This is a genomic window from Negativicoccus succinicivorans (genome assembly GCF_014207605.1).
Taxonomy (GTDB): Bacteria; Bacillota; Negativicutes; order Veillonellales; family Negativicoccaceae; genus Negativicoccus; species Negativicoccus succinicivorans.
This window is the reverse complement of the sequence record NZ_JACHHI010000005.1, coordinates 1-56,073: the sequence shown is the minus strand read 5'-3', so window position 1 is coordinate 56,073 and position 56,073 is coordinate 1. Positions and strand designations below refer to the sequence as shown.

Here is a 56,073-nt window from a genome sequence, read left to right as displayed (position 1 = left end):
CGATCCGATCGAAATTAAAGTCAAAGGTTTTAATTTATCTTTACGCAAGGCAGAAGCCGAGATGATTTACGTAAAGACGCAGGAGGAACAAGATGAAAGCGATTAAAATTGCGTTGGCGGGCAATCCAAACTGCGGCAAAACGACGGTTTTCAATAATCTCACCGGGGCGCGTCAACATGTGGGCAACTATCCCGGTGTCACGGTGGAACGCAAAGAGGGCCATAAACGTTTTGCAGGCATTGACATGCTGTTTTTGGATTTGCCGGGCACGTACAGTTTGACCGCCCGTTCTTTGGACGAAGTGGTAGCTCGTAACACCATTATTAACGAACGTCCCGATGTGATCGTCAATGTCCAGGATGCTTCCAACCTGGAGCGTAACCTGTACTTGACCGCACAGCTTGTCGAGTTGGGACAGCCGGTCGTGATTGCGTTGAACATGGTCGACGTGGCAGACCAGATGGGCATCCATATCGATTTACGAAAATTAAGTGACGCATTGGGCATCACTGTCGTACAAACGGTAGGCAGCCGCAACGTCGGAACCGTTGCGTTGCTGGAAGATGTGGCGCGTGTTGCCAAGGAAGGCAAGGCGCCGCAGATTAAGATCGACTACGGTCCGACGCTGGAACATTTGATCACTACCATGACAACAGCGATCCAAGCCCAGACGGATATTCAGTATCCGATACGCTGGCTGGCGATTAAGCTGTTGGAAAATGATCAGGAAGTACAAGAAGCGTTGCAACAACGCGGCGGTATGGAAGACGTACTCAACTTGGCGCATTGTTTACGAAATTCATTACCGAAAGAAATTGACGCAGAATTTATTTTTGCGGAAAAGCGCCACCAATTTGCAGTACAGATATTTCAACAGGCGGTAACGGTAGACCCCACATTACATGAAACACGTTCGGATAAAATCGATAAAGTATTGACGCATCGCTTTTTCGGACCGCTTATTTTTGCGGGTATGATGTGGCTGCTGTTTAACGCGGTATTCACATTGGGGGCGTATCCGCAGGAATGGCTCGATGGAGTGATTACAGACTTCGGCACTTGGCTTACCACCGTTTTGCCGGAAGGAGCCATCCAATCGCTTGTTGTGGACGGAATTGTTGGCGGCGTCGGCGCGGTTTTGAGTTTCTTGCCTTTGATTTTAATTTTATTCGCTGGCATTGCGCTTTTGGAAGATAGCGGTTACATGGCGCGTGCCGCGTTTATTTTAGATCGCATGATGCATGCGGTAGGTTTGCACGGCAAGTCGTTTATTATGTTGCTGCTGGGTTTCGGTTGTACAGTGCCGGCCGTCATGGGCACACGTTCGCTGGATAATCCGCGGGATCGTATGGTGACGATGTTGGTCGCGCCGATGATGAGTTGCGGCGCGCGTTTGCCGGTATATACGCTGTTGATCGGTGCTTTCTTTACCGCGAAGTGGGCGGGGACAGTGCTTTTCGGCATTTACATGCTGGGCATCGTGCTGGCGATTGTGCTGGCGCTGGCTTTCCGTAAATTTTTATTCCCGGGAGAAAGGGAACCGTTCGTTATGGAAATGCCGGAGTACCACGTTCCGACGCTAAAGGGTGTTTTGCTTCACATGTGGGAACGAGCGGTGCTATACTTTAAAAAAGCAGGCACGTTTATTTTGGCGGCTTCTGTGGTTGTTTGGTTTATTACCGTATATCCGCAAAATGTCCCGCTTGATCAGGATTATGACGCGTTGCGTGCCGCCGCGACACAGGAATATCAAACCCAAGCGGAAGCAGTGCTTGCGCCGTTTGCCATTAACGAAATCAATGAGAATCCGGCACTTTTCCAAGCGGTGGCAACGTTGGAAACCTTGCAGACGCAAAATGAGGAAGCGCTGGCCGCGGCGCAAGAAGAAGGAAACGCCGCCGAAGAAGAAACGCTTGCCAAGTCGTTTACCGCATATGGTCGGGAATTTCCGGTGGCGTTACAATCGGTGGCCGAGACACAGCCGCAATACTACCCGTATGCGTTGGAATATTTTGCCTTAACGAAAGATCACGAAGAAGAAATGGCGGCGATTGATCGTGCGGAAAGTGCCGATCAACTTGCTCACAGCTATGCGGGACAATTCGGACACATGATCGAACCTGTCTTGCAACCGCTCGGCTTTAATTGGAAAATCGGCGTTTCGCTGGTAGCTGCTTTAACGGCGAAAGAAGTGTTGGTAAGTTCGCTCGGCACGATCTACAGCATGCAAGCCGATCCGGATGACAGCAGCGGTTTGATGGAACGTCTTGCCGCGGATCCCGCGTTTGATCCGTTGATTGCGCTCAGTCTGATGGTCTTTGTTTTGTTATACTGTCCGTGTCTGGCCGTACTCGCTGTGATGCGTCGGGAAACTGACTCGTTTCGTTGGCCGGCATTTGTCTTTATGTATTGTACGTCGCTTGCCTGGGTGTGCTCCTTTGTGGTTTATCAAGGCGGTCGGATGCTCGGATTTTGAGGTGAGAATATGCAAACTGTTTTTATAGGGGTGGCAGTGCTGGCGGCATTTGTCTACCTGACATGGCATTTTTGGCACGGTCTGCACGAAGAAAATTCCTGCACAAATTGCCCGGGGTGCACCAGTGACAAAAAAATGACAGGTTGCTCGTGCTGTTCCGCCGCTACTGGGGCACGCAAACAAAAATTATCGAAATAAAAAGAGCTGCGCAAAGCGCAGCTCTTTTTATTTATAAACGATCGACCGTCATTTTACTTTCTTTATGACGAGCTTTGAGTGGTCTCATCGGTTCGCCGATGGCAAGCGCTCCCATGGGCACGAAATTGGCCGGTACACGTGCTCCGTTGAGATAACGGGCATCTTTGCCGAGTTGCTGGATGGCACCGCAAATGTAGCAGGACCCTAAACCGAGCGCAGTGGCGGCCAGATGCATTTGGGTAACGATACAACCCGTATCGGCATTACGCAAACCGGAGGTCACTTTTTCATCACCGAAAACAACGATCAGTGCCGGGGCATCATAAATCGGATTGCCTGTATTGCCGCGTTCTAACCATTCTTCCTCGAGCTTTTTCAACACACCTTCGGCCGTGATGACAGTCAAATGATAGGATTCATAACGACTCAACGAAATCGGCGCTGTGACACCGGCGTGCACAATATTCTCTAAAGCGTCGGCAGCTACGGGATTCGTCCGGTAATTTCGGGTAGATTGACGCAGGGAAAGCACTTCTTTAAACTCCATATAGTCCTCCTATTTAAGTAACGCGGCTTCCCATTCCGTTTGGCGAAAACCGGTTAGAATATGGTCATCATCAATCACCAAGAGGGGCCGCTTGATCAGCATGCCGTCACGGGACAGCTCTTTGGCAAACTCTTCATCGGAAAGTGTCAGACGGCGTTTGGCCAAGCCGCTTGACCGATATAATTGACCGCTCGTATTGGCAAATTTTGTCAGCGGCTGATTGGTTTTTTTACTCCAGCGGAGAAGATCTTTTGCGGTCGGCGGATCTTCCACGATCAGTCTTTCTTCATAGCGGATATTGTTATCGTCCAACCAGGCTTTGGCGCGTCGGCAGGTACTGCATTTCGGATAGTAAATAAAAAGCATATCTATACCCCCTTTTTGCGTATATTATACCATGTTCATTTTTGCGATATAATGAAAACAGGAACACAAAGGAGGAATAGTAATGTCAGAAATTCGTGTTTATTTCGATTTCGTTTGCCCGTATTGCTACCATGCTTGGGGCAGTTTACGAAAATTACAGGAGCAAAAAGATATCTGCCTGGAGTGGTACGGCTGGGAAATTCATCCTGAATGGCGTAACCGTAAAGCCAAAGAAAAATATGCCGGCGAACGCGCGCGCGAACAGTTTGCTGAACTCGGTAAAGAGGCCGGCATTAATGCGACGACTGCCAGGTGGGATGCGTCGAGCTTTGACGCCTTGCGTTTATTGGAACTCGCGCAGGAGCAGGGTAAAGCCGATGCCTGGGTCGACCGTGTTTACACGGGCGCGTACCAGGAAGAGGGCGACATGAGCGATCGCGCAACGCTCGCAAAGTGGGCGGAGGAAGTAGGACTGAGCGGCGCTGCCGAAGTGTTGGTGGGAGAGCAATATGCTGACACCTTGAAAGAGCATGATCGGCATTGTATGGAGATTGCGTTGGAGTATGTTCCTACCTTGGAAAAGGACGGCGAGATCATTGCCGATGGTGTTTTAACCTATACCGATATCGAAAAAGCACTGGCACAATGACAACAAAAAAGAGAGCCTTTCGGCTCTCTTTTTGTTTAAATGCGGTTCGAGCTGTTAAGTACGTGTTTGATTTTGTGTTGTACCATGCCTTTAATGGCGGCACGACCGGCGCCCAAGTATGTGCGGGGGTCAAAATCAGCCGGATGATTTTGCAAGTGTTCACGAATCGAAGCCGTCATCGCTAAGCGCAAGTCGGTATCGATATTAATTTTGCAAACGCCCATGGTACCGGCTTTACGCAGCATTTCTTCCGGCACACCGCGTGCACCGGCGACGTCGCCGCCGTATTCATTACACTTCTCGACAAATTCGGGAATGACGGTGGAAGCGCCGTGCAAAACGATCGGATATCCGGGCATCAGTTCAGAAATGCGTTGCAGACGTTCAAAATCAAGATACGGTTCGCCTTTGAATTTGTACGCGCCGTGGCTGGTGCCGATCGCAATCGCGAGCGAGTCGCAACCGGTGCGTTCGACAAATTCTACAGCCTGATCCGGATCGGTGAACTGGGCGTCACGCGCGGATACGGAGATGTCGTCTTCGACACCGGCCAAGCGCCCGAGCTCCGCTTCGACGACAACGCCTTTCGAATGCGCGTATTCAACGACCTTTTTGGTCAACGCGATATTTTCTTCAAAGGGATGTTTGGAGCCGTCGATCATGACGGAATTAAAACCGCCATCGACGCAGGCTTTACAAATTTCAAAATCTTCGCCGTGATCCAAGTGCAGACAGATCGGCAGGCCCGTATCACTGACAGCGGCCTCCACCAATTTGACAAGGTAAATATGACGGGCATATTTACGGGCGCCGGCGGAAACCTGCAAAATTAACGGTGACTGTTCTTCTTTCGCGGCATCGACAATGCCTTGGATGATTTCCATATTGTTGACATTGAATGCGCCGATCGCGTATTTCCCTTCATATGCTTTTTTAAACATTTCAGTAGAGCTGACAAGCGGCATGAGATAACCTCCTTAAGGCTAACGGAAATAATGAGATAAATGCCGTTCGAGAACGGCGTTCATATCCGGTGCAAGCGGTGCGCTGACGCGAACCGTTTGGCCGGTATATGGCTGCATGAAAGTAAGAGTAGCGGCGTGTAAGGCTTGCCGCGTAAGAATATCTCGGGATCCTCCGTACAAATCATCTCCCAGTAGCGGGTAGCCGAGATGGGTGAGGTGCACCCGAATTTGATGCGTTCGTCCGGTTTTCAGACGGATACCGAGGTAGGAAAGTTGTTGATTCGCAGCTAAGCGTGTGACATAGGTAACGGCGGGCTTGCCTTCCGTCAGATTCACTTCGCGTAAAATGATACTGTCTTTACAGCGGGCAATCGGCCATGTGATTTCGGCGTACGGTGTAAAAAATCGCCCAGGGACCAAAGCCCGATAGGTACGCTCGACCGACGCCAAATGGTTGCGGTTGAGCGCATGCTGCGCCTGTGGCGATTTTGCCACAAGAACTAATCCCGAAGTGTTCCTGTCTAAACGTTGTATGAGATGCGGATATGCGTCTGCATCATGCCGTTCAAAATACGCGGAAAGCGCATGCAGAAGGGTCTTTTCACGTTCCTTTGCCGTCGCGTGAACCAACATGCCCGCGGGTTTGTTGACGACGATATATTGCGCGTCTTCATAGCGAATATCCAGCGGTATATGCCAGGCCGGCGGTCGCGAGGGAACGGGCCATTGCAGCGAGATTTCCGCAGCGAGCGGAGGAAGTGTGTGGAAATCGACACGTTCTCCGTTGCAAAAGACTGTTGCCTCTCTGCGTAAGCGGCGTCGTTCACGTTGAGAGATCCCCAATAAACGTAATTGCTGACTGACGGTTTTGCCTGCCAGGGCATCCGTCACTATCCATTTCATCGGCATAACTCTATTATAATATGAAAAGCCTGTGCTTGCGGCATTTTTAGCGTCGATGTGCTGACATGTGACAAAGTCGCAAAACACGGTTCGCGGTTGCAAATATGGTATAATGACATGTATTTGAATATAGTATAGCATAATGGGAGGAATCTATGAGCAAACCTCGCCTTGTCTTAATTGACGGTAACAGTTTACTGTATCGCGCGTTCTTTGCGCTACCGGCGTTAACCGATCCGCAGGGAAATCCGACGAATGCGGTATACGGTTTTTTACTGATGTTGGCCAAAGTATTTGAGGATCTTAAGCCGACTTACTTAGCGGTGGCATTTGATAAAGGAAGAGTGACGTTTCGCAATGAGCTGTATGCGGACTATAAGGGAAATCGACCGGATGCCCCTGATGATCTTGCACCGCAATTTGGTCTGATCCGGGAAGTGCTGCAGACGCTCGGGATCGCGCAATACGAAAAAGAAGGCTACGAGGGCGATGATCTGATCGGCACGCTCAGTAAACGCTACCGCGGCGAGTGCGATGTCGCTATTATCACCGGAGATCGCGATACATTGCAGCTGGTCGACGATGCCACTACCGTATACCTGACGAAACGGGGCGTGACGCAGTTGGAAGCGATGACGCCGGAGACGGTGTTGGAAAGCACGGGTGTCACGACCGAGCAAATCGTCGACTGGAAAGCGCTCATGGGCGATACCTCCGATAATATTCCGGGTGTCGCCGGTATCGGTCCGAAAACGGCTTCGAAATTGTTACAGCAATTTCCGACGCTCGATGAAATTTTTGCCCGTTTGGATGAGGTCAGCGGCAAAAAACTGGTCGAACGATTGACGGAAAATAAAGATATCGCCTACATTTCTCGCAAACTTGCAACGATTAAAACCGATGTGGATATTTCGACCGACTTATCCGAGATGGAACCACAGGGACGTGTCGATGAAGCGCGTACGCTATTCGAGCGGCTCGGCTTCCGCAGCATGCTCGGAAAAATGCAGGCAGCGCATATTATCGCCGGCGACGAAGGCCTGTTTGCGCAACAGACGCAGGAGAAACCTGCCGACATGACTGTCGTTACCGATGCGAAACCGAGCGTGTTAAAAGATGCGGATCACGTGGCGGTCAGCGTGACAACCGCGGGTAAAATTCCGCATCTTGCATTAAAAGAACTTGCGGCGCTGGTGGACGATACGCTCTACTATTGGCAGGACGAATCCGCCACGGAAGCGCTCCGCATCCTTCTCGGCGGCGAAGCGCAGATTATTACCGACCGCGCCAAATTGCTGTACCAGGCGGCGGGCATTTTTACTTCGGTCGCAGAACTGTTTGACGTCACATTGGCCGCGTACGTATTAAATCCGACGCGCACCTCGTATCCCGTCACCTATTTAGCGGATGCCTACCACGTACCGGCGCCGTATCCGTATGAGGACGGGGAAAAAATGCTGGCGGCCCGCGCCCAAATGTTTGCGCAGTTGGTAGAGCCGCTTACGGCGGAATTGAAAGCGAACGGCGCATGGGATCTCTACATGACGTTTGAGATGCCGTTGACGCAAGTGCTGGCGGCGATGGAGCATACGGGCATCGCGATTGATCAAAATAAGCTGGCCGCGTTAAAAGGCGAGTTCACTGCGCAGGCGGAAACGCTTGCCGCTGAGATTTACGAACTGGCCGGAGAAACATTTAATATTTTAAGCCCGCAACAACTGTCGAATGTTTTATTTACTAAACTGGAGTTACCGCCGGGACGCAAAACGAAGACCGGTTATTCGACAGACGCCGAAGTTTTGAATGGTTTGCTCAAGGAACACCCGATTGTGGCGAAAGTACTCACCTACCGCACGATCACTAAATTGATTTCGACGTATCTTGACGGGATCGCGGAGTTGGTGGATCCGGAGACCGAGCGGGTGCATACGACTTTTAATCAAACGGTCACGGCGACGGGGCGGCTCAGCAGTTCCGACCCGAATTTGCAGAACATTCCCGTGCGTACGGAGGAAGGTCGCCGCATCCGTTCGCTCTTTGTACCGGGCAAAGGTTTTAGCGGTTTCATGTCGGCCGACTATTCACAAATTGAATTGCGTATCCTTGCGCACCTTTCCGAGGATGAAAAACTGCGGGAAGCTTTCTTACATCAGGAGGATATCCACCGTCGCACCGCCGCGGAAGTGTTGCATAAAGATCCGAAAGACGTAACGGCCGCGGAACGTTCGCATGCCAAGGCGGTCAACTTCGGAATTATTTACGGCATCAGTGATTACGGTTTGGCGCGCGATCTCGGCATCAGCCGCGAAGAGGCGGGCGCGTATATTGAAAAATATCTCGAGCGCTATCCCAAGGTTCGCCAATATATGGCGGATTCGATTGCAGCGGCGAAAGAATCGGGGCGCGCGGAAACGATGTACGGACGTTTTCGCGTCTTACCGGATATTCACAGTCGCAATTTCAATCGGCGTTCTTTTGCCGAACGCACGGCCCTCAATACGCCGATTCAAGGGGCCGCGGCGGATATTATCAAGCGCGCGATGAATAATGTGTATTGGGCGCTGGTTCGTAACCGGCTGAAAAGTCGCATGCTGCTGCAGGTGCATGATGAACTCGTATTGGAAGTCGTCGAAGAAGAGCGTGACATCGTTACGCAAATTTTAGAAATGCACATGCCCGGCGCCGCGGAACTGGCGGTGCCGCTGGTAGTAGATATTCACTACGGCACGAATTGGGAGATGGCGAAGTAATGCCGGAATTGCCGGAAGTGGAAGTCATTTGTCGCCAGCTGAACGAAGTGTTGCCCGGTCAGGAAATTACAGGGATAAAAGTTCATCTCGCCAAAGCCTTTGCGGATCCGCAAGGCTTACTCCCAGAACTGATCGGGACCCGTTTTACCGAGGTACAGCGGCGCGGAAAATACTTGTTGCTCTATACCGAACGGTTGGTGCTCGTAGGGCACTTGCGAATGACGGGAGCGCTTTTGTATCGGACACACGCCGCTTCGATTTCGCATGTACGCGTTGAAATCCGGCTCGCGCCGCCGGCGGTATTGTATTTTAAAGACGTGCGCACGTTCGGCGGCCTGACGCTGTTGCGCCGCGCCGATCTCGCCGAGTATCCGCCGCTGCTGAAATTGGGACCGGAGCCGCTTTCTCCGCAGACATCGGAGCTTGCTTTATATACTGCTTCGCGAGGACGCAAGGTGGCGCTTAAAACCTTGCTGTTGGATCAGCGGGTCATCGCTGGCGTCGGTAATATTTATGCGGATGAAGCATTATTTCTGGCCGGATTGCGACCCAAAATGCGCGCTGATCGTTTAACACGACCGAAAGCGCGGCGCTTGCTGGCAGCACTCAAAACGGTCTTTACGCAAAGTATCGAGGATGGCGGCACTTCATTTCGGGATTACCGCGACAGCGCCGGTAAACGAGGCTTGCATGTGCAACGCCTTGCCGTATACGGGCGCAAAGGTTTGCCTTGCAAGCGGTGTCAACGTCCGTTACAAAGCATTCGTTTAGGAGGCAGAACGACAGTGTATTGTCCTCACTGTCAAAAATAAAAATGAAGAAAATCGGTCTCACCGGCGGCATTGCTTCCGGTAAAAGCGAAGTCAGCCGTTGGCTGCAACAACATGACGTGCCGATCCTTGATGCGGATTTGGCCGCTCGCCTGGTGGTAAAACCGGGGCATGCGGTTTACGATGCCATAGTGGAAGAGTTCGGCGTGGGAATTTTACAGCCGGATCAGCAGGTGCATCGTGCTAAATTAGCGGATGTCATTTTCAATGACAGCGCGGCTCGCAAAAAGCTGAACGCGATTATGCATCCGGCGATTTTGGATTGGTTTGAACGGGAATCGGACCGACTTGCTGCGGCGGGTGAGCCGTTTGTGGTGTGGGATATTCCGCTTCTGATCGATCTCGGCTGGCAAAATAAAGTCGATCAGGTGTGGGTGGTGCGCGCCACGCGGTCGCAACAGATTGAACGCTTGCGTCTGCGCAACGGTCTTTCGGAAGAAATGGCGAAGCGGCGTCTGGCGGCGCAACTGGATCCGCAGCTGCGGGAAAATTTTGCCGATGTCATCATCGATAACAGCGGCAGCTTACTGGACACGTATCAGCAATTGGAAAGATTATTAAAAAACTTACGGGAAGAAACTCATGCGTAAACGAACTTGGTGGTCGCTTTTCATGCTCGTGTTCGGCTTTTGGTATTTTTTATACGGAGCCGACTACATCGCGTACAACTATTTTCACAAAGTATCCTACCCGTCGCTGGTGGAAACCTATGCCAAGCAAAATGACTTGCCGCCGGAGTTGGTGGCGGCCGTGATTTTTACCGAAAGCCGCTTTCAGGAAAAAGCGGTTTCGCCCCGCGGCGCGATCGGCTTAATGCAGTTGATGCCGGTCACGGCTCATTGGATTGCCGAGCAGCGGGATACAAAAGTGCGAAACCTTGCCGATCCGGAGGAAAATATTGCCAATGGGACATGGTACTTACGTTATCTGTATGATAATTTTCACTCTCCCGTACTTGCCCTGGCAGCCTATAACGCGGGGCGAGGGCATGTGGAAGAATGGATGGATACATACGGCTGGCATGACCGTGCTCCTGCGGTAGAAGAAATTCCGTTTCCGGAAACGCGCGAATTTGTAGCGAGCGTGCTGCATTACCAGGCTGTTTATGCGGAGTATTTTCACCCGCATGAGGACGAACAACATGGATAGTAAAACATATGAAAATGTATTAACGGAAATGGAAAATGCGGTTGATTTGCCGGCCGCGATCGGTTCATGGAAACGCCGCGAGCTTTCCACGGAAGAGCGCGAACGGCATGTTTTATTTTGTTATGAAGAAGCTGCTTTCGGCTGGCGTATTTTAGGCTTGTATGCAGATGAAACCGCCGACTTTATGGTGAAATATGATTTGGGTCTCATTGTATTGACAGATATCCGGTTCACGTATGACAATGTGGCGAACTTTTGGAAGATTCTCCAAGCCGATTTTGTACGAGTGATCACAGATCGTTTTGTACGTCGCGATGAGACCGCATCCATATTAGTGAAAAACGCCGGTATTTTGGATTGGGAGAGCGAACATGGCATACCGGAAGCGTGCCGCCATTACCGTCGCGTTATTGTGCCTTCGGCGCCGATTCTCGGCTTAAACGGATCCTATATTATTTTGGCGTATGCCGATGCCACCAATACGAAGGGAATACTGTTTTTCTACAATGTATTTCGTGATGACTTCTTTGCCGAGACGCGAAATCAAGGTGTTCCCGGCATCTTGCACGATTTTGATGCGGCCACGGTAAAAGAGCTTTCGCAAAAAATCGAAGCGCATTTGGCGGGGACTTTGTCCGCCTTGGACGGATGAAATTTGCGCGACTTTTTTCGATATGATATAATGACATAAATAATTAATGGTTTTTTATGGGAGGAGTGAGCCGCGGCTCACTCTTTCTTGCAGTTACACACTTTGCAGGGAGGATAACATGGCGCAGAAAAAAGTCGCAGTGCGCGTAGAAGAATTGGCGGAACCGTTGGTGAAAGCGGCCGGAATGGAACTTGTGGATGTGGAATATGTGCGGGAGCAGGACTGGATCTTGCGAGTCTACATCGATAAAGAGGGCGGCGTGGATCTGACAGATTGCCAGACGATGAGTGAAGCACTCAGCACCGAGCTGGATAAGGCGGACTTTATTGCCAACAATTATTTATTGGAAGTATCGTCTCCCGGCATTGACCGTGTATTAAAAAAAGACCGTGATTTCGATCGTTATGCCGGTAGCGAAGTCGATGTGAAATTATACAGTGCCCGTGCCGGTCATAAAGAATTTACAGCGACGCTTTTAGGCTATACGGAGACGGCGCTGCAATTGGAAACCGAAGCAGGAAAAGAAGAAATTCCGCGCGCCGACATAGCGACGGTACGGTTGCACGTGTCATTTTAGCAGGGGGGAAGAAATGAATCAGGAACTATTACAAGCGGTGCAATTCCTGAAAACGGAAAAAGGTTTGACCGCGGACGTTATATTCGAATCGCTTGAAGCGGTATTGCTCAGTGCATACAAACGCGAAACCGGAACGCATGCCGAAGCGACGGCGACGATTGATCGGGAAACGGGCGTGTACCATATTTTTGTGACCAAGACGGTAGTGGAAGATGTCGAAGATCCGGAATTGGAAATTTCGCTCACGGATGCGCAAGCATTAAACTCGGCGTATGCGCTGGGCGATCTCGTGCAGCAGGAAGTGACGCCGAAAAATTTCGGTCGCATGGCGGCGCAGACCGCAAAGCAAGTCATGACGCAACGTTTGAAAGAAGCGGAACGCAATGTCATTTACGATGAGTTCGCCGGCCGTGAAGGGGATGTCCTGACCGGCATGATCGAACGAATTGACAATAAAACCGTATACGTCAGCTTGGGTAAGACAGAAGGCATTTTGCCTTCGACCGAGCAGATCCCCGGGGAACGGTACCGCCCGAAAAATCGTTTGAAATGTTATGTGGTGGAAGTCAAGAAAACGTCCAAGGGACCGCAGATTATCTTGTCGCGGACGCATCCGGGATTGTTGAAACGGCTCTTTGAATTGGAAGTACCGGAAATTTATGACGGTACGGTGGAAATCAAGTCCGTGGCTCGCGAAGCGGGTTCACGTTCGAAAATATCGGTGTACTCCGTGGATGGAAACATCGATCCGGTAGGTGCCTGCGTCGGTCCGAAAGGACAACGCGTGCAAAATATCGTGGATGAGTTGCATGACGAAAAGATCGATATCGTGCGCTGGGATGAAGATCCGGCGCTGTATATCGCCAACTCACTCAGCCCGTCAAAGGTCATTTCGGTCAGTGTCTGGGATGAAGAAAAAACATCCCATGTTATTGTTCCGGATTACCAATTGTCGCTGGCGATCGGTAAAGCCGGTCAAAACGCACGCTTGGCTGCCAAACTGACAAATTGGAAGATTGATATTAAGAGTGAATCCCAAGCCGCGGAAGAAGGTTTTGAAGACTTCTACGATGACGATGAGGAAGATTTGCTTGCGGAATTGGATGCGACCATGGGAGCGGCGCAGTCTGAAGAAACGTTGCCTGTCGATGAGGTGACCCCGCATGATGAAGAAAACTAAAAAATTACCGCTGCGACGTTGTGTCGGTTGCGGCGCGATGAAAGATAAACGGGATATGGTTCGCATCGTGGCTCCCGCGAGCGGAGAAATTAAACTGGATCTCAGCGGTAAAGCGCCCGGACGCGGCGCTTACATTTGCCCCAGCGCGGAGTGTTTGGCAAAAGCATATACTTCGCACGGTTTAGAACGGTCGTTGAAACGCAATGTACCGGAGCAGGTGTACAAAGATCTGCAGGAACAACTGGCATGAACTTGGAACGTGCGTTGTCCCTATTGGGAATTGCTCAGCGTTCCGGAAATGTGATTTCGGGGAGTGACACCTTAATTAAAACGTTGCGCAATGGCGACGGTGAGCTCTTGATCATTGCTGCGGACTGTGCCCGTAATAATCGTGAAAAGCTGGTCCATTTGGCCGAACGCGAACAGATCGATTATTGCTTCGCGGCCACGGCAACGGAACTGGGAGATGCGATCGGCAAAGCCCGACGCGTCGCCGTACTGATCATGGATCGGGGATTGGCAAGGGCCGTTCGTGAACGACTGGACGAGTAAGGAGGAGTTATATGCAGAAATTTCGAGTCTGGGAATTAGCAAAACAATATAACAAGACAGATAAAGATATCATTTCGACATTGAAATCGCATAATGTGGAAGTCAAAAGCCATTTGAGTGTCGTGGACGAAAAAACCAAACAATTGTTGGATCGGGTGTACGCAGATAAGCAGACAACCCGTTCGGCAGAAACTAAAACGACGTCGACCAAACCGACGGCAGCAAAATCTTCCGCGACCAAACCGACGGAAAAGCAGCCGCGTCGTCGCCGACCGGCACGGACCGTGCGCTTCGACCAGCAATCGGGCAAACCGCAGGAAGAATTTTTAGTTGACGGTAAGGGGCGCAAATTAGAAACGAAGCCGAAGGCGCAACCGCGCCCGCAAAAGGTTGCGGCAAAACCGGCCGCCAAACCGGCCCACCCGAAGCAGGCCACCGCGAAACAAGCGGAACCGGCTAAAAAGCATGAAAACGGTGGTAACGCGCAGCAGAAACATGCCGAAAGCGATGCTAACGCTTTGCGCCGGACACCGAAAAAAGCACAACCGACGGCGCGTCCTACGGGAAAACCGATGGCGGACGAAGGCCAGCGTTCTTCCCGCCCGGTCGAAAAACGTACGCATAAACCGGCCCAACGCACGCAACCGTCGATCCGCAACATGGCGGATCACAATGCGCCGGCGAAGCAGGAAGAAGCTTCCGGAAATGAGCGCGGCGGACGTAAAGGCAATCGTAATCAACGTCGCAATCAGCGCGGTCGGAACCAAAACAAAAATGATCGTCGCGGAAAAGAACGCGGTACATCGTTATTGGCGCAATCGATCAAAAAGTCCCGCACCAAGGGTAAGAATAAAAACGAGCATGCTCGCGCCAATGCGGAGGCCGTTACTGAAGTAGCGATGCCGCCGTCCGTAACCGTAAAAGAAATTGCCGAATTGTTTAAAAAAGAAGTCGGCGATGTAATCAAACGGTTAATGTTGCTCGGCATTATGGCTACGATTAATCAGGAAGTCGATCGTGATGCGGTCGAATTATTGGCGGAAGAATACGGCATTACGTTACTCGAGATGGAACCGGAAGAAGACGGTACGGAAATTCCGGAAATCGAAGACGCGCCGGAAGATCTTTTACCGCGTCCGCCGGTAGTGACGATCATGGGTCACGTTGACCACGGTAAAACATCGCTTCTGGACACGATCCGCAAGACTCACGTGACGGCTCGTGAAGCGGGCGGCATCACGCAGCATATCGGTGCGTATCAGATTCGGTACCAAGGCAAGAAAGTAGTGTTTCTGGACACGCCGGGGCACGAAGCGTTTACGGCGATGCGCGCGCGCGGCGCACAGGTGACGGATATTGCCGTCCTCGTAGTCGCCGCCGACGACGGTGTTATGCCGCAAACACTGGAAGCGATTGACCACGCGAAAGCGGCGAAAGTGCCGATTATTGTCGCGATCAATAAGATGGATAAACCGGCCGCTAACCCGGACCTTGTCAAACAGCAGCTGGCGGAACACGGGCTGTTGCCGGAAGACTGGGGCGGCGATACCATCATGGTACCGGTATCCGCGAAAAAACATCAGGGCATTGAGGACCTGTTGGAAAACATTTTGCTGGTAGCGGACGTATTGGAACTGAAAGCGAATCCGAATCGTAACGCGATCGGCGTAGTTGTCGAAGGGGAACTGGACAAAGGTCGCGGTCCGGTCGTTACCGTTCTGATTCAAAACGGTACGTTGCGTACCGGTGACGGTATCGTTTCGGGTACGGCATTCGGTCGTGTCCGCGCGATGAACAACGAACGCGGCGATCTCATTAAAAAAGCGGAACCGTCGACACCGGTCGAGGTACTCGGCTTATCCGATGTTCCGACGGCGGGTGAACTGCTGTACGCCATGGATGAACGGGACGCGCGCAGCATTGCGGAAAAACGCATTGCCAAACAGAAATACGAAGAACAAAATCGTTCGCAGAAAGTCACCTTGGATGATCTTTTCAATCAGATCAAAGAGGGTGAACTGAAAAGCTTAAATATCGTTATCAAAGCGGATGTACAAGGTTCGGTTGAAGCGCTGCGTCAGTCCTTTGAAGGGATTAAAAATCCGGAAGTGCGGATTGATGTCGTGCATGCCGGCGTCGGCGCGATTTCCGAATCGGATATCATGCTGGCCTCCGCGGCGAATGCGCTGATCATCGGCTTTAACGTACGGCCGGATGCAAATATCCGCAAAATTGCCGAACAGGAACAGGTGGATATGCGCACGTACCGTGTCATCTATGATGCGATTGACGATATCAAGCAGGCAATGCAGGGCATGTTGGCACCGAAGTTCCGTGAAGTTGTTTTGGGACGTGCGGAAGTGCGTCAGGTGATTCCGACGCCGAAGGTGATTGTTGCCGGTTCGTACGTTACGGAAGGCAAGATTACTAACAATGCGGAATTGCGTTTGATTCGCGACGGCATCGTTATTCATGAAGGCAATGTCGCATCGCTCCGCCGTTTTAAAGATGACGTTAAAGAAGTGGCGGAAGGATATGAATGCGGGATTTCGATTGAAAGCTACCGCGATGTCAAAGAAGGCGATGTTTTGGAAGCCTTTACCCAAGAAGAAATTGAACAAACGATCGACTAAAGGGAGGTGCTGTAATGTCCCAATTACGTGTGCGTAAAATGCAGGAATTTATCAAGCAGGAGATCGGTCAAATGCTGCTTCGTGACTTGAAAGACACCCGACTCGGATTTGTCACGGTTACGGAAGTAGCGGTCACCGGTGATTTGCGCGAGGCGACTGTCTACGTAAGTTTGTTCGGCAGCGATGAGGAAAAAGAAAAATCCTTTGCCGCACTCCAAAACGCCACCGGTTTTATTCGTACCGAGCTCGGTAAAAGGCTGCAAGTGCGTCATACCCCGGAAATTACGTTTGCCGTAGATCGCTCGATTGATTACGGTGATCATATTGAACGGGTATTGAAGTCGATTAAGGACAAAGAAGAATCGCAAAGCAGACGGGAAGGTGCAGCCGATGAAGATCAGTGAAGACAAACTGCGTCAGACGTTGGAAAGTGTCAAGTCGGTACTGGTAGTCGGCCACGTTAAACCGGACGGCGATTGCCTCGGTTCGATTTTGGCGATCACGGAAGCATTGCGCGCCCGTGGCGTGGCGGCTGATATGCTGGTCGACGACACCATTGCGGAAAAATATCTGTTCTTACCGTTGGCGAAAGAAATACACCGTGAAATTCCCGACAAAAAATATGATCACATTTTGTTCATGGATTTAAGTACGCCGACACGCGCCGGCGATTATGCCTGGCCGGAAAACGTGCCGATTGTGAATATCGATCACCATACTTCGAATCCTGATTACGCAGACATGCTTTATCTCGAGGATGATGCTGCTGCAACCGGCGAAATTTTAACCCGTCTCTTTATGCAGTGGGGCTGGGATATTACGCCGTCCATGGCGAATGCACTCTACATGGCGATTGCTACCGATTGCGGCTTTTTCCGCTACGGCAATACGACGGCGCAAACGCTTGCAATGGCGGCCGAGTTGGTAGATCGCGGCGCCCGCCCCGACCGTATTTCGCAGGCCATGGATTCGTTGCCGAAAGAAGCGTTGACGATTTTGGGGCCGATCATGTCCACATTGCAATTTGCGGCCGATCACCGACTGAGTTATATCGTTATGGATCAAGCGGCTATCGAGTCCGGTCGCCATTATGTCGACACCTATCTCGATTTGGCGCGCAATATCGAAGGTGTGGAACTCACGCTGCAATTTAAATATGATAAGCCGCAAAAAACGTATGTAAGTTTCCGCTCAAAAAACAGTGTTGATGTCTCGGTTTTGGCGGCGCAATTCGGCGGTGGCGGGCATGTTCGCGCGGCAGGTTGTACGATGTACACCGACCTTGCGACTGCGATCGCCGAAGTGTTGCCGAAAGCGGAGGCGGCGCTGACTCATGCAGGGAATCATTAATGTACTGAAGCCGGCCGGCATGACGTCACATGATGTCATTTACGTTTTGCGAAAGATTTACGGCATTCGTAAAATGGGCCACTCCGGTACGTTGGATCCTTTAGCCGCGGGCGTTTTGCCGGTATTTCTGGGCAAAGCGACGCGGCTTTTGGCATGGGCGCCGACAGAGCCGAAAGTGTATCTTGCGGAGTGGTTGGTGGGCATCGCTACCGACACCGAAGATACGAGCGGCACGATTGTACAACAAATGAGCGCTATCCCCAAACTTACGGCAGAACAACTCGAAACCGCCGCCGCGTTATTTCGCGGCACGATTTTACAACGGCCGTCGCAATATTCCGCGATTAAAGTGGATGGACGTAAAGCCTATGAATTGGCGCGGAAAAATCAGAAGGTGGAATTGCCTGCGCGTGAAATTACAATCCATGAATTTACGGATATTTCTTACCAATTACCGTATTTGCGCGCGCGTATCGTTTGCTCGCAGGGAACGTATATCCGCGCGTTGGGAAGAGATTTCGGTGAGGCCCTGGGCGTACCGCTGACGATGTCATTTCTGGTGCGGGAACAGGTCGGCAATTTTACGCTGGAAGATGCGTGGACACTCGAAGAAATTCGGGCGGCGAAAGAGGCGGCGCTACGTCCTGCGACGGATGCTGTACGCCATTTGCCGCAATATCGGGTGCCGACTGCAGCGGCGGAACGCTTTCGCCACGGTCAGACGATTCGCGGCACGATCAGTGATGTGACGGCTTTGTGGTGCGATGAACAATTCATCGGTCTCGGCAAACCGGCGGAAGAAGGGGGCATACGTCCTTATAAAGTGTGGGTGGAAGAATGAAACGAGCGATATATGAAACGGCGGCACGCCGTACCGTTTTAACTATCGGCAATTTTGACGGCGTGCATCGCGGGCATGTCGAAGTCCTTCGCACCGCTCGCGCACTCGCGGATCGCGAAACAGCCCGGCTGGTGGCCGTGACGTTTACGAAAACCCCGAAAGCGGCATTAACGCCGGAGGCGTATGCCGGTGATTTATTGACGCTTGCGGATAAAGAAAAATATCTGCGACTGCAGGGCGTGGATGAAATTATCTGGCTCCAACCGACGGTTGCGCAGATGCGCCAAAGTGCGACGGAGTTTTTGCACATGCTGCAAAACAATCGGCACGTCGTCGGTGTGGTAGTGGGAGAAAACTTTCGTTTCGGCGCCGACGCGCAAGGGACGGTTACGACCTTACAAAATTATGCCAAAGACGCCGGCTGGGAAGTTATTTCCGTACCGTTACTGCAAGACGGCGGCGACGTGGTCAGCAGTTCGGAAATTCGCGCGGCCATATTGGCGGGTGAACCGGAACGGGCAGCGACATTGCTCGGACGGTATTGGTCGATTGATGAAGCGGTTTTACACGGCGATCAACGCGGTCGCACACTCGGTTTTCCTACCGCCAATATGGCGTTGCATGAAGATCGTGTCGCACCGCGTAACGGTGTATATGCTACCGTGGCCCGTTATGACGGGACCCTTCTTAAAGGCGTTACTAATGTCGGCACCAATCCGACATTTACCGATGTACCGACGCGGGTGGAAACCTATTTTCCTGATTTTTCCGCGGATTTATACGGAAAACAATTCCGGCTGTTTTTTGTTGCATATCTGCGTCCGGAAGAAAAATTTTCCGAGGTCGCCGCTTTGGTTGCGCAAATGCATAATGATACCGATCGTGCGCTGCACAATTTGACTGAAAAATTAAATATTGACATGTGCCGGTAAGCTTGTTAAAATGTGTGACAATACTCGGGCAAAGTTATTAAACCGCCGTCTTGGCGGTTTTTGTTTATCGAAAAGGAGGGATTTCATGAAGTCGTACACCGTTAATATTCCGGGGTTCACGATTGGCGGAGATGATGCGTATGCAGCCATTGAAACCGTTTGTGCAACGTACGGGAAAACGGTCGCCATTTTAGGCGGCGAAACAGCGCTTGCAAAAGCGCGGCCGGCATTAGAAGCGGCTCTTCAAAAGACATCACTGGAGGTAACGGATTGGCGAATGTACGGCAAAGAATGTTCTTTTGCCAATGCCGAACGACTGGCGGAAATTCCTACCGTTGCCGACGCGGATATGTTGTTTGCCGTCGGCGGAGGGAAAGCGATTGATACGGTCAAGGTCATTGCCGGCGAATTGCAAAAACCGTTTTTTACATTTCCGACCATTGCGGCGACCTGCGCGGCCGTGACTAGCATCGCGGCCGTTTATTTGGAAGACCATCGTTTTGATCGCGCCTATGATGCCAATCATCCACCGGTTCATACGTTTATTAATGAACGTATTATCGGTTCCGCGCCGGCGCAGTATCTTTGGGCGGGGATCGGTGACTCGGTAGCCAAATATTATGAAAGCCGACTGTCCGCACGCGATCGTTTGATTCTTCATTCCAATCAGGTGGGCGTGACGCTCAGCGGCATGTGTGCCGAGCCGTTGATGCAGTCGGCTGTCACCGGTTATAAGGACGCGCAGGCGGGTAAAACCAGCGAAGCGTTGCGGCAAACAATCCTCAATGTGATTGTCAGCACCGGCTTTGCTTCCATTTTTCTGGAACCGGATTACAACACTGCCGTGGCGCATTCACTTACGTACGGCTTGGTGGAACTGCCGCAAGTGGAAGCCAACCATATGCATGGTGAACTCGTTTCGTACGGAGTGTTGGTGTTGCTGGCGATGGACGGCGCGGACGACGAGTTGACGAAAGTATATGACTTTAATCGCGCCATGCAATTACCGACCTGCCTTGCCGATATCGATGTGACGGTCGATGAATTGGAACCGGCTCTGACACGGGCGTTGCAAACTTTTGATTTGAACGTGATGCCGTACAAGGTCGATAAAGAAATGTATCGAAACGCGATCTTGGCGTTGGAAGAATATGACCGCTCGCGAAAAGAAGTGATCGGAGCATGAAGTTTTCTCGATTAACGCAGAATTTTGCCCCGTCGGATATTGATATGCTGCTCAAATTGACGGCGCAACCGGAAGTGATTTCGTTCGGTGGTGGTTTACCCGCGCCGGAAACATTTCCGATTGAAACGTTAGCGGCCGTTACGCAGGAAGTATTTGCCAAGGACGGTGTGGCTGCCTTGCAATACGGACCTTCGCGCGGCTACTTACCTTTACGTGAATATCTCTCCGATTGGTTTCAAAATCATTTGCAGACAACCGTAATGCCGGACGATATTTTAATCACGGCCGGCTCGCAACAGGGATTGGATCTTTTAGCTCGTGTGTTTTTGGATCCCGGCGATGTATTGCTGGTGGAAGGGCCGTCTTACATCGGCGCTCTGAATGCTTTTGATCTGGCGCAGCCGACGTACGTGGAAATGCCGATGGATGAAGAAGGTGTAATTCCGGAAGCGCTGGCAGAAATTCTCGCTACGCAAAAAAAGGTAAAGGCCATTTACGTCATTCCGGATTTTCAAAATCCGACCGGCATTACCTGGTCACTTGAGCGCCGGCAAAAGTTCATGGAGCTTGTCAATCAATATGAAATTCCGGTGTGGGAAGATCATCCGTATGGTGAATTACGCTTTTCGGGAGAAGCGTTACCGACGTTAAAAGCGCTGGATACGAAGCATCTTGTTACTTTTCTGGGGACATTTTCCAAAACGTTATCACCCGGTTTACGGATCGGTTATTTGGTGGGACCTGCGGAAGTCATCGAACGCGCTGACTTTGTAAAACAGGCGGCGGATCTTTCAACTTCGTCTTTGGTGCAGCGGCAAGTGGCCGCGTTTTTACAGGAAGCGGACTATGAAGGTCATGTCGCGGCGAATGCGGATTTATATCGGCAACGTCATGATGTGATGCTGACCGCTATGCAGCAGCATTTTCCGGCCGACGTGCATTGGACGGAACCGCGCGGCGGCTTGTTCATCTGGGTAGAACTGCCTAAAGATTGTGATGCGCGTGACGTGTTGACGCATGCGTTGCAAGAAAATGTTGCGTTTACGCCGGGGGAAGGATTTTTCCCGGTAACAAAGCAGAAAAATTATTTCCGACTGAACTATTCAAGCATGGACGAGGCGCGCATTCGTGAGGGAATTCGCAAGATCGGCGAAGTATTGCACAGAATGTTGCACTCATAAAAAGAGGAATCCTCGGATTCCTCTTTTTGCTTGGGAAAATACTGCTGTGGGTTATAATACAGACAGGAGGAAATATGACGGAACTCGAACAATGGCGTAATGAAATTCGTGCGCTGGATGCACAGATCAAGCCGCTTTTTTTACAACGGCTCGCGCTGGCACAGGCGATCGGCCGCTATAAAAGCGAGCACGGGCTGCCCGTTTACGATCCGGAGCGTGAGGCGCAAAATCGCCAAGCGCTCAGCGCGGATGTAAATCAAATAGAAAAAAAGGCGTATGAAGGATTTTTGCAAGCGGTCATGACCATTTGCCGAAAGGCGCAGGAGTCATGAACGGACAGTGGGAAGAAACGTTTGCCGGTACCGTGGAAAGTATTATTTTTGCAGCGGCAGACGATTCTTTTTGCGTGTTCAAAATGCGACCGGCGCAGCAGTATAAAAGCTGGACCTTGGTCGGTAATGTGAGCGCGCCGCTTGTCGGTGAAGAGGTCGAGGTCAGCGGTACATGGGTGGAACATCCGCGCTTCGGACGACAGCTGCGCATTACCGCGTTGCGAAGAGTGCGCCCGCAAAGCGCCGCCGGCATCGTTCGTTATCTCGGTTCGGGCCTGTTTCGCGGCATCGGTCCCGCACTTGCCAAACGAATTGTGGATCATTTCGGTGAGGAAACGCTTGCCGTTTTGGATACATCGCCCGAACGGTTAGCGGAAGTGCGCGGTATCGGTGAAACCACTTGGCGTAATTTTGCGCAGACATACCATGAAGTAAGCGACTTGCATGCGCTGACATTGGCGCTGGAAGAAGCGGGCGTGGCCGGACGATTTGCCGCGGTATTACAAAAGCAATACGGGGAATCGGCTCTGACGGTGCTGGAAAATGATCCGTATCGACTGGCGCGCGATGTGGAAGGATTTCCGTTTCGCAGTGCCGATGCGCTGGCCATGCACGCGGGAATGCCGCAAGATTCCATGGATCGGGTGGAAGCGGGTGTGAATGAAGTGCTTCTGCGGGGAGCCGAACGCGGTCACAGTTGCTTGAAGTTGGCAACTCTGGCACGGGAAACGGCGCGCCTTCTGCGGATCGATGAAGATCGTATTCGCGAGGCCTTGGGAGAACTTTTGGAGTATGGCGTTTATCCCGTGACGATTGTCGATGATACAGCTTACGTGTACCATCTTTCTTTGTATGAAGCGGAAACGGGTGTAGCGCATCACATCGAGCGTCTGCAGACAGTAGAACCGCTGACGGTAGTCGGTGCGGAAATGATTTTGGAAAGGTGGGCGGCAAAAGAAGAGGTGACGTTGGCCGCCGAGCAAATTCAAGCCATCCTTGCCGCGCTGGAAACCGGCGTGCTCGTGATTACCGGCGGCCCCGGTACGGGCAAAACAACATTGGTGCGGGCTCTTTTGGCGGTTGTTTCCCAAGCTCGTCTGCGAACTGTTTTGGCTGCGCCGACCGGACGAGCCGCGAAGCGACTTGCGGAAACATCCGAGCAGGACGCGTCCACTTTGCATAAGTTGTTGGAAGCGGGATTGGTGGAGGACGCAAGTGTTTTTCAGCGTGATGCGCAAAATCCTTTGAAGGGCGATTTATTCATTATCGATGAGGCGTCCATGTTGGATGTCAGCCTGATGTACCATTTTTTGGAGGCGGTGCCCGATCACGCCCGCGTCATTTTTGTCGGTGATGTCGATCAGTTGCCGCCGGTTGGTCCGGGGAACGTGTTGCGCGATATCATCGCATCGGATACGGTGCCGGTCGTAAGGCTGGAGCATATTTACCGACAGGAGGAAGGCAGCGGTATTGCGCTGGCCGCCGCGGCCATACGCCAAGGGCAGATGCCGGTGTGGCGTGATGACGTTACTTTTATCGACTGCGCCGAAGAAGAAGCGCTCGAGGAAGTTTTGTCACTTTGTCGCACGCTCCGTTACGCGGATCCGGAGCGTCAGTTTGCCATGCAGGTGCTGGCGCCGATGTACCGAGGTATCTGCGGTGTCGATGCATTGAATCAGGCGTTGCAGCGGCAGGCGCACGGATACATGGGAAAATCCAACCGCGGTTTGCAGGTCGGCGATAAGGTCATGCAGCGGAAAAATAATTACGAAAAAGGCGTTTATAACGGTGATTTGGGCGAAGTATATGCAGTCGGCGAGGAACATATCGCGGTCGATTTTCGCATTAAAAATTCTACCTATGAGCGCGGTGAGTTACAGGAACTGCAGTTGGCTTATGCACTGACTGTGCATAAGAGTCAGGGGAGCGAATACGAAACGGTAGTGTTGGTGCTGCTGCCTTCGCAACAAATCATGTTGCAGCGAAATCTTGTGTATACGGCAGTGACCCGTGCCAAATCCCATGTGTATATTGTCGGTTCGCCGGCGGCGTTCAAGAAAGCATTGCGCACCCAACACACAGCCGGTCGCACCAGCCTTTTGCGTGCGCGTTTGACAGGAGAAATCGATGCCTAGTTTTTGGCAATATCTTTTATCTTTTTTATATCCGCCGCATTGCCCCGGCTGTCACGTGGCGGTCAGTCGGCACGGTGAGTGGTGTCGGCATTGCCGTGACGAGGTATGGCAGCCGCGACAGCTTGCGGGGAGTCATCACGGCAAGCTTACGGGATGTTACGCTTGCACGGATTACCGCGGCGGCGTGCGCAGCGCCTTGTTGCGTTATAAATTCGGACGCAAGCATTTGGATCCACTGGTATTTCAAAATTTGTTGCGCGATTTTCCCTGGCCGGATGCGTTTCCGGATGACGCTCTGTGCGTACCGATTCCACTCTCGCGGGAGCGCTACGCCGAGCGTGGCTTTAATCAGGTGGCGGAAATTTTCGCACCGCTGGCGCGGGAACGCGGCTGGCAATGGTCAAAAGACCTTGTCAAAATACGTCACACACCGGCGCAATCCACATTGAGTCGTACAGATCGTCATACCAATATAAAAAACTCCTTCCAGTGGGAAGGAGTTCCATTGACAGGTCGTACGGTGATTCTTGTGGATGATATCTATACTACGGGCGCTACGCTGGAAGAAGCGGCGCGCGTTTTGTACCGAGCCGGTGCCGCACAAATTATCGGTTGGGTAATCGCGTCGGGCGCGCGTTAACTCAAAATGTCGATAAACACACGGACAATCGACGGATCAAACAGAAGACCGGAGGCGCTGAAGAGTTCATTCAACGCTTCCTGTTTTGTTTTCGCCCAATTTTCCGCCGAGGGATTGGTGATTTGTTCGTAGTAATCGGCAACGGCAATGATGCGGGCACCCAAAGGAATATTTACGCCGCGCAGATGCTTGGGAAAACCGGTGCCGTCCCAGCGTTCATGATGATGTCGGATATAAGGAATAATATGTTGGCAAGCCGGAATCGTTTCGAGCATATTGCTGCCGAGATCCGGGTGCTTTTTGTATAGAGCTTGTTCGCGCCTTGTCAAGAAAGGCATCTTGTGTAACGCTACTGTAGGTAATGTCAAAAGTCCGATATCATGCAACAGAGCGGCCGATTGAATCGTTTCGATTTCGGTGGCCGGTAAACCCATTTGAGCGGCGATGCTGGCTGCGTAATGCGCGACCTGAATCGAATGAGAGTAGAGGCGGTGGCTTTTTTGGCGCAGCAAAAAAAGCATGGGCTCCATGACTCGGCCCAATTCGCGTCGATCTTTTTGGTACACTGCCGCCGTATGCATTAAATTTAAGGTAAACATTGCCAAACATCCTTGTTTATTTATGTAAAGAGTGTGTTTTCTTTAAGCCTTATTTCATTATACCCTTTTTTTCGATTCAGATGAGATAAAATCTGCGATTTTCGTATGCCGATTTTATATAGAAGAAACGATCTTTTTAGCTTGACTTTTTCTAATCGGGTTTGTAGAATGAGGCAAACTGTTTACGGGTCTGTGGTTGCAAGTCGAGGCCAGTCGCAGGCAAAACGACCCACGTAAGAAAACAAAACGTTTTTGAGCATGGTGCGGCTTAGAAGTAAGACCTGCCGGTAAAACCGAGAGGGCGAATAGTGACGAGAGGAGCGAAAGTTCCAGCAGGCGAGTGTGGGGGCAAAGACCAGGTCAGCCGATAAACAGTTTTAAAGTTGACAAAATTATCATTTTTCGTTACACTAGACTATATTGAAAATACACGATGAACGGAAAAAGTAAACGTCGGTGTTGTCTTAAGAGAGAGCGGATCGTGGCTGTGAGTTCGCTTGGCAACCAACGTTGAAGTGCCTCCCGGAGTGGTGCTGCAGAAAATGAGTACGCAGCAACGGTAAAGTCCCGTTACGACGATCGAGATACAGCTATCTGTAAAGCAGAGTGGAACCGCGTTTCAACGCCTCTGCAGCAGGTGGTTTTTTTATTTTTAAGGAGCGGCAAGTGAACTTTTTGCAACAATGCCAAAATGATATTCGCGTCGTGTTCGCGCGCGACCCCGCAGCAAAAAACTTTTGGGAAGTCATTTTTTGCTATCCCGGTTTGCATGCATTATGGTGGCATCGTGTATCGCACTGGTGGTATCGACACAATTGCTTTTTTATCGCGCGGTTACTATCCCATTGGGCACGGTTTTTTACGGGCATTGAAATTCACCCCGGCGCGCAGATCGGTAACGGTGTCTTTATTGATCACGGCGGCGGAGTGGTGATCGGTGAAACGGCCGTTGTCGGCGATAATGTGACACTCTATCAGGGGGTAACCTTGGGCGGTACGGGTAAAGAAAAAGGCAAACGTCATCCGACGCTCGAGGATTACGTGGTAGTCGCCTGCGGAGCCAAAGTGCTCGGTTCGTTTACCGTAGGTGAAGGAGCTAAAATAGGTTCCGGTTCGGTGGTGCTTAAACCGGTGCCGCCGCACAGTACCGTTGTCGGTATTCCGGGACAAGTGATTTCCAGCCGGGGTATCAGCCCGTTGCATATCGATAACGATGAAGAGGAAGTCGATTTGGATCACTCCGAATTACCGGATCCGATTAAAGAAAAAATTACGAATTTGAAAGAACAAGTCGCACTTTTGGAAGAACGTTTAGCAAAACTGGAGGAAAACTATGCAAGTCGATGAAACGGATTTAAAAAATATTTATGTATATAATACGCTTTCCAAGCAAAAAGAAGAGTTCAAGCCGATTACTCCCGGGAAAGTAAAAATGTATGTGTGCGGTGTCACGCCGTACAATCATTCGCATATCGGTAACGCGCGACCGTTTGTGACGTGGGATGTGATTCATCGTTACTTGGAATACCGCGGTTACCAAGTAACACATATTCAAAATTTCACGGATGTGGATGACAAAATTATCAATGCGGCGAAATTGGCGGGCGTACAATGGAGCGATATTGCCGGGCAATTCATCGCGACGTATTTTGAAGTGATGGACGCGTTGCATATTCGCCGCGTAGATCGCTATCCGCGCGTATCCGAGCACATGGATGACATTATTCGCATGGTCGAAGGACTGATTGCGGAAGGACACGCCTATCCGTTGCACGGCGATGTGTACTATGACATCTCTACATTTGCGCCGTACGGGAAACTTTCCGGTCGCAATGTGGAAGACATGCTGGCGGGCGCGCGTGTGGCCGTCGATGACGAAAAACGCAATCCGGGAGACTTTGCCTTGTGGAAAGCGGCCAAACCCGATGAACCGTCGTGGGACAGCCCATGGGGCAAAGGCCGTCCGGGGTGGCACATCGAATGCTCCGCGATGAGTACTAAATATCTCGGTGATACATTTGATTTCCACGGCGGCGGCAGCGATCTTATTTTCCCACACCATGAAAATGAAATTGCGCAGTCGGAAGGCTGCACAGGTCACGCTTTCGTTAATTACTGGCTGCATAACGGATTTATCACAATCGATCAGGAAAAAATGAGTAAATCGCTGGGTAATTTTTTCCTCGTCAAAGATATTTTAGCCAAGTACAGTCCGGACGCATTGCGCTTTTTCCTTATTTCCACGCATTATCGCAGTCCGCTTGACTTCAGTGATGAACGATTGGAAGAGGCGGAGCGGACAGTGGCTCGTCTGGCGGCAACGGTGGCGAAATTGCGGCAGGCGGTCAACCGCGGCCATCAGGAAGAAGATTTCACCGCGCAGGAATTGCGTACGGCGGCGATTGAAGCGCGGCACGCGTTTATCGCCGCAATGAATGATGATTTCAACACAGCACTTGCCATCGGCGCGATGTTTACGTTGGTGAAAAATACGAATATCTATCTTGCCGGCAATAACGGTGAAGATGCCCGCGCGCTGAATACGGTACTGGATGTTTTGCATGAAATGATGGATGTCCTCGGCATTTTGCCGCAGGTCTGGAAAGAGCCGGAAGTGAACGACAACGAATTCAAAGAGTTGCTGGAAATGCTCGTCGGCGTTCGCCAACAGGCAATCAATGAAGATTTACCGGAACTGGTGCAAGAAATGACTGAGCGATTTAATGCTCTCGGAGTCGCTCTTGAAGCGGAACCGCCGCAACATGCGCCGGAAGCACGTTACCAGGCTGTGATGCAATCCGTTTTGGCGCTGCGGGAACAGGCGCGCACCGAGAAAAAATACCAATTCGCCGACTTGCTGCGGGATCGACTGGCCGCGATCGGAATTGTGGTTGAAGACGGACCGGAAGGTTCGACGTGGCATCGTCGTGAAATTTAAACAATATTTATATCTGCGTGACGAAGCGATCGAGCGTTTGGCGCAGGGGACGACGACCGAAGAGGAGTGGGATCTGCAGACGTATGCGTTCGTCGGTGACGCCGTCTACAGTGTTTTTGTACGCACTCGTCTCGCCGCGACCGGAATTCCCAAAACGCGTGTGTTGCATGATCTGGCGGCACGTTTGGTGGCGGCGAAAAATCAAAGCGCGGTATTACGGACTTTATGGGATACGCTGACAGAAGAAGAGCGGGATCTTTGCCGCCGCGCCCGTAATCTTTCTCTCCATGCGCCCGCCAGTGCGACGCTTGTCGAATACCAACAGAGTACAGCGTGGGAAGCGTTGCTTGGGTATTGCTATCGTCATGATCAAAAAGAGCGACTGGAGACACTTTTACAAACGGCCTGGCCGATTGCGCAGGAGGTAATGCGACATGAGATCCAAAGCCAAACCTAAGTTCGGCGGTAAACGTCGTGAGCATACCGATGCTTCCGCTCATTACATAGCCGGCCGTCGCGGCGCAGTGGAGACGATTGCCAGCGGGCGCGCTCGCGCGCTCTATGTGCAGACGCCGGTGCGCGGTGATGTGAAAGCGTTGGTTGAAACGGCGCGTAAGGCGGGAATTGCCGTTCATGAGACGGATGCCAAAACCTTACAACAAATGGTGCCCGATGTGCGACAACAAGGCATTGTGGTGGAATTACCGCCGTATGAATACGCCACATTGGAAAGTGTACTGGCGACGGTGCAAAACATGGAAAATGCGTTGGTCATACTTTTGGACGGTGTCGAAGATCCGCATAATCTCGGCGCGATCATTCGCTCCGCGGACGGCGCGGGAGCGGCCGCCGTCATTATTCCCGAGCGACGCAGCGCGGCAGTGACTGAGGTCGTTCATAAAACATCGGCCGGCGCGGTGGAATGGCTGCCGATTGCACGCGTCACCAACGTAGTGCAAACATTGACGGCGCTGAAACAAGCGGGCTTTTGGGTAGGCGGCGCTGATATGGCAGGCGATTTAACGTACACAAAAGCGGATTGGCGCGGCAAAATAGTGATCGTGCTGGGGAATGAAGGAAAGGGCATTTCGCGATTGGTACGTGAAAATTGCGATTTCATGGTACAGATTCCGATGTGGGGGAAAGTATCCTCATTGAATGTATCGGTCGCCGGCGCGCTGATGATGTTTGAGGCGGCGCGGCAACAACGGTCCCAACATGACTGAATACAATTTGAAACCGTTGTGGCTGGTGGACGGCTACAACGTGATTTTTGCCGATCCTGTGTATTGGCGCTTTGAAAAAGATGATCTGGAACACGCCCGGGAATTTTTAGCGGATACCTTGCTCGATCTGGCAAAGCACACGGGGATCGAAGTAGTCTTGGTATTTGACGGCAAAAAGATCGGGCATGCCAGCAAAATAATCGAACGTGCGCCCGGTTTTCATATCGTGTATACGACGGCGCAAACCACTGCTGACAGCTATATCGAAAAAGCAGCCTTTCGCCAGCGCGATAACTACCGCTACATCTATGTGGTGACGTCGGACGGACCGGAGCAGTCGCAAGTCAGCGGCAGCGGCGCGTACCGTAAATCGGTGCGGGATTTGATGCATGACATACGTGCCGATAAAAAGGCGCAAAAAGAAGAACATTCAAACTTCACGCAAAAACAGCGCGTCGCATTAGTAGAGCAGTTGTGCCCCGACGCGCGGGATTTTTTAGAACGGCTGCGCCGCCGCAAATGAATTACGGTGCTTGCGCCGCTAGTTTTATTTAAGTATAATGATTTTGTATATATTGGGTGAGGAGGCGTTCGCATGGAGGCGACGGAGTATTCGTCGGAAATGCCGACGGATGAAGAGTTGGTACTCCGCAGCCAAGCAGGAGACACCGAGGCTCTGGAAGCGATTATTGAACGCTATCGAGGCTTAGCCAAATTGAGGACCCGCTCGTACTTTTTAGCCGGAGCGGAAAGCGACGATTTGGTGCAGGAAGCGATGATCGGTCTGTTTAAAGCGGCGCGCGATTATGATCCTAAATACGGTGCGAGCTTTAAAACCTTTGCCAATATCTGTATTACCCGGCAAATGCTGACGGCGATCAAAGGAGCCACTCGGTATAAACACCAGCCGCTCAATTCCTATATATCTCTCAATCGATCGGTGTTTGAAGAAGACGATGGCGGGCGTCCGCTATTGGAGATGCTGGCAACAGACAACGACAGCGATCCCGAGTCGATTTATTTACGTAACGAGTGGATGGTATCGCTTTCACAAGCGGTGCCGCGCGTTTTGAGCAAGCTGGAATTGCGGGTGCTGCTCTACTATTTGCGAGGACTTTCTTATGAAACGATTGCGCAACGCATCGGTCGTCCGGTAAAAACAGTAGATAATGCGATTCAGCGCATGAAGCGTAAGATGGAATTATATTTTCGAAATCATTAAAGGAAAGGATGAAAACTGTTTTGAAGATGACGTTGATGTTTGCAGAGATGATCATCGCGGTATTATTGATTACCGTTGTGGTTCTGCAAGAAAGCAAGACAGCCGGTATGGGGAGTTCTATCGGCGGCGCGGCAGATACCTTCTTCGGTGGTAAAGCGCGTGGCAAAGATGCGATTTTATCGCGCTTAACCGTTATTTTGGGTATTGTTTTCGCGTTGACTACGTTAGCGCTTGTGAAATACTTGAATACGTACTAACAAAGTCCGCTGAGGCGGGCTTTTTGTTTCCGGAGGTGGCGTATGGCAAAGCGAGTGATTGACCGAATGCAGGGATACAGTCCCGGACAAATGGTAACGGGCGTATACAAAGGATACGCTACAAATTTCGGATTTTTGATTACCGACGATAAACATGAAGATATTTATATCGGCAAAGAACGTCGCGGTAATGCCATGCACAACGATACCGTACAGGTGGAAGTGCTCGAACGCAAATCACAGGCCGGTAAGTATGAAGGGCAGGTAGTACGGGTCGTCACGCACGCGAATGAAACGGTAGTCGGTACATTTGAATTGCAGAAAAATTTTGCGGTTGTAACGCCGGACGATGAGCGCATGGGGGCGGACATTTATATTCCCGCCGATCAAATGCAAGATGCCAAAAGCGGCGCCAAGGTGCTGGTACGCATCACTAAATGGCCGGAAGCAAAGCGCATGGCAGAAGGCATTATCGAAGAAGTGCTCGGTTACGAGGGCGATAAAGGGTTGGATATCAGCTTGATTATTGCCAGCCACCATATCCCCAAAATATTTCCGAAAGAAGTTCTTGACGAAGCGGAACGAGTTGCGAAAATACCGATTACACCGGGGGATCGGATGGATTTCCGAGATCAGCCGATTATCACGATCGACGGTGCGGATGCCAAAGATTTTGACGATGCCGTATACTGTCGCACATTGGACAACGGCAATACGGAGCTGGGCGTTCATATCGCCGATGTCAGCTGGTATGTGAAACGCGGTTCGGAATTGGATAAAGAAGCATTTCGCCGCGGTACCAGCGTGTACTTGGCGGATCGCGTTATTCCGATGTTGCCGGAAGTGCTTTCAAACGGTGTCTGCAGCTTAAATGAAGGCGTCGATCGCTATACCATGTCCGTGGTCATGGAAGTCAACAAAGCGGGCGAAGTGGTGAACTCTAAAATAGGCCCCGGCATCATTAAAAGTGCTCGCCGTTGTACCTACGCGGAAGTTCGTAAAGCACTGTTGGAAGATATTTATCCGGACAATTTAGAACCACATCTTACGATGCTCAAAACCTGGCAGGAACTGGCGGAACGTTTGATTCGCATGCGTACGGAACGCGGCGCGTTGAGTTTTGATTTCCCTGAATTCAAAATCTTGCTGGATGAAGAGGGTAAGCCGATCCAGATCGCCAAACGTGACCGCACCATTGCCGAAAAAATGGTTGAAGAGGCTATGTTGTTGGCCAATGAAACGATCGCACAGTTTATCTCGAAAGAAAATCGGGTCGCCATTTTCCGTGTGCACCAATCACCGGACAAAGAAAAACTGCAAATGGTTTTGAACCTGTTGCAGGTTTGGGGTGTGCAAATCGAATTGGGCGCGGAAGTAGAGTCGAAAGACGTTCAAAAAATGTTGGCCGTTGCCGAAGAACACGGCATCCAACCGATTATTGAAACAATGACGCTGCGTTCGTTGCCGCAAGCCTATTATGACATCGTTAATTGGGGGCATTTCGGTTTGGCCTCCGAATGTTACACACATTTCACATCGCCGATTCGACGTTATCCGGATCTCGTGGTGCACCGTTTGGTCCGTGAAGTTTTGGCGGGCAAATCGCAGCCGGCGCGCGATAAACAATGGCTAGGGCGCGCGGCGGAGCAGTCTTCGATGGCGGAACGCAGAGCGGTAGAAGCGGAACGTGAAACCAACGATTTGAAACGGACGGAATACATGGCACCGTTTGTCGGCGAAGCGTTTGATGCGACCGTCACAGGACTTGCCAATTTCGGTATATTTGTCGCCCTGGATAACGGCGCGGAGGGATTGGTCCATACCGACGTGATCGATAATGGGCAAGGCCATTTTGAGGAACGGGATTATACGTTTAAAGATCATGGCGGACAAACGATTTTCCAGTTGGGTGATACCGTTCGCGTGACATTGGCGAAAGCCGATATCGAACATCGCACACTCGACTTCCTGCTCGGAGAATTTAACTCGCTTGAAGAAGTCGCACAGGCATCGGCGGCCATCCGCAGTCGCAATAAGGGCAAGAGTAAGACGAAAGCGGCGAAAAAGCTGGCCAAGGCGAAACGACTAAAAAATAAAAACGGTAAGCGAGGCAAACGCCGCCGTCGCTAGTAAACGGAGGAAATATGGCGCGCGAGAATACACGACAAATTACAGATAACCGCAAGGCAAGACACGATTACTTTGTGCACGAAACGTATGAAGCCGGCCTTGCTCTTTTTGGAACGGAAGTTAAATCCCTGCGTGCCGGCAAGGTGAATTTAAAAGACGGGTTCGTCAGGATACATCAAGGCGAGCTGTGGCTTTACAACGTGCATATCAGCCCTTACGAACAGGGCAATCGGTTCAATCAGGACCCGTTGCGTAACCGCAAGCTTTTGATGCATAAAAGTGAGATCCACCGCTTGTTCGGCAAAGTGCAGCAAAAGGGTTACACGCTCATTCCGCTCTCGTTATATTGGTCGCGTGGCAAAGTGAAAGTTAAATTGGGCCTTTGCACCGGTAAAAAGAATTATGATAAACGCCGCGACTTAGCGGAAAAAAGTGCGAAGCGCGATATGGATCGTGCCCTTGCCGCGCGGCATGCTTGAACAAACAAAACGATTGTGGTATGCTACACTTACTACTTCGGGGACGCACTGGTTTCGACAGGAGTAGTTGTGCTAATGACAGCGGGTCGGGATCCCAGTCATCCCGTTAAACACCGGACTTAACTTACACGCAAACAACGAATTTGCACTGGCAGCTTAATGCCACGCCGCCTTATGTTTTCCTACGGCATAAGCTCGGCGTCAACCGGTAGGATACGTTAACGCGCGCGACTGACGCACGTTAGCGGAAACTCTTCAGTCTAGCGGCGGTCGGCTTGTTCATGAGCGAAGCCGTTGCGAAATCCCGATCATGAACTGCACCCGGAGCGGTTGTTAGGGCAATACTTTTGGACAGGGGTTCGACTCCCCTCGTCTCCACCATACAATCACACGCCAAATGTATTTGGCATAGGATAAATCGATAAAAATGGAAAGAAACAATTCTTTTGCGGAACCGACGTAAATGAATTGTTTCTTTATTTATCGCCATTGCGAAACTTTTGTGAGAGCACAAAAGATGGTAAAATAAACTCGAATATAAACCTTCCCTTTGCGGACAGGTAAACTATACAAGCGTGCAAGAGGAAAGGAGAGCGGCATGAAAGCGTTATTGCGCAAAAATCATGACGGTTTACTCTACGACCATCATATGCACATCGCCTATGAAGGGTTCAAACAACTGGGAGATGTGGACTTTTACACCACCGTGCATGCCTTACAAGCGGTGGATCCGGCCACGGTCATTGTCGGCAGTGAACAGGATTTGCACGATCTCTTAACGGGCTGGGACATCGAATGTCCGAATTTGGATTATCCGGAAGAACTGCAGGAATTTCTCGGGCGGAAAATTTGGCCGTCCACGCTTTTTACGATTACGAATGATCCGTCATTGTGGCGCGTATTTATCAAGCCGCGCAAAGAAACGAAACGCTTTATCGGCACTGTCCTGGAAGAAACAAGTGATTTGGTAAAGCTCGGCGGTTTTGTTTCGGATATTGACGTTTGGTGCAGTGAAAAAATAGAATTTATTTCGGAGTGGCGCGTCTATGTTTGTGACGGAGTGCCGCTCGGAATGTTCTGGTATAAAGGTAAATGGGATATCACGCCGGATGTAGATATTATTCAGCGCGCGATCGCAGCGTACCACTCCGCACCGCGCGGTTATGCCATCGATTTCGGTGTGGACAGCGAAGGCCGCACATTACTGGTGGAAGTTAACGACGGTTTCGGGTTAGGAAATTACGGTTTGCCGCCGGTACCCTATGCGCAGCTTCTGACGGCACGTTGGCAGGAGCTGACAGCCGATTTGGCAAGGGAATATCAAAAGGAAACAGAAACGCAGGATAGCGATACAGAATCCGCTGCGAAGCAATAAAAAAAGACGCGCAAGCGTCTTTTTTATTGCTTATTAATCAATCACGGAAGTACGGTTCAAAACCGGAGGTGAATTTCTTTTTCTTGCCGCCTTTGCGCGAAGTGGATTTGTAGCCGCGGTCGTTACGATCATTGCGATCACTGCGATCACTGCGTTCGCGACGTTTGCCGCGACTGAAATTGCGCTTTCCGCCGCTACGCTGATTTTGTCCCGAGCGCGGGCCGCGATGCGCAAAATTACCTTTTTTGCGGGCGAGCGGACGTTCCGCCGTGATGTTGACCGGCGTAGTGTCCGGTTCTTCCGTCAGCAGCTTAATCGCCGCCGCGACCAATGTAACGGAATCCAACTCACGCAATAATTCCTCCGCAGAGGCATGGAAACCGTCCAAGTTGTCCTGTTCCGCAGTGCGCACCAAATTGGTCAACGCATTTTTACGGTTGCTTTCAATAACTTGAGACAGACTGGGAATAGCGCGACGGGCAATACGACGACGAATCAAATGTTCGATCGCGCGCAAATGTTCCATTTCGCGCGGTACGACAAATGTCGTTGCCAAACCGGCCTGACCGGCGCGACCGGTACGTCCGACGCGGTGCACGTAGCTTTCCGGATCCTGCGGCATATCGTAGTTGTAGACATGCGTTACGCCGCTGATATCAAGACCGCGCGCCGCCACATCGGTAGCGACCAAAAGATCAATCGTATTTTCACGGAATTGACGCATGACTTTATCACGTTTCGCCTGCGACAAGTCACCGTGCAAACCTTCCGCCGTATAACCGCGTTTCTTTAATGCTTCGGTTACTTCATCGACGCGCCGTTTGGTGCGGCCGAAAATAATCGCAAGCGTCGGATCCTGCATATCCAAAAGGCGGCAGAGTACATCGAATTTCTGGCGTTCCGCTACTTCAATGTAGTCCTGGTCAATCAGATCAATGGTCACTTCTTTCATCTTCATAGTGACATGTTCCGGTTCCGTCAGAAATTTGTCAGCCAATTCACGAATGGCATTCGGCATCGTGGCGGAGAACAGCAGCGTTTGCCGATCCTCCGGCGTAGCGCTGACGATTTTGTTAATGTCATCGATGAAGCCCATGTTGAGCATTTCATCCGCTTCGTCAAGCACAACGAGCCGGATATTGTCGAGTGAAATGGTTCCGCGCTGCATGTGATCCATCAGACGGCCCGGTGTCGCAACAATAATCGGCGGACGTTTGTTAAGACTGCGCAATTGACGGCCCATGTCCTGACCGCCGTAAATCGGCAATGCCCAGTGCGGCAAGTGTTGCGCCAAGCGATTGATCTCTTCTGCCGATTGAATGGCAAGCTCACGTGTCGGCGCCAGCACAAGGGCAAACGGACCTTCCCCTTTGGCCGGTACACGTTCCAGCATCGGAATACCGAATGCCGCTGTTTTACCCGTACCGGTTTGTGCCTGGCCGATCATATCACGGCCGCTCAAAGCGATCGGAATGGCCTCGCGCTGGATCGGTGTCGGCTCTTCAAAACCCATTTCATTCAGGGCGGTAATAATCGGTTTGGATATTTTCAAATTGATAAATTCTTCTAACATCTATTTCCTCCTTTATTCATCAAATATCTATTATATCATGAGATGAGATAAAATCATGCATAAATTCATATATTAATTTGTGCTATACTGAAAATATAAACTTTCCAAAGGGGTGATACGATGCAACGGTGGAAATATTTGGTATTAGCGGTTGGTTTGTCTTTTGGTGTAACAATGACAACAGGCGCGGTAAATTTCGGGATCGGCATCGGTTTCGGTCATCATCACGGCGTCAGCGGTGGAATTTATACCGACATTCCGAGTGAAAGAGATCGTTATGACACGCGCTACCCGCAGTTTGAAAAAAGCTTTGCCATTTTACAACAAGCCGGTTTGCAAGGCGAACGCGTCGGTCGCAATGCGTATGAAGTGACGCTTAAAACCGAACCGCAGAAATGGGTGCCTTGTCTGTTAACGGCGCTGGAGCAAGCCGGTTATACAGCGGTGACGGTTACCACAATGGGGGATGAGAACAATCCTTTTTGGATGATCGAGTACCACGACCCGCAAGCGGAATCATTGTGGCGCGAACATCCGGATCTTGCTCTTACTATACCGCAGCGCCTTTTGGTCTATCGGAGCCATGACAAAACACGGCTGCTTTTGCCGAACACGGAAGCGTTGGCATATGATCAGCGCAACGGTAAAGTGTCCGCGGCAACGGAAGTGCAAACAAGATTATTGGAGACAATCGTTTTAACATTGTCATAAAAAAATCCCCTTCGGGGGATTTTTTTATAATCGTATTTTAGTAAATCATAAGTTATTCATCATTCCCACGCATCGGTAAAAGAGCCTCGATGATATAATAAAAAAAACACATTAAAGGAGCTGCTATGCGCATTATTCATACGGCCGATTGGCATTTAGGACGAATTTTTTATGAACGTTACTTGACGGAAGATCAGGCGTACACGCTGCAAGATTTCAGCGCATTGGTGCGTGACTACCGACCGGACGCTGTGGTGGTGGCGGGCGATATCTATGACCGCGCAGTGCCGCCTACGGATGCCGTGCATTTATGGGATGATATGGTTACGGAATTAAGCTACGCCGCTATTCCTTTGATTGCGATCAGCGGTAATCACGACAGCACCGATCGCTTGTCGTACGGGTCGCGGCTTTTGCGCGAAAGCGGTGTCTATATTTACGGCATGGCCGAAGCCGATACCGCGCCGCTTGTGCTTCATGATGCGGCGGGACCGGTGTATTTTTGCCCGTTTGCGTTTGCCGATCCGGCTACGATACGAATCAAATACGATGAACCGCAGGTGCGTGATTATGACAGCTTATTCCGCGTGCAGGCAGAGCGTCTGTTGCAGCAGGTACCGTCATCGGCCCGGCGTATTGCCGTGGCGCATGCCTTTGTGGCCGGCGGCAGTCCGTCGGATTCGGAACGGCCGCTTTCCGTCGGCGGATCGTCACAGGTAGGAACGGATGTATTCCAAGATTTTCATTACACGATGCTCGGACATTTGCACCGACCGCAAACTATGGCGGAGGGTAAATTGCGTTACAGCGGCTCGTTGTTAAAATACTCCTTCAATGAAGTGGAACAGCAGAAAAGCGTTGATTTGGTCGAGATTGATGCGGCAGGAGCGGTGCGGCGGGAGAGTGTTACCTTGCGCAAGCGTCGTGATTTGCGCATCATCACGGGCGCGTTTCAGGAACTTATGGGCGACCTTACGCCGTCGAGTGACGATTATTTGTTATTACGACTGACGGATGAGGCGCCGGTGCTGGCCGCGATGAGCCGGCTGCGCGAAAAATTTCCGAACGTGCTGGCCCTGGAACCGATCGGCCTCAAAGCGCAGCAGGGCGAGCGCACCACAGCGGACATTCGTCGGTTAACCTATACGGATATGTTTGCGCAATTTATCGAGGATGTCGGCGGTCGGCCGCTCGATGAAACCGAGACACAGGTTATGGCCGAAGTATGGCAGGAGGCGGAGTCATGAGACCGTTACGTTTGATGATGCAGGCGTTCGGCCCCTATGTGGCAGCGCAAACAATTGATTTTACTCGCCTCGGTGAGCGGCAGTTCTTTTTGGTGCACGGACCGACCGGTGCAGGCAAGACGACGATTTTCGACGCGATTTGTTTTGCGCTTTACGGCAAAACCAGCAGCGAACGTGACGCGCGTAATATGCGCAGTGCGTATGCACCGACATCGTTACCGACACGGGTGGAACTTGATTTTGCGCTCGGCGATACCTGCTATCGTGTCGTGCGTGAGCCGGCGCAACGCCTGAGCAAACAACGGGGGACGGGAACAACGGAGCGCCCCGCCAAAGTGGAATTTGTCAAGATCGCAGGTGACGGCAAGGAATTGGAATCGATGGGCGATCGCAATGTGCAAGGCAAAATTTTGGACCTGATCTGTTTTGATGTCGATCAGTTCCGTCAGGTCGTGCTTTTGCCGCAGGGGAATTTTCGTCAACTTTTATTGGCGAGCTCGGCGGAACGAGAGCAGATTTTGGCCAAACTTTTTGCGACGGAAATCGCCGCCCGCGTAGCGTCGTTATTGAAAGAGCGCGCTCAGGCGCTCGCGTCATCTTTTGAAGAGGCGAAGCGCGATCGGGAACGCGATTTGGGGGCGGAAAATGTTACCACGGAAGAAGAATTGCAATCTGCCATACAAATAACCCAAGCGGAATGGAACGAAGCGAAAGACGCGGAGCTCGTTTTGGCAAAAGCTCGCCAAGAAGCACAGCAGTCGGCGCAAGCAGCGCAGACATGGCAAGACCTTAAAAGCAAAGAAAAAATCGCGCTCGCTGTGCAGAAAAAGCTTGCCGACGAGTCCGAAATGATGCAAGAAAAGGCCGCAGAACTGGAGCGTTGGCAAAAGGCAACAACAATGGCCGACAGCATGCAGGCGCTCACCGATGAACAAACGAAGGGATCCCGATATCGTCAGCAGCAAAGCGAGTGGGAACCGGAATTAAAACAACTGCAAGAGGAGACTCTTTACTGGGCAAAAGAGGAAGAATTTTTAGATGCGGAACGTTCCGCGCAAAGTGAATATAAACTGGAACAAGAGCGGTTAACGAGAGTCATCGGTTGGTTTGATGAAGTAGCGCAATTGACACGGCAAGAAGAAGAGAATCAAAAGAAACACGCTGCGGCGGAAGAGCGGCAAAAAGCGGCGCAGGCGGAAGCGGAACGGTTCGCGAAAGCCATCACGGATCTTTCCGAGCAAGGGAATGCGCTTCGTGAGTTGGCAGAGAAAGAGCCGATTTGGGAAGAAAAATTGGCGTCGCATAAACGACGGCAAAAGGAATACCAAGCGTATCGGAAACGTCAGCAAGACCATGATGCGGTCAGAGGGGATATTGAAACCCTGAAAAACACGCTTGCTTTGCAGCAAACCGCTTTGCAAAACGTTGTTAAAAAGCGGGAACACTTGGCCGATCTGCGTGAAAAAAACTGGGCGGCATGGTTAGGCGCGGAACTTACGGCGGGCACTCCCTGCCCGGTATGCGGATCTCTGCATCATCCGCAACCGGCGGTGACCGATGAGGAAATGCCGGATGAAGCAACGTGGCAAGATGCGCAGGAAGAAGAAAAGCTGGCGCAGGAAAAATTAGCGGCAACGCAACAGCTTTTGAGCCAGCTGACGGAACGTGAATCCCTGTTGGCACAGGAGTTGAACGCGGCGGATGCTTTGTTGGCATCGCTTACCGATACACAACTTATAGAGCAGGAGACCGAATTGCAGACGAAGCATCAAGAGGCAATGTCTGCGCAAGCGGAATTTGAACGTGTTAAAGTGCAGTTGACCGCGCAACAGGAGCAAGAGAAAAAAGCGAACGAAACACTGCAAAAAATCAATGAAGAACTTGCGAAAATCGAATCGGCGGGAACGGTGGTAACGACCAAACTTGAGGAAGCGCAACGACAGATTCCGCCACAGTTCACAAATGCGGAGTCGGTGAAAGCGCAAGTTGTGCAGTTGCGAGAGAAAATAGAAAACTACGAACGGCGCGAAAAGGCATTTTCGTCAAAGGCGAAAGAGGTTCAAAAAAAGGAGCAGGATCTTCGTCAAGAATACGAAAAAGTGACAAGGCTACTGGAAGAATGCCGTCATAACTATAAAACGAAACGCGACGGATTGCTCGAGCGCGCCAAAGCATCGGGCTTTACCGATATGACGCTGTTGGCCGAGGCGATTGCGCAGGGGCCCTCCATTACCGAGCGTCGGCAAGAAATTCAAAAATATCAAGCGGATTGCATCGCTAACAAAACTCGTTTGGAGGAAATAAAAAAAGAACTGGACGGCATGGCGGCGCCCGACTTGGCAAAAGTTATGGCGGCCGTCAGCCAAGCCGAAAAGGAACATAAAGAGGCGGTCGAGCGAATGACGATGTTCGGCATAAAAGTCAAACGATTGGCGGCCGCCGCGCAAAAAATGAAGGAATACGCGCAGATATTTGCGAAACTCGATCAGGAACAGGCTGTCGTGGGACGTTTATCCGAATTGGCCAATGGCAGTAGCGTGACCGGCGAGCAGGGACGCTTGAGTTTTCAGCGTTATGTTTTACAGACGTTGCTTGACGATGTCATCATGGCCGCCAACGTACGCTTGGAAAAAATGAGTCACCGACGGTACCAGCTTGTGCGTGCACAAGCGGCGACCGACCAACGTCGCGCGGCGGGGTTGGATTTAGAAGTCAACGATTTTTGGACCGGAGATCGCCGGCCCGCCAATACACTTTCGGGTGGCGAAACTTTTCAAGCGTCGCTCGCGCTGGCGTTGGGGCTTGCCGATACGGCGCAGGCCTACGCCGGAGGCTTGCGTTTGGATACCGTGTTTGTCGATGAAGGTTTCGGGACATTGGATGCGGACGCGTTAAACGAAGCGATTCGTATTTTGACGGATTTACGTGAGGGCGGCCGACTTGTCGGCATTATCAGTCACGTAGAAGAATTGCGTCAGCGCATTGATACGCGTTTGGAAATCGAAAAAACGGAAACAGGCAGTCGGGCTCATTGGGTGTTAGGGTAATTGCAGAATATAAAAAAATTTGTTACAATAAGTATATCGAAAATATTCGAATAAGAATTTCAGCAAAGGAGCGATGTCGATGTCCTTTCGATTTGACCATAATAACCTAAATGTTTTGAACTTGGAAAAAAGTCTTGCCTTTTATGAAGAGGCGCTGGGGCTTACCGAAGTTCGCCGCAAAGTAGCGGAGGATGACAGCTTTGTCATCGTCTATTTGGGAGATCATCAGACGGACCATAAGCTGGAGCTCACCTGGTTGCGCGATCGGAAAGAACCGTACAATCTGGGTGACAACGAATTCCATTTGGCGTTCGTGACGGAAGATTATGAAGCCGCTCATGCCAAGCATAAAGCGATGGGCTGTATCTGCTATGAGAATTCTAAAATGGGTATTTATTTTATCGAAGATCCGGACCACTATTGGCTGGAAATCGTGCCGGCGAAAGACTGATGGACGAATTTACACAACGCACTTCATACTTGCTGGGAACTGACGGCGTCGATCGTTTGTCTCGTGCCGCGGTGGCCGTGTTCGGCATCGGGGGTGTCGGTTCCTATGCGGTGGAAGCACTGGCGCGGGCCGGCATCGGTCGCTTGGTGTTGATTGATCCCGACCGCGTCACGGCCAGCAATCGCAACCGACAATTACCGGCTTTAGTGTCGACACTGGGAAAATCAAAGGCGCAGATAATGGCGGAACGTGTCAAAGATATTAACCCGGCGTGTCAAGTAGAAGTTCGTGAAGAGTTTTACTTGCCCCGGGAGGAATCGTATCTGGCAACATTGCATGTTGATTATGTAATCGATGCGATCGATACAGTGACGGCGAAAGTGGGCCTTGCCCGCGAAGCGCAAGCATTACATATACCTATCGTTGCGGCGATGGGCTTAGGTAATAAATTACATCCCGAGCAAATTGAAGTGGCGGATATTTATGCCACCTCCGTGTGCCGCCTGGCACGCGTAATGCGTCGGGAATTAAAACAGGCAGGCGTAGCAAAATTGACCTGCGTATATTCTAAAGAGAAACCGATTGCGCCTCAGTATCCCGAAGGAGCGGAACAGGTTCCGGGCTCCGTTTCTTTTGTACCGCCGGTGGGCGGGATGATACTGGCGGGGCTCGTGATTCGTGCCATTGCACAGAAAGAAGAGGAATTACTATGAAAGCTATTATTACTCTTGAAAATAAAGCGGAAGTTACGATTGAACTGTTTCCGAAAGAAGCGCCGGGCACGGTGAAAAATTTCGCGAAACTGGCCGGCGAAGGATTTTATGACGGCTTGATTTTTCATCGTGTGATTCCGGGTTTCGTCGCCCAGACGGGGTGTCCGAACGGTAACGGTACCGGCGGTCCGGGCTACACCATTCCTTGTGAAACCGAAAATAACCCCCATAAGCATACGCGCGGGGCCGTATCGATGGCGCATCGCGGCAAAGATACGGGTGGCAGCCAATTCTTCATTTGCTTTGAACCGCAGCCGCACTTGAACGGCGTGCACACCGTGTTTGGTCAGGTAACGGACGGTATGGATACTGTAGATTCGATTTTACAGGGCGACCGGATGGAATCAATCCGGATCGTGGAAGAGTAAGAAGGAAAACAGATGTCCATATATTCGTTACAAAAACCCGACCAGCTCGATTTTAAAATCAATGGTCGGATTTGGTACGGGTATTCACAAGATTGGTATCAGGATGAATGGCGCCAACGCGCCGGTTGCGGTCCGACCACCGCGACATATTTAGCGGCGTACTGTTTGCATCGGGATGGCATTTGGAAGGATTTGCAGACTACGAATGCGGTGTTAACGCAAATGAATCGGATTTGGGATTATGTGACACCGCGCCAAGGCGGACTTTTTAAAACGCGTTGGTTACGTGACGGTTTGGAAATGTTTTTTCGGGAAGCGGGAATGCAAAATTATCATGCCCGGATGCTCACGGTGTCGGTAGTCTCTCGTTTTCGTCCTTCGAGCGAAGAAGTGTTGAATTTTATCAAGGCAGGCTTGGACTGTGATTCACCGGTTGCTTTTTTGAACCGCCATCGCGGTAACCAAGAGACGATTGATTCGTGGCATTGGGTGCCGATTGTGCGTTTGGATACCGATCGGTCGCCCGCCATTGCCGATGTTTATGATGAAGGCATCAAAAAAAGTTTTGCGCCGGCGGAATGGGCGAAAGAAACCATGCTGGGCGGCGGCTTTGTGTATTTACAAAAAACGGAATAGTACATTATCTGTACAATGACATAGATGGGAAGAGGTTTTAGAATGAAAATTGCTACATCGATTTTAGATCTTGTGGGCAAAACTCCTTTAGTCGAATTGAAAAAATGGTCGGCTAAACGTAATCTTGCGGCGCAGATTGTCGTAAAATTGGAACGACAAAATCCGGCCGGATCGGTAAAAGACCGCGTGGCGCTGGCGATGATTGACGAAGCGGAAAAAGACGGTTCGCTTGTTCTGGGGATGACCATTGTGGAACCCACGAGCGGTAATACGGGCGTAGGCTTAGCGTTTGCCGGCGCCGTCAAAGGCTACCGTGTGATTTTGGTTATGCCGGAAACGATGAGCGTCGAACGTCGCCAACTGGCTCAGGCGTACGGCGCTGAGATTGTATTGACACCGGGCGCGCAGGGAATGCAGGGAACGGTGGATAAAGCCAACGAGCTGAAAAAAGAATTGGGGAACGTATTCATCCCACAACAATTTGAAAATGCGGCGAATCCGGCGATGCATGAGGCGACTACCGCACGAGAAATCTGGGAAGATACCGACGGTCATGTCGGTGCTTTTGTTGCCGGCGTCGGTACGGGCGGCACGGTGACAGGTGTCGGACGCTTCTTGAAAGAAAAGGATGCCGATGTGAAAGTTTTTGCGGTGGAACCGTCGACTTCTCCGTTGCTCACGGAAGGCAAAGCCGGCAGTCACAAAATTCAGGGCATAGGCGCCAACTTTATCCCGAAAGTTTTGGACCAAGCCGTGTATGATGAAGTGCTCACAGTAACGAATGAAGACGCGATTGCGGCCACGCAGGCACTGGCACGTGAAGAAGGAATTCTGGTCGGGGTATCTTCCGGTGCCGCGTTGGCAGCAGCAACGGCCTTGGCGCAGCGTCCGGAATTTGCCGGCAAGCGTATTGTTGCTTTATTGCCGGATACGGGTGAACGGTATCTTTCGCTCGGCATTTTCGACACAGTCGACAAATAATTTTTATAAAAAAAGAACCTCCGAGGAGGTTCTTTTTTATTTCATTCAGTTGCTCTCGAAAAATGCTTTATACGCAAGGTAAGCGCAATAGGCATCCGTTTTTTCCACGAGTTCCAGCGGCGCATGCATGCTGAGCATCGTCACGCCGCAATCGACCACTTCGCAACCCCAGGCCGCCAGGTACAAAGCGATGGTGCCACCGCCGCCTTGATCGACTTTACCGAGTTCGCCAATCTGCCACGGCACATTATTTTCATTGAAAATGCCGCGAACTTTGCCGAGAAATTCCGCATTGGCATCATTGCTGCCGGACTTACCGCGCGCGCCGGTATACTTCGTTAAAACAATTCCGAAGCCCGTCAATGAAGAATTGTTTTTCTCCATTACATCGGCAAAAGTGGGATCAAAAGATGCGGTCACATCGGCGGAAAGAATTTCAGTATGCCGCAATGTATCACGCAGGGCTCGATGGCTGCCGTCACCTTGCAATTCCAGCAGATCCATAATGAAGTCGGTGACGTAGGAAGAGTTGACCCCCGTGTTGCCATATGAACCTATTTCTTCCTTATCGGTAAATAACGCGACTTGCGTTTTGGTGCTCGGTTTCGCGGCGAGAATGGCGGCGAGATTGCCGTAGGAGCAGACGCGATCGTCCTGACCGTGCGCCATGACAAACGCGCGATCGATACCGACGTCGCGTGCGCATTGCGCCGGAATAACCTCCAACTCCGCACTGGCGAAATCTTCTTCCGTGATGCCGTACTTGTCGCCGAAAATTTTCAGCACCATTTCCTTGGCGGATTTCTTGCCCTCACCGTGACCGCCGATTACCGGTAACAACATTTCGCCGGTGATGGCTTCGTTGAGCTTTTTCTGCGCCTGTGTCTGTCCCAGGTGCGGCAAAATATCGGTGATGTACAATACCGGATCCGCCGCATCCAGACCCATTTCCACGTTGATCAGACTGCCGTCCGTTTTGGCGATCACACCGACGAGAGCAAGCGGCATGCAGACCCATTGATATTTTTTGATACCGCCGTAGTAATGCGTGCGGAGAAATACCAAGCCGTCTTTTTCATCGAGCGGGTTCGCCTTTAAATCGAGACGAGGTGAGTCGATATGAGAGCCGATCAATTTCAGACCTTGACGCATGTCGTCGCGGCCGATAACCGCCATGATGACAGCTTTGCCCTTGTGATCTAAGTACACTTTGTCGCCCGCGTGCAATTCGCTGAAAGAAGACAGCGGTCGGTACCCCGCCGCTTTTGCCTGACGAATAATTTCTTTATTGGCCAGGCGTTCCGTGCGCGCCGCATCCAAAAATTTCTTGTACTCCTCCGCATATTTATAGCAGTCTTTTTGTTGCGTTTGGTTGAATCGATTCCAAACCGGAGTTTTACGTGAATAAGTTTCCATTGCTTACATCCTTTCTCGTAAAGATTTATATCATTATACTAACAATACTAACCGCAAGCCCAGCAAGAGTAAAGCCAGAGCCAGCAAGTTAATAATGATGGGTCCTTGAACACGCTTGGCGAGGCGTGCGCCTATCTGCGCACCGACGATCGAGCCCAGACCGAAGACAATCGCCAGAGGCCAATGAATATGTCCGGCCACGGCGTGCGTTGCGACACCGAATAAAGCGGAAACCGCCAGGACAAAATGACTGGTAGCGGTTGCAATATGAGTCGGAAACCCCAGCAGATAAATCATAGCCGGCACATGAATGACACCGCCGCCGATCCCGAAAATACTGGAGATGAAGCCGACGACGAAACTGATGGCACAACCAAGCGGCTTCGAATACGCAAAGTGGGTGTCGGTGTGCTCAACGCGAGTCGCTTTTTTACGACGATTTTGCCAAAGAATAAAAAGCGAAAGTAGCGTTAAAAAACTGCCGAAGGTGAGCTTGAATAATGCGCCCGAAAAGTAATCGGTGAGGATCGCACCCAAAATCGCACCGGGCAAGGTGCAAACGGCAAACAGCACAGCGGCCTCGTAATGAATACGCTTTTGCCGCATGTACGCGACAGTACCTGAGGCCGCATTACAAAAAACGATCGCCAGCGAGGTACCGGTGATCATTGCCGGTGACCAGGGGAACATAAATAAAAAAAGCGGGACAAATATAATGCCGCCGCCGGCACCGATCAATGTTCCAAATGCCGCTACGAGTGCCCCCAGCAAGAGGTACAATAAAAATTCCAATCCGATCATCCTTTCATTCTTTTTTGATTATAGCATGAATGGATTCGATTTTGCAGAAAGAAAGGTCTGTGCGATAATATGTACGGAGGTTACCATGATTCGTAAACATAAAGATTACTGTTGGGATGATGTTTCCCAATTGGTATATAAAGAAGACAACAGTCCGTTTCGCTCCGTTACCCGACAGGTATTATTTGACGGTGCCGAAGATATTCCCTGCCAGTGGCGCTACTTTGAGGTGGCACCGGGCGGATATTCCACACTCGAGCACCATCAACACACGCATTGGGTAATGATTTTTAGGGGCAAAGGCACGGCGCTGTTGGGGGATGAAGTGCAGGCGGTGTCATTCGGTGATCTGATTACCATTCCTGCTTGGCAATGGCATCAATTTCGCGCGAACCGCGGCGAAGCGCTCGGCTTTTTATGCCTGGTTAATCAGGAGCGAGATAAAGTCACTTTACCGACTGACGCAGAGCTTACCGCGATGAAGGAAAATCCTGCGATTCGTGATTTTTTGGAGGAGCTATGAAAGAAAAGCCGAGCCAACTGGCGCATCTGACCGATATGCAGTATCGTGTCACACAAGAAAATGCGACCGAACCGCCGTTTCAAAATGAATTTTGGGATCAGGAAGCACCGGGACTGTACGTAGACGTGGTCACCGGAGAGCCACTTTTTTCGAGTGAAGATAAATTTGATGCCGGCTGCGGCTGGCCGAGCTTTGATCGGACGCTTGGCGATGCGCCGGTCAGCGAACATCGCGATACGAGCATCCCGGTCATGCCCCGTACGGAAGTGCGCAGCAACGGTGGGCATTTAGGACATGTATTTCCTGATGGGCCGACAGAGACCGGTTTGCGGTATTGTATTAACTCTGCCGCATTACGATTTATTCCGTATGAGCAGCTGGATGAAGCGGGTTACGGCAAATATAAAGAAATATTTACCAAATCATTTGACAAATAAAATTTCGTTTGTTACAATATGAAAAATTTACAAGTCAATGGCAATGAAGGAAAAAAGTACGCTATCAATGAGTCACAGAGAGCCGGCGGATGGTGCAAGACGGTACGAATTGGTCGCCGAAGTTCTTTCCGGAGCTTTCCCGCTGAAATAAGTAGGCGGGAACGGCGTGACGGTCGTTAATGCGTCATGAGTTGATCAAATGATAATTAGGGTGGTACCGCGGAGTTTTCCGTCCCTGGGTGCCATCCTTTTTTGTTTGATAATTAGGGTGGTACCGCGACCGCGTCCCGTCGTCCCTTCTTGGCGAAGGGACGTTTTTATTTAGAGGGAGCGTGAAAAAAATGCAATGGAGCAGTAAACGTTGGGCAGTTATTTTGGGAGTGGTAGGCATAGTCGCGGTGGGCACTCAATTTTTCGGCAAAACGACGGATGTGCAAGGCACAGACAATCCGGTCGTAGGCATTGTTCAAATAGCGCAACATCCGTCGCTGGATGAGGCGAATCGCGGTTTCGTTGCAGCGCTCCAAGAAGCGTACCCCGCTAAAGCGATTACCATTATGCAGGAAAATGCGCAAGGCGAACAATCCAATCTGAAAGCGATCGCGCAGCGTTTTGTCAGCCAAAATGTGCATCTGATCGGAGCGATTTCGACACCGGCGGCGCAGACAATGGCGAACGAAACGGCGACGATTCCGATCGTCGGGACAGCCGTTTCCGATTATGAATCGGCGAAACTCGTGAAAACAAATGCAACGCCGGGTACGAATGTCACCGGGACAAGTGATCGGACACCGGAAGCGGAGCAGGTACAATTGTTGCAACGATTATTGCCGACTGCCAAACGGGTTGGGATCATTTATAATTCCGGCGAAATCAACAGTGAGTTACAGGCGAAAAGTTTTGTGACCGCAGCGCAAGCCGAAGGGCTCAGTGTGACGGAGGCAACGGTTAGCAATGTCAACGATTTGGCACAAGTCGCACAGGCATTGTGCGGTCGTGTCGATGTGATTTACGTACCGACGGACAACGTCATTGCATCTGCCTTACCGACGTTGATTAACGTGACGAACGCCGCCCGCATTCCGGTCATCGGTGCGGCCGCAAGTTATGTGCGGGAAGGCGCACTGGCAGCCCTTTCCGTGGATTATTATCAGATCGGTTATCGTGCCGGTAAAATGGCGGTTAAAATTCTGAAAGGAAATGCGCAACCGCAAACGCTTGCCATTGAGTTGCCGGCAGCGCAAGCCCCGTTGATCAGTCGTTCGGCTGCCAACACGTTGGGAATTACTATTGATGGGGAGCTGGCGAAGACGGCGCAGCTTTGCGACTAACCAAAAGGCACTTGCAATCGCAAGTGCTTTTTGGTGCCAAATGCAAGTTGACATCTGCGGATGGATATGACCTGTGTTTTCAAAACAATAAAAAAGAGGAAATTGTTACGATTTCTTCTTTTTGTTTTGTCACTGTTGGCAATAGTTGCTATAATAATCTGTGATATAGTCGTATATATTAGGAAGTGAAACAGTAAGGAATAAAATAGAGGAAGGTGATGAGATGACGGATATCGCCGCGAATTTGGAGGCGGTGCGTGAAAGGATTCGTAACGCACGGATTCGCTCGGGACGTGTCGATCATGTGCAATTGGTCGCCGTGACCAAGTTTCATCCGGTTACCGCGGTGCAAGAGGCCGTTCGCTTGGGAGTGACCGTTGTCGGCGAAAATCGTGTGCAGGAAGCGGTACAAAAGCAGGCGGAATATACCGGTGCACCGATTTCCTGGCATTTAATCGGGCATCTGCAACGAAACAAAGCCGCACAAGCCGTGCAATATTTTGATTTAATTGAATCCGTCGACTCGGCGCGTATCTTAGAGGCGATTCAAAAGCAGGCCGAAAAAATAGATAAAGTGCAGGACATTTTGCTGCAGTTCAATATTGCGGAAGAACCGCAAAAATACGGACTCAAATTGTCGGAATATGAAGATATATTGGCCGCGGTAGAGGGGGCGTCTCATATCCGTTTGCGCGGGCTGATGTGCATGGCACCGCTCGTGGAAAATCCGGAAGAAGTGCGCCCGGTCTTTCGCGTCGCGTATAATGTGTTTGATGATTTGCGTCAGCGTTATGGTGAAGAGGATATACGCTACCTTTCCATGGGCATGAGTAATGACATGGAAGTGGCGATTGAAGAGGGAGCGAACCTGGTTCGCGTCGGCACCGCGATTTTCGGTAGCCGTGAACAATAAGGAGGAGAACAATGGGCTGGAGAGATAGTTGGAATCGTATGGTGGATAGTGTTTCGGGTAATCATGACGAGTATGATGATGAATACATGGATGATGATGAAGAATACGAAGACGACCGTGTGAACTATCGCACACCGGCAGCAGCAACACCAGTGCAGCAGTCGAAAGCGTATCGGATGATTGTCGTAGAACCGTATACTTTCGGTGACTCTGAAAAAATTGCCGATCATTTGAAATCGTATCGTCCGGTAGTCATCAACTTGGAAAAAACGGAAGATGAAATCGGTCGTCGTTTGATTGACTTCGTCAGCGGTGTTACTTATGCACTTGAAGGTCATATCGAACAAGTCAGCAATGCCATTTTCCTCGCCGTGCCGAACAACATGACAGTCGATACGGAAAACTATACCTATACGACAACTCCGAACTTAAGCGCTGACGTAGCACCCACCTGGGGCAGTCGTCAGCAATGACAAAACTGGGAATTATTGGCGTAGGCGCCATGGGGGGCGCGATTTTGCGCGGCATTTTAGCCGGCAAAGTTGTGGCGACTAATGATGTTTACGTGCGGGAGCATACTCCTGTCAAAACGCAGGAAGTGGCGGAACGCTACGGTGTTAACAAAGCGGATTGGTCGACACTTGCGACCTGCGATGTAGTTATCATCGCGGTCAAGCCGTACAAGGTGAAAGAAGTATTGTCGGAACTTGCGGCGGCGAAATCGCAGGGTGTCATCGTGTCGATTGCCGCGGGAACGACGCTTGCGAAACTTCACGAATGGGGTACAACGAATCTGTCCGTCATACGTGTGATGCCGAATACACCGGTCGATGTGGCCGCGGGAATGATTTCCATCGCACCGTCGGACGATGTAGCAAAAGACGATGTCGCACTGGTAGAATCCATTTTTGCCGCGTTGGGCGAAACGGTTGTCGTTAGCGAAGCGGAATTAACCGCGATGATGGCGCTGGCAGGTGCGGGTCCCGCGTATGTCTACGTCATTATGGATGCGCTGGCGGATGCAGGCGTACGAATCGGCTTGCCGCGCAAGCTGGCCATCAAAGCCGCGGCCCAGACATTGTTCGGTGCTGCCAAAATGCAATTGACGAGCAATACCCATCCGGCGATCTTGCGGGACCAGGTAACCTCTCCCGGCGGCACGACGATTGCGGGTATTCAGGCGATGGAACGAAACGGTTTGCGTGCGGCTTTGATCGAGGGCGTTGTAGCCTGCTATGAGCGTGATCGGGAGTTGGCGCAGACGCATGAATGAACGCGAAAAGATCAGCCGCTATTTTAGCGGATCGGGTAATGGAGAATTAGCCAATCGACTTTTGGACTTGGCGGATCAGGTACGGACACGCCGACCGCTTGCCGTCAGTGATTTTGTCAGTCCGTATGCCGGCCAGATCGCGACCACGATTCGCGCTCACTTTCCCGGCTTGGAAGTCGAGGAAAACGGCGGGTATCATGGCGCGGAACGTATTAAAATCGCATTTTTTCGACCGGAATTCGCCGGCAAAATAGATTGGAATTTGAGCGCTGTGGAAGCAAGCTGGGATCCGCGTTTTCGGCTGCTTGGCCACCGTGATGTGCTGGGATCACTAATGGGGCTGGGATTGGAACGGGAAGTGTTCGGCGATGTTTTAATGCAGCCGACATGTGCGCAGGTAGTCGTTGATCGTGCGATTGTGCCGTATTTGCTACAGAATTGGCAAAAAATTGCCATGGTCAATGTGACGCCACGAGAGATTCCGTTGACCGACCTGGTTCCTAAAATAGAAAAAGTAAAAGAAGTTCGTACGACGGTTGCCTCTTTGCGCCTTGACGCGATCGGAGCTGCCGGTTATGGTATGTCACGCGCTAAAATGGTAGCCGCCATCAGTGCGGAAAAAGTACAAGTCAATTGGCAACGGGCCAAGGGACCTGCGCAAATTGTCGCACAGGGCGATGTTATTTCAGTACGAGGCCGCGGTCGTTTGGTCGTGGCAGAGATTACCGGTACCAGTCGTAAAGGGCGGACCGGTTTGCGTTTGGAACGATATCAATAACGGGAGGAAACCAAATGTTAACACCGATGGATATTCATAATAAAACTTTTTCCAAAGGCTTGCGCGGCTATGCGCAGGAGGAAGTCGAACAGTTTCTGGAAGAAGTCGTTAACGACTATGAAAAAATTTACCGCGAACATCGGGAAATGCAAGAAGAAACCGATATGTTGCGCACGAAATTGAAAAATTACGAAACGATGGAAACGACCATGACATCTACATTGATGATGGCGCAGGAAACGGCGGAAAATGTCAAAGTCAATGCGCGCAAAGAAGCGGAATTGATCATTGCCAAAGCGGAAACGGAGAAAGAACAGATGCTCCGCGATACGGCAGATTCATTACGCAACGCACAGGAACAATACAACCAAATCATGGCCGATATCAGCGTTTTCCGAGCGAAATTACGCTCGTTGCTCGAATCGCAATTAGAGTTGGTGGATACCATGGTAGCGGATCCGTCCCAAGGCATGGCAAACTATGAAACCGTGTCCGAGACGGAAGAAAATAACGAGGAAGAACTTTTCACCGTTACCGATGTAGAAGAAGCGGATTCGCAAGCGATACAAGAGATAGAAGCGGAAGCATCAGATTCCGCAGCGGGTGAAATCGACCGGGAGGCATAAGATGGCGGCAACGCAAACTGCGTGGGTCACTGAAGAACAAAGTCCGTCCGTTAAACTCTCCCTTGCTGCACGGGAAATTTTGCATGAGGAGCAGTCTGAATTTCAGCACATTGTCGTGGCGGACAGCATTCAATTTGGTCGGATGTTGATCTTGGACGGCGTTTTTCAAACCTCTATCGCCGATGAGTGGGTGTATAGCGAAATGATCACCCATGTCCCTTTATGTCTGCATCCGCAGCCGCGCCGCATCCTGATTGTGGGCGGCGGTGACGGCGGTACGGCGCGAGAAGTGTTGCGTCATACTACAGTCGAATCGGTGGAAATGGTTGAGATTGACCCAGCTGTGATTGCTATCGCTAAGAAATACTTGCCCGAAATTGCGGCCGCGCTATTGCAAGATGATCCGCGATTAACCGTTACTGTCGGCGACGGCATTGCCAAAGTGGAAGCGGCAGAGAATGAATATGATGTGATTATTGTTGATTGCTCGGATCCCATTGGCCCCGGGAAAGGCCTTTTTACCGCCGAATTTTATGCCGCTTGTGCACGGGCTTTAAAGGCAGACGGCATCATGGTGCAGCAAACAGAATCGCCGTTCTTCCATCAACAGTTAATTTTCGATGTTCAACAGGCGGTTGCGAAAAGCTTTCCGATGACCCGTCTGTATACAGCACCGATTCCGTTGTATCCCAGCGGCTATCATTCCTTTACGTTGGGAGCTAAAACGCGGGACCCTTTGGCATCGGAATGGCGAACCCCAAGTTTACCGCATTGTCGTTATTACAATACGGAAATCGGTAAAGCTGCATTTGTATTACCGGAATTTGTGCGTCACTTGGTGGCAAGGGACGAAACGCCGATGACAAGTTCTAAATAAATATTGACAGTAATCAAACAAGATGGTAAACTGTTAACTGTTCCGATTTATTCGGACATGGTGGGTATGGTGAAGTGGTTAACACGGCGGATTGTGGCTCCGTTATGCGTGGGTTCGACTCCCACTACTCACCCCACAGGGGTATCGCCAAGCGGTAAGGCAACGGACTTTGACTCCGTCATACGGTGGTTCGAATCCACCTACCCCTGCCAGTATGATCCATTAGCTCAGTTGGTAGAGCACCTGACTTTTAATCAGGGTGTCCCGCGTTCGAGTCGCGGATGGATCACCACATCAAGCCTCTGCTAAGCAGAGGCTTTTTACTTATAGGTAATTATTGTCCACTGATAATAGGCAATTGGCCCGTTTTCGTTGACAGTTCAATCGTTAAATTATACAATGTAAGACGAGCATAGTACTAGATGAAAATATTTTTAATAATATCATAAAATATTATCATGAGGGGCTGAGGCGGAGTGTTTAGCGCGTTTACTTTGTCAATTTTAATATTTGTGACAACCTACGCTGTGATCATGTCAGAGAAATGGCCGCGAACGATTGTTTCATTGGTTGGCGGCATGACAATGATTTTGGTGGGCTTTGTCACGCAGGAAATGGCGATTACCCGTTTTATAGACTTCAATACACTCGGCCTTTTAATCGGGATGATGATGATCGTTGCTGTCGTTAAAAAGACAGGGATGTTCGAAGCCTTCGCTATTTGGGCCGTCAAATTGACACAAGGTCGTTCGCTGCTGTTGATGTTGATGTTTGCATTTTTAACAGCAATTTCGGCAGCGTTCTTGGATGTCGTCACAGCAGTACTGCTAATCGCGCCGATCACTATTTCGTTAACAAAATTTTTGCGTCTTAATGCCTATCCTTTCCTGATCATGGAAATTCTGGCTTCCAATATCGGCGGTACAGGAACGATGGTAGGCGACCCGCCGAACGTCATGATCGGCAGCGCCGTTGGCTTAACGTTTATGGACTTTGTTACCAATACCGGCCCGATCGCTATGTTTGTATTGCTTCTCTGTGTACCTACTTTGCTACTTGTTTTTCGTAAAGAACTTAAACACGAACCTTTTGAAAAATCGCTTTTAGACAAACTGGATCCGAAAAAGCAGATTGCCGATTGGCGGCTATTCCATATTTCGTTAACCGTCTTGGTTTTAACAGTATTCGGGTTTGCCATTCATAATTTGATCGGATTCGAAACAGCGACGATCGCTCTTACCGGTGCGATTGCCATGATGGTTTTTACGGGTGAGACTCCGGAAGAAGCATTGAGCGGTGTAGATTGGAGCACCATCTTCTTCTTCATCGGCCTCTTTGTTCTTGTCGGCGGTATTGAGGCTACCGGTGTTATCGGTTGGGTTGCGAAATGGGCTGTGGAACAGACCCAAGGCAACATCGAAATGACATCTTCCTTGATTCTCTGGATCAGTGCTTTAGCTTCCGCTTTTGTGGATAACATTCCGTTTACTGCAACCATGATTCCGATCATTAAGGAGATGGAAAACGTAATGGGACTTGACCCCAATGTTTTGTGGTGGTCGCTCTCCATTGGTGCTTGCTATGGCGGTAACGGCACGATTATCGGCTCCTCGCCGGGGGTTATTATTGCGGCCTTGGCAGCCCAAAACGGTTACGATATGAGCTTTAAAAAATACTTTATAGTCGGTTTCCCGATGATGTTATTTACCGTATTTGTTGGGCAAGTATACATTTGGTTGCGATACTTCTAAAGATACATATAAAAGGGCGTCCATATGGGCGCCTTTTTATATGTAAGAAATAGTGAGTAAATATTGACTGTTTCTTGACAACGTATATTTAGCGTGATATGATACTTAAGCATCAACAATCCGGTTGGTGCAGAGCATTTCTGATAATTTCAAAAAAGGTGCGAAAAAAGGCTTGACACCAAAGAAAAGAGATGCTATCATAATCAAGTCGCATGAAGCGACACGGTTCTTTGAAAACTGAACAATGCAATGAATTAACGCCAATGTGCGGGTCTGAATATTCAGACCCGAGTCAATTACAAAAGTCCT

59 protein-coding genes, 3 tRNA genes, 1 other RNA gene and 2 other annotated features (1 of these 65 only partly in view) are annotated in these 56,073 nt (G+C 50.8%); of the genes, 54 read left to right on the top strand and 9 right to left on the bottom strand.

The genetic code is table 11. The features are described from left to right. A protein-coding gene (locus HNR45_RS05770; RefSeq protein ID WP_024048534.1) for a FeoA family protein crosses the window boundary here: on the top strand, positions 1–106 show its 3' portion. Its footprint begins 149 nt before the window's first position; only the last 106 of its 255 coding nucleotides appear in the window; the start codon falls outside the window, past its left edge; it ends in the stop codon at positions 104–106. After that, positions 93–2,477: a ferrous iron transport protein B gene (feoB, locus tag HNR45_RS05765; protein ID WP_024048535.1), complete on the top strand. Its 2,385-nt coding sequence runs from the start codon at positions 93–95 to the stop codon at positions 2,475–2,477. Before HNR45_RS05770 ends, feoB begins: the two co-directional genes overlap by 14 nt. A gap of 229 nt (positions 2,478–2,706) precedes the next feature. Here feoB and HNR45_RS05760 read toward each other — a convergent pair whose 3' ends face one another. Together HNR45_RS05760 and HNR45_RS05755 are read right to left on the bottom strand one after the other, a co-directional pair. Further along, entirely contained in the window at positions 2,707–3,222 is a 516-nt protein-coding gene (locus HNR45_RS05760; RefSeq protein WP_034437896.1) for a nitroreductase family protein, read from the bottom strand. Positions 3,223–3,231: 9 nt separating this feature from the next. Next, positions 3,232–3,588 carry an arsenate reductase family protein gene (locus tag HNR45_RS05755; protein ID WP_024048538.1) on the bottom strand — a complete coding sequence of 119 codons (357 nt, stop codon included), beginning with the start codon at positions 3,586–3,588 and terminating at the stop codon, positions 3,232–3,234. Between the two features lie 82 nt (positions 3,589–3,670). Between HNR45_RS05755 and HNR45_RS05750 the strand changes: the two genes are divergently transcribed. Beyond that, entirely contained in the window at positions 3,671–4,237 is a 567-nt protein-coding gene (locus HNR45_RS05750) for a DsbA family oxidoreductase (RefSeq protein ID WP_034437895.1), read from the top strand. Between the two features lie 35 nt (positions 4,238–4,272). On the opposite strand, the gene fba is transcribed toward HNR45_RS05750, so the two are convergent. Further along, on the bottom strand, positions 4,273–5,202 hold the full coding sequence (fba, locus tag HNR45_RS05745; RefSeq protein ID WP_159823237.1) for a class II fructose-1,6-bisphosphate aldolase: 930 nt from the start codon (positions 5,200–5,202) through the stop codon (positions 4,273–4,275). Between the two features lie 18 nt (positions 5,203–5,220). Then, positions 5,221–6,105: an RluA family pseudouridine synthase gene (locus tag HNR45_RS05740; protein WP_159823236.1), complete on the bottom strand. Its 885-nt coding sequence runs from the start codon at positions 6,103–6,105 to the stop codon at positions 5,221–5,223. Positions 6,106–6,260: 155 nt separating this feature from the next. Between HNR45_RS05740 and polA the strand changes: the two genes are divergently transcribed. The 19 genes from polA to HNR45_RS05645 all read left to right on the top strand — a co-directional run bounded on the left by polA (position 6,261) and on the right by HNR45_RS05645 (position 25,025). Continuing rightward, entirely contained in the window at positions 6,261–8,855 is a 2,595-nt protein-coding gene (gene polA / locus HNR45_RS05735; RefSeq protein ID WP_159823235.1) for a DNA polymerase I, read from the top strand. Then, positions 8,855–9,667, top strand: a complete 813-nt coding sequence (mutM, locus tag HNR45_RS05730) for a bifunctional DNA-formamidopyrimidine glycosylase/DNA-(apurinic or apyrimidinic site) lyase (RefSeq protein ID WP_159823234.1) — start codon at positions 8,855–8,857, stop codon at positions 9,665–9,667. Before polA ends, mutM begins: the two co-directional genes overlap by 1 nt. A 2-nt stretch (positions 9,668–9,669) precedes the next feature. Beyond that, entirely contained in the window at positions 9,670–10,275 is a 606-nt protein-coding gene (gene coaE, locus HNR45_RS05725) for a dephospho-CoA kinase (RefSeq protein WP_159823233.1), read from the top strand. After that, complete coding sequence (locus HNR45_RS05720) at positions 10,268–10,834, top strand: lytic transglycosylase domain-containing protein (RefSeq protein WP_159823232.1); 567 nt, start codon at positions 10,268–10,270, stop codon at positions 10,832–10,834. Before coaE ends, HNR45_RS05720 begins: the two co-directional genes overlap by 8 nt. Next, positions 10,827–11,486 (top strand): hypothetical protein, encoded by a 660-nt coding sequence (locus tag HNR45_RS05715; RefSeq protein ID WP_034437889.1) that lies wholly within the window; start codon positions 10,827–10,829, stop codon positions 11,484–11,486. Before HNR45_RS05720 ends, HNR45_RS05715 begins: the two co-directional genes overlap by 8 nt. 118 nt (positions 11,487–11,604) lie before the next feature. Further along, positions 11,605–12,063 carry a ribosome maturation factor RimP gene (locus HNR45_RS05710; RefSeq protein ID WP_034437888.1) on the top strand — a complete coding sequence of 153 codons (459 nt, stop codon included), beginning with the start codon at positions 11,605–11,607 and terminating at the stop codon, positions 12,061–12,063. Positions 12,064–12,076: 13 nt separating this feature from the next. Further along, positions 12,077–13,243: a transcription termination factor NusA gene (nusA, locus tag HNR45_RS05705; protein WP_024048548.1), complete on the top strand. Its 1,167-nt coding sequence runs from the start codon at positions 12,077–12,079 to the stop codon at positions 13,241–13,243. Continuing rightward, positions 13,227–13,493 carry an RNase P modulator RnpM gene (gene rnpM, locus HNR45_RS05700; protein ID WP_200841515.1) on the top strand — a complete coding sequence of 89 codons (267 nt, stop codon included), beginning with the start codon at positions 13,227–13,229 and terminating at the stop codon, positions 13,491–13,493. The genes nusA and rnpM overlap by 17 nt, the downstream gene beginning before the upstream one ends. Continuing rightward, positions 13,490–13,795 carry a L7Ae/L30e/S12e/Gadd45 family ribosomal protein gene (locus HNR45_RS05695; protein WP_034437887.1) on the top strand — a complete coding sequence of 102 codons (306 nt, stop codon included), beginning with the start codon at positions 13,490–13,492 and terminating at the stop codon, positions 13,793–13,795. Before rnpM ends, HNR45_RS05695 begins: the two co-directional genes overlap by 4 nt. An 11-nt stretch (positions 13,796–13,806) precedes the next feature. Then, complete coding sequence (gene infB, locus HNR45_RS05690) at positions 13,807–16,428, top strand: translation initiation factor IF-2 (RefSeq protein ID WP_159823231.1); 2,622 nt, start codon at positions 13,807–13,809, stop codon at positions 16,426–16,428. 14 nt (positions 16,429–16,442) lie between these two features. Beyond that, a complete protein-coding gene (gene rbfA / locus HNR45_RS05685) occupies positions 16,443–16,832 on the top strand; it encodes a 30S ribosome-binding factor RbfA (RefSeq protein ID WP_034437885.1) in 390 nt (129 codons plus the stop codon). Then, positions 16,819–17,778: a DHH family phosphoesterase gene (locus HNR45_RS05680; RefSeq protein ID WP_034437884.1), complete on the top strand. Its 960-nt coding sequence runs from the start codon at positions 16,819–16,821 to the stop codon at positions 17,776–17,778. The genes rbfA and HNR45_RS05680 overlap by 14 nt, the downstream gene beginning before the upstream one ends. Beyond that, positions 17,762–18,619, top strand: coding sequence for a tRNA pseudouridine(55) synthase TruB (gene truB / locus HNR45_RS05675; RefSeq protein ID WP_034437883.1), 858 nt, complete (start codon positions 17,762–17,764; stop codon positions 18,617–18,619). Before HNR45_RS05680 ends, truB begins: the two co-directional genes overlap by 17 nt. Further along, the gene (gene ribF, locus HNR45_RS05670) at positions 18,616–19,551 is read left to right on the top strand and encodes a riboflavin biosynthesis protein RibF (RefSeq protein ID WP_159823230.1); all 936 of its coding nucleotides are present in this window, start codon (positions 18,616–18,618) and stop codon (positions 19,549–19,551) included. The genes truB and ribF overlap by 4 nt, the downstream gene beginning before the upstream one ends. Positions 19,552–19,636: 85 nt before the next feature. After that, entirely contained in the window at positions 19,637–20,737 is a 1,101-nt protein-coding gene (locus HNR45_RS05665; protein ID WP_034437882.1) for an iron-containing alcohol dehydrogenase family protein, read from the top strand. Beyond that, complete coding sequence (locus HNR45_RS05660; RefSeq protein ID WP_159823229.1) at positions 20,734–21,918, top strand: aminotransferase-like domain-containing protein; 1,185 nt, start codon at positions 20,734–20,736, stop codon at positions 21,916–21,918. Before HNR45_RS05665 ends, HNR45_RS05660 begins: the two co-directional genes overlap by 4 nt. A 74-nt stretch (positions 21,919–21,992) precedes the next feature. Next, the gene (locus HNR45_RS05655; RefSeq protein ID WP_159823228.1) at positions 21,993–22,250 is read left to right on the top strand and encodes a chorismate mutase; all 258 of its coding nucleotides are present in this window, start codon (positions 21,993–21,995) and stop codon (positions 22,248–22,250) included. Continuing rightward, complete coding sequence (recD2, locus tag HNR45_RS05650) at positions 22,247–24,385, top strand: SF1B family DNA helicase RecD2 (RefSeq protein WP_159823227.1); 2,139 nt, start codon at positions 22,247–22,249, stop codon at positions 24,383–24,385. The genes HNR45_RS05655 and recD2 overlap by 4 nt, the downstream gene beginning before the upstream one ends. Then, complete coding sequence (locus tag HNR45_RS05645) at positions 24,378–25,025, top strand: ComF family protein (protein ID WP_159823226.1); 648 nt, start codon at positions 24,378–24,380, stop codon at positions 25,023–25,025. Before recD2 ends, HNR45_RS05645 begins: the two co-directional genes overlap by 8 nt. Here the strand turns inward: HNR45_RS05645 and HNR45_RS05640 are convergent. After that, positions 25,022–25,624 carry an HD-GYP domain-containing protein gene (locus tag HNR45_RS05640; RefSeq protein WP_034437877.1) on the bottom strand — a complete coding sequence of 201 codons (603 nt, stop codon included), beginning with the start codon at positions 25,622–25,624 and terminating at the stop codon, positions 25,022–25,024. The genes HNR45_RS05645 and HNR45_RS05640 overlap by 4 nt on opposite strands. Before the next feature lie 424 nt (positions 25,625–26,048). Next, positions 26,049–26,257, top strand: a binding site (T-box leader). 33 nt (positions 26,258–26,290) lie between these two features. Here HNR45_RS05640 and cysE point away from each other — a divergent pair. The 11 genes from cysE (at position 26,291) to HNR45_RS05585 (ending at position 35,251) form a co-directional block, all read left to right on the top strand. Next, on the top strand, positions 26,291–26,971 hold the full coding sequence (cysE, locus tag HNR45_RS05635) for a serine O-acetyltransferase (protein WP_371712922.1): 681 nt from the start codon (positions 26,291–26,293) through the stop codon (positions 26,969–26,971). Further along, positions 26,958–28,562, top strand: a complete 1,605-nt coding sequence (gene cysS, locus HNR45_RS05630; RefSeq protein ID WP_159823225.1) for a cysteine--tRNA ligase — start codon at positions 26,958–26,960, stop codon at positions 28,560–28,562. The genes cysE and cysS overlap by 14 nt, the downstream gene beginning before the upstream one ends. Next, positions 28,552–29,019: a Mini-ribonuclease 3 gene (locus HNR45_RS05625; protein WP_235020644.1), complete on the top strand. Its 468-nt coding sequence runs from the start codon at positions 28,552–28,554 to the stop codon at positions 29,017–29,019. The genes cysS and HNR45_RS05625 overlap by 11 nt, the downstream gene beginning before the upstream one ends. Then, positions 28,997–29,788, top strand: a complete 792-nt coding sequence (gene rlmB / locus HNR45_RS05620; protein WP_159823224.1) for a 23S rRNA (guanosine(2251)-2'-O)-methyltransferase RlmB — start codon at positions 28,997–28,999, stop codon at positions 29,786–29,788. The genes HNR45_RS05625 and rlmB overlap by 23 nt, the downstream gene beginning before the upstream one ends. Beyond that, a complete protein-coding gene (locus HNR45_RS05615; RefSeq protein WP_159823223.1) occupies positions 29,781–30,311 on the top strand; it encodes an NYN domain-containing protein in 531 nt (176 codons plus the stop codon). Before rlmB ends, HNR45_RS05615 begins: the two co-directional genes overlap by 8 nt. A gap of 72 nt (positions 30,312–30,383) precedes the next feature. Beyond that, positions 30,384–31,010, top strand: coding sequence for an RNA polymerase sporulation sigma factor SigH (gene sigH, locus HNR45_RS05610; RefSeq protein ID WP_024048406.1), 627 nt, complete (start codon positions 30,384–30,386; stop codon positions 31,008–31,010). Positions 31,011–31,036: 26 nt separating this feature from the next. Next, complete coding sequence (secG, locus tag HNR45_RS05605) at positions 31,037–31,267, top strand: preprotein translocase subunit SecG (protein ID WP_034437929.1); 231 nt, start codon at positions 31,037–31,039, stop codon at positions 31,265–31,267. 42 nt (positions 31,268–31,309) lie between these two features. Further along, positions 31,310–33,397 carry a ribonuclease R gene (gene rnr, locus HNR45_RS05600; protein WP_159823222.1) on the top strand — a complete coding sequence of 696 codons (2,088 nt, stop codon included), beginning with the start codon at positions 31,310–31,312 and terminating at the stop codon, positions 33,395–33,397. Between the two features lie 14 nt (positions 33,398–33,411). Further along, positions 33,412–33,876, top strand: coding sequence for an SsrA-binding protein SmpB (gene smpB, locus HNR45_RS05595; RefSeq protein WP_024048403.1), 465 nt, complete (start codon positions 33,412–33,414; stop codon positions 33,874–33,876). Positions 33,877–33,915: 39 nt separating this feature from the next. After that, positions 33,916–34,257, top strand: a transfer-messenger RNA (tmRNA) gene (gene ssrA / locus HNR45_RS05590). A 217-nt stretch (positions 34,258–34,474) separates the two neighbouring features. Next, positions 34,475–35,251 carry an ATP-grasp domain-containing protein gene (locus tag HNR45_RS05585; protein ID WP_159823221.1) on the top strand — a complete coding sequence of 259 codons (777 nt, stop codon included), beginning with the start codon at positions 34,475–34,477 and terminating at the stop codon, positions 35,249–35,251. A 37-nt stretch (positions 35,252–35,288) separates the two neighbouring features. Here the strand turns inward: HNR45_RS05585 and cshA are convergent, their stop codons facing one another. After that, a complete protein-coding gene (gene cshA, locus HNR45_RS05580) occupies positions 35,289–36,824 on the bottom strand; it encodes a degradosome RNA helicase CshA (RefSeq protein ID WP_024048401.1) in 1,536 nt (511 codons plus the stop codon). A gap of 120 nt (positions 36,825–36,944) precedes the next feature. On the opposite strand from cshA, the gene HNR45_RS05575 reads away from it, so the two are divergent. From HNR45_RS05575 to cysK, 8 genes are all read left to right on the top strand, one after another. Continuing rightward, entirely contained in the window at positions 36,945–37,535 is a 591-nt protein-coding gene (locus HNR45_RS05575) for a hypothetical protein (RefSeq protein WP_159823220.1), read from the top strand. A 125-nt stretch (positions 37,536–37,660) separates the two neighbouring features. Next, on the top strand, positions 37,661–38,782 hold the full coding sequence (locus HNR45_RS05570) for an exonuclease SbcCD subunit D (RefSeq protein ID WP_159823219.1): 1,122 nt from the start codon (positions 37,661–37,663) through the stop codon (positions 38,780–38,782). Continuing rightward, complete coding sequence (locus HNR45_RS05565) at positions 38,779–41,829, top strand: SbcC/MukB-like Walker B domain-containing protein (RefSeq protein WP_159823218.1); 3,051 nt, start codon at positions 38,779–38,781, stop codon at positions 41,827–41,829. Before HNR45_RS05570 ends, HNR45_RS05565 begins: the two co-directional genes overlap by 4 nt. A gap of 79 nt (positions 41,830–41,908) precedes the next feature. After that, positions 41,909–42,280, top strand: coding sequence for a VOC family protein (locus HNR45_RS05560; protein ID WP_159823217.1), 372 nt, complete (start codon positions 41,909–41,911; stop codon positions 42,278–42,280). Then, positions 42,280–42,993 carry a tRNA threonylcarbamoyladenosine dehydratase gene (locus tag HNR45_RS05555; RefSeq protein WP_159823216.1) on the top strand — a complete coding sequence of 238 codons (714 nt, stop codon included), beginning with the start codon at positions 42,280–42,282 and terminating at the stop codon, positions 42,991–42,993. The genes HNR45_RS05560 and HNR45_RS05555 overlap by 1 nt, the downstream gene beginning before the upstream one ends. Further along, the gene (locus tag HNR45_RS05550; RefSeq protein ID WP_024049185.1) at positions 42,990–43,421 is read left to right on the top strand and encodes a peptidylprolyl isomerase; all 432 of its coding nucleotides are present in this window, start codon (positions 42,990–42,992) and stop codon (positions 43,419–43,421) included. Before HNR45_RS05555 ends, HNR45_RS05550 begins: the two co-directional genes overlap by 4 nt. 12 nt (positions 43,422–43,433) lie before the next feature. Further along, positions 43,434–44,057: a hypothetical protein gene (locus tag HNR45_RS05545; RefSeq protein ID WP_159823215.1), complete on the top strand. Its 624-nt coding sequence runs from the start codon at positions 43,434–43,436 to the stop codon at positions 44,055–44,057. A gap of 42 nt (positions 44,058–44,099) precedes the next feature. Next, positions 44,100–45,038: a cysteine synthase A gene (gene cysK / locus HNR45_RS05540; protein WP_159823214.1), complete on the top strand. Its 939-nt coding sequence runs from the start codon at positions 44,100–44,102 to the stop codon at positions 45,036–45,038. Between the two features lie 45 nt (positions 45,039–45,083). On the opposite strand, the gene HNR45_RS05535 is transcribed toward cysK, so the two are convergent. Then, the gene (locus HNR45_RS05535; RefSeq protein ID WP_159823213.1) at positions 45,084–46,454 is read right to left on the bottom strand and encodes an aminopeptidase; all 1,371 of its coding nucleotides are present in this window, start codon (positions 46,452–46,454) and stop codon (positions 45,084–45,086) included. Between the two features lie 33 nt (positions 46,455–46,487). Beyond that, a complete protein-coding gene (locus tag HNR45_RS05530; protein ID WP_184327572.1) occupies positions 46,488–47,255 on the bottom strand; it encodes a sulfite exporter TauE/SafE family protein in 768 nt (255 codons plus the stop codon). 85 nt (positions 47,256–47,340) lie between these two features. On the opposite strand from HNR45_RS05530, the gene HNR45_RS05525 reads away from it, so the two are divergent. The 13 genes from HNR45_RS05525 (at position 47,341) to HNR45_RS05465 (ending at position 55,764) form a co-directional block, all read left to right on the top strand. Next, positions 47,341–47,778: a cupin domain-containing protein gene (locus tag HNR45_RS05525; RefSeq protein ID WP_159823212.1), complete on the top strand. Its 438-nt coding sequence runs from the start codon at positions 47,341–47,343 to the stop codon at positions 47,776–47,778. Beyond that, entirely contained in the window at positions 47,775–48,215 is a 441-nt protein-coding gene (msrB, locus tag HNR45_RS05520; RefSeq protein ID WP_159823211.1) for a peptide-methionine (R)-S-oxide reductase MsrB, read from the top strand. Before HNR45_RS05525 ends, msrB begins: the two co-directional genes overlap by 4 nt. A gap of 34 nt (positions 48,216–48,249) precedes the next feature. Beyond that, positions 48,250–48,516: a binding site (T-box leader), on the top strand. Positions 48,517–48,556: 40 nt separating this feature from the next. Then, positions 48,557–49,546: an ABC transporter substrate-binding protein gene (locus tag HNR45_RS05515; RefSeq protein WP_159823210.1), complete on the top strand. Its 990-nt coding sequence runs from the start codon at positions 48,557–48,559 to the stop codon at positions 49,544–49,546. A gap of 223 nt (positions 49,547–49,769) precedes the next feature. Further along, on the top strand, positions 49,770–50,459 hold the full coding sequence (locus HNR45_RS05510; RefSeq protein WP_024049193.1) for a YggS family pyridoxal phosphate-dependent enzyme: 690 nt from the start codon (positions 49,770–49,772) through the stop codon (positions 50,457–50,459). 11 nt (positions 50,460–50,470) lie between these two features. Beyond that, positions 50,471–50,932 carry a cell division protein SepF gene (locus HNR45_RS05505; RefSeq protein ID WP_024049194.1) on the top strand — a complete coding sequence of 154 codons (462 nt, stop codon included), beginning with the start codon at positions 50,471–50,473 and terminating at the stop codon, positions 50,930–50,932. Then, positions 50,929–51,732, top strand: coding sequence for a pyrroline-5-carboxylate reductase (gene proC, locus HNR45_RS05500; protein WP_159823209.1), 804 nt, complete (start codon positions 50,929–50,931; stop codon positions 51,730–51,732). The genes HNR45_RS05505 and proC overlap by 4 nt, the downstream gene beginning before the upstream one ends. Further along, positions 51,725–52,510 carry a YlmH family RNA-binding protein gene (locus tag HNR45_RS05495; protein WP_034437861.1) on the top strand — a complete coding sequence of 262 codons (786 nt, stop codon included), beginning with the start codon at positions 51,725–51,727 and terminating at the stop codon, positions 52,508–52,510. Before proC ends, HNR45_RS05495 begins: the two co-directional genes overlap by 8 nt. A 14-nt stretch (positions 52,511–52,524) precedes the next feature. Next, a complete protein-coding gene (locus HNR45_RS05490; protein ID WP_034437860.1) occupies positions 52,525–53,136 on the top strand; it encodes a DivIVA domain-containing protein in 612 nt (203 codons plus the stop codon). 1 nt (position 53,137) lies between these two features. Next, positions 53,138–54,013: a polyamine aminopropyltransferase gene (gene speE, locus HNR45_RS05485; RefSeq protein WP_159823208.1), complete on the top strand. Its 876-nt coding sequence runs from the start codon at positions 53,138–53,140 to the stop codon at positions 54,011–54,013. Positions 54,014–54,073: 60 nt separating this feature from the next. After that, a tRNA-His gene (locus HNR45_RS05480) sits at positions 54,074–54,149 on the top strand. A gap of 1 nt (position 54,150) precedes the next feature. Then, positions 54,151–54,225, top strand: a tRNA-Gln gene (locus HNR45_RS05475). 4 nt (positions 54,226–54,229) lie between these two features. Continuing rightward, positions 54,230–54,305: transfer RNA gene (locus HNR45_RS05470), tRNA-Lys, on the top strand. Between the two features lie 184 nt (positions 54,306–54,489). Continuing rightward, on the top strand, positions 54,490–55,764 hold the full coding sequence (locus tag HNR45_RS05465; protein WP_024048015.1) for an ArsB/NhaD family transporter: 1,275 nt from the start codon (positions 54,490–54,492) through the stop codon (positions 55,762–55,764). A 105-nt stretch (positions 55,765–55,869) separates the two neighbouring features. On the opposite strand, the gene HNR45_RS07255 is transcribed toward HNR45_RS05465, so the two are convergent. Continuing rightward, positions 55,870–56,073, bottom strand: a 204-nt coding sequence (locus tag HNR45_RS07255) for a hypothetical protein (RefSeq protein ID WP_221417817.1), incomplete at its 5' end; no start/stop codon positions are given.

Excerpts from the sequence above, each read along its gene's own strand:
- feoB (WP_024048535.1), top strand. The coding sequence starts at position 93 with ATGAAAGCGATTAAAATTGCGTTGGCGGGCAATCCAAACTGCGGCAAA.
- HNR45_RS05760 (WP_034437896.1), bottom strand. The coding sequence starts at position 3,222 with ATGGAGTTTAAAGAAGTGCTTTCCCTGCGTCAATCTACCCGAAATTAC.
- HNR45_RS05755 (WP_024048538.1), bottom strand. The coding sequence starts at position 3,588 with ATGCTTTTTATTTACTATCCGAAATGCAGTACCTGCCGACGCGCCAAA.
- HNR45_RS05750 (WP_034437895.1), top strand. The coding sequence starts at position 3,671 with ATGTCAGAAATTCGTGTTTATTTCGATTTCGTTTGCCCGTATTGCTAC.
- fba (WP_159823237.1), bottom strand. The coding sequence starts at position 5,202 with ATGCCGCTTGTCAGCTCTACTGAAATGTTTAAAAAAGCATATGAAGGG.
- HNR45_RS05740 (WP_159823236.1), bottom strand. The coding sequence starts at position 6,105 with ATGAAATGGATAGTGACGGATGCCCTGGCAGGCAAAACCGTCAGTCAG.
- polA (WP_159823235.1), top strand. The coding sequence starts at position 6,261 with ATGAGCAAACCTCGCCTTGTCTTAATTGACGGTAACAGTTTACTGTAT.
- mutM (WP_159823234.1), top strand. The coding sequence starts at position 8,855 with ATGCCGGAATTGCCGGAAGTGGAAGTCATTTGTCGCCAGCTGAACGAA.
- coaE (WP_159823233.1), top strand. The coding sequence starts at position 9,670 with ATGAAGAAAATCGGTCTCACCGGCGGCATTGCTTCCGGTAAAAGCGAA.
- HNR45_RS05720 (WP_159823232.1), top strand. The coding sequence starts at position 10,268 with ATGCGTAAACGAACTTGGTGGTCGCTTTTCATGCTCGTGTTCGGCTTT.
- HNR45_RS05715 (WP_034437889.1), top strand. The coding sequence starts at position 10,827 with ATGGATAGTAAAACATATGAAAATGTATTAACGGAAATGGAAAATGCG.
- HNR45_RS05710 (WP_034437888.1), top strand. The coding sequence starts at position 11,605 with ATGGCGCAGAAAAAAGTCGCAGTGCGCGTAGAAGAATTGGCGGAACCG.
- nusA (WP_024048548.1), top strand. The coding sequence starts at position 12,077 with ATGAATCAGGAACTATTACAAGCGGTGCAATTCCTGAAAACGGAAAAA.
- rnpM (WP_200841515.1), top strand. The coding sequence starts at position 13,227 with ATGATGAAGAAAACTAAAAAATTACCGCTGCGACGTTGTGTCGGTTGC.
- HNR45_RS05695 (WP_034437887.1), top strand. The coding sequence starts at position 13,490 with ATGAACTTGGAACGTGCGTTGTCCCTATTGGGAATTGCTCAGCGTTCC.
- infB (WP_159823231.1), top strand. The coding sequence starts at position 13,807 with ATGCAGAAATTTCGAGTCTGGGAATTAGCAAAACAATATAACAAGACA.
- rbfA (WP_034437885.1), top strand. The coding sequence starts at position 16,443 with ATGTCCCAATTACGTGTGCGTAAAATGCAGGAATTTATCAAGCAGGAG.
- HNR45_RS05680 (WP_034437884.1), top strand. The coding sequence starts at position 16,819 with ATGAAGATCAGTGAAGACAAACTGCGTCAGACGTTGGAAAGTGTCAAG.
- truB (WP_034437883.1), top strand. The coding sequence starts at position 17,762 with ATGCAGGGAATCATTAATGTACTGAAGCCGGCCGGCATGACGTCACAT.
- ribF (WP_159823230.1), top strand. The coding sequence starts at position 18,616 with ATGAAACGAGCGATATATGAAACGGCGGCACGCCGTACCGTTTTAACT.
- HNR45_RS05665 (WP_034437882.1), top strand. The coding sequence starts at position 19,637 with ATGAAGTCGTACACCGTTAATATTCCGGGGTTCACGATTGGCGGAGAT.
- HNR45_RS05660 (WP_159823229.1), top strand. The coding sequence starts at position 20,734 with ATGAAGTTTTCTCGATTAACGCAGAATTTTGCCCCGTCGGATATTGAT.
- HNR45_RS05655 (WP_159823228.1), top strand. The coding sequence starts at position 21,993 with ATGACGGAACTCGAACAATGGCGTAATGAAATTCGTGCGCTGGATGCA.
- recD2 (WP_159823227.1), top strand. The coding sequence starts at position 22,247 with ATGAACGGACAGTGGGAAGAAACGTTTGCCGGTACCGTGGAAAGTATT.
- HNR45_RS05645 (WP_159823226.1), top strand. The coding sequence starts at position 24,378 with ATGCCTAGTTTTTGGCAATATCTTTTATCTTTTTTATATCCGCCGCAT.
- HNR45_RS05640 (WP_034437877.1), bottom strand. The coding sequence starts at position 25,624 with ATGTTTACCTTAAATTTAATGCATACGGCGGCAGTGTACCAAAAAGAT.
- cysS (WP_159823225.1), top strand. The coding sequence starts at position 26,958 with ATGCAAGTCGATGAAACGGATTTAAAAAATATTTATGTATATAATACG.
- rlmB (WP_159823224.1), top strand. The coding sequence starts at position 28,997 with ATGAGATCCAAAGCCAAACCTAAGTTCGGCGGTAAACGTCGTGAGCAT.
- HNR45_RS05615 (WP_159823223.1), top strand. The coding sequence starts at position 29,781 with ATGACTGAATACAATTTGAAACCGTTGTGGCTGGTGGACGGCTACAAC.
- sigH (WP_024048406.1), top strand. The coding sequence starts at position 30,384 with ATGGAGGCGACGGAGTATTCGTCGGAAATGCCGACGGATGAAGAGTTG.
- secG (WP_034437929.1), top strand. The coding sequence starts at position 31,037 with ATGACGTTGATGTTTGCAGAGATGATCATCGCGGTATTATTGATTACC.
- rnr (WP_159823222.1), top strand. The coding sequence starts at position 31,310 with ATGGCAAAGCGAGTGATTGACCGAATGCAGGGATACAGTCCCGGACAA.
- smpB (WP_024048403.1), top strand. The coding sequence starts at position 33,412 with ATGGCGCGCGAGAATACACGACAAATTACAGATAACCGCAAGGCAAGA.
- HNR45_RS05585 (WP_159823221.1), top strand. The coding sequence starts at position 34,475 with ATGAAAGCGTTATTGCGCAAAAATCATGACGGTTTACTCTACGACCAT.
- cshA (WP_024048401.1), bottom strand. The coding sequence starts at position 36,824 with ATGTTAGAAGAATTTATCAATTTGAAAATATCCAAACCGATTATTACC.
- HNR45_RS05575 (WP_159823220.1), top strand. The coding sequence starts at position 36,945 with ATGCAACGGTGGAAATATTTGGTATTAGCGGTTGGTTTGTCTTTTGGT.
- HNR45_RS05570 (WP_159823219.1), top strand. The coding sequence starts at position 37,661 with ATGCGCATTATTCATACGGCCGATTGGCATTTAGGACGAATTTTTTAT.
- HNR45_RS05565 (WP_159823218.1), top strand. The coding sequence starts at position 38,779 with ATGAGACCGTTACGTTTGATGATGCAGGCGTTCGGCCCCTATGTGGCA.
- HNR45_RS05560 (WP_159823217.1), top strand. The coding sequence starts at position 41,909 with ATGTCCTTTCGATTTGACCATAATAACCTAAATGTTTTGAACTTGGAA.
- HNR45_RS05555 (WP_159823216.1), top strand. The coding sequence starts at position 42,280 with ATGGACGAATTTACACAACGCACTTCATACTTGCTGGGAACTGACGGC.
- HNR45_RS05550 (WP_024049185.1), top strand. The coding sequence starts at position 42,990 with ATGAAAGCTATTATTACTCTTGAAAATAAAGCGGAAGTTACGATTGAA.
- HNR45_RS05545 (WP_159823215.1), top strand. The coding sequence starts at position 43,434 with ATGTCCATATATTCGTTACAAAAACCCGACCAGCTCGATTTTAAAATC.
- cysK (WP_159823214.1), top strand. The coding sequence starts at position 44,100 with ATGAAAATTGCTACATCGATTTTAGATCTTGTGGGCAAAACTCCTTTA.
- HNR45_RS05535 (WP_159823213.1), bottom strand. The coding sequence starts at position 46,454 with ATGGAAACTTATTCACGTAAAACTCCGGTTTGGAATCGATTCAACCAA.
- HNR45_RS05530 (WP_184327572.1), bottom strand. The coding sequence starts at position 47,255 with ATGATCGGATTGGAATTTTTATTGTACCTCTTGCTGGGGGCACTCGTA.
- HNR45_RS05525 (WP_159823212.1), top strand. The coding sequence starts at position 47,341 with ATGATTCGTAAACATAAAGATTACTGTTGGGATGATGTTTCCCAATTG.
- msrB (WP_159823211.1), top strand. The coding sequence starts at position 47,775 with ATGAAAGAAAAGCCGAGCCAACTGGCGCATCTGACCGATATGCAGTAT.
- HNR45_RS05515 (WP_159823210.1), top strand. The coding sequence starts at position 48,557 with ATGCAATGGAGCAGTAAACGTTGGGCAGTTATTTTGGGAGTGGTAGGC.
- HNR45_RS05510 (WP_024049193.1), top strand. The coding sequence starts at position 49,770 with ATGACGGATATCGCCGCGAATTTGGAGGCGGTGCGTGAAAGGATTCGT.
- HNR45_RS05505 (WP_024049194.1), top strand. The coding sequence starts at position 50,471 with ATGGGCTGGAGAGATAGTTGGAATCGTATGGTGGATAGTGTTTCGGGT.
- proC (WP_159823209.1), top strand. The coding sequence starts at position 50,929 with ATGACAAAACTGGGAATTATTGGCGTAGGCGCCATGGGGGGCGCGATT.
- HNR45_RS05495 (WP_034437861.1), top strand. The coding sequence starts at position 51,725 with ATGAATGAACGCGAAAAGATCAGCCGCTATTTTAGCGGATCGGGTAAT.
- HNR45_RS05490 (WP_034437860.1), top strand. The coding sequence starts at position 52,525 with ATGTTAACACCGATGGATATTCATAATAAAACTTTTTCCAAAGGCTTG.
- speE (WP_159823208.1), top strand. The coding sequence starts at position 53,138 with ATGGCGGCAACGCAAACTGCGTGGGTCACTGAAGAACAAAGTCCGTCC.